At 68.5% G+C, this 55,281-nt stretch carries 51 protein-coding genes and 2 pseudogenes (1 of these 53 only partly in view); 23 read left to right on the top strand and 30 right to left on the bottom strand.

What is annotated here, in order from left to right:
- Positions 1–1,432, top strand: partial view of an ABC transporter substrate-binding protein gene (locus ACVBD7_RS22760; protein ID WP_458097809.1) — the 3' portion only. It extends 143 nt beyond the left edge of the window; 1,432 of the gene's 1,575 nt are visible here — the last part of the coding sequence; its start codon lies off the left edge, out of view; its stop codon occupies positions 1,430–1,432.
- Positions 1,433–1,531: 99 nt separating this feature from the next.
- Positions 1,532–1,837: a hypothetical protein gene (locus ACVBD7_RS22755; protein ID WP_458097808.1), complete on the top strand. Its 306-nt coding sequence runs from the start codon at positions 1,532–1,534 to the stop codon at positions 1,835–1,837.
- Between the two features lie 248 nt (positions 1,838–2,085).
- Here the strand turns inward: ACVBD7_RS22755 and ACVBD7_RS22750 are convergent, their stop codons facing one another.
- Together ACVBD7_RS22750 and ACVBD7_RS22745 are read right to left on the bottom strand one after the other, a co-directional pair.
- Positions 2,086–2,886, bottom strand: a complete 801-nt coding sequence (locus ACVBD7_RS22750) for an SDR family NAD(P)-dependent oxidoreductase (RefSeq protein WP_458097807.1) — start codon at positions 2,884–2,886, stop codon at positions 2,086–2,088.
- A gap of 183 nt (positions 2,887–3,069) precedes the next feature.
- Entirely contained in the window at positions 3,070–3,468 is a 399-nt protein-coding gene (locus tag ACVBD7_RS22745; RefSeq protein ID WP_458097806.1) for a hypothetical protein, read from the bottom strand.
- 41 nt (positions 3,469–3,509) lie between these two features.
- Between ACVBD7_RS22745 and ACVBD7_RS22740 the strand changes: the two are divergent.
- Positions 3,510–4,145: pseudogene (locus tag ACVBD7_RS22740) on the top strand (Bug family tripartite tricarboxylate transporter substrate binding protein); the annotation flags it as partial.
- Between the two features lie 228 nt (positions 4,146–4,373).
- Here the strand turns inward: ACVBD7_RS22740 and ACVBD7_RS22735 are convergent.
- Positions 4,374–4,850 (bottom strand): VOC family protein, encoded by a 477-nt coding sequence (locus ACVBD7_RS22735; protein WP_458097805.1) that lies wholly within the window; start codon positions 4,848–4,850, stop codon positions 4,374–4,376.
- A 189-nt stretch (positions 4,851–5,039) separates the two neighbouring features.
- Here ACVBD7_RS22735 and ACVBD7_RS22730 point away from each other — a divergent pair, with 189 nt between their 5' ends.
- A complete protein-coding gene (locus tag ACVBD7_RS22730; protein WP_458097804.1) occupies positions 5,040–6,023 on the top strand; it encodes a Bug family tripartite tricarboxylate transporter substrate binding protein in 984 nt (327 codons plus the stop codon).
- 14 nt (positions 6,024–6,037) lie between these two features.
- A complete protein-coding gene (locus ACVBD7_RS22725; protein ID WP_458097803.1) occupies positions 6,038–6,190 on the top strand; it encodes a hypothetical protein in 153 nt (50 codons plus the stop codon).
- A gap of 90 nt (positions 6,191–6,280) precedes the next feature.
- On the opposite strand, the gene ACVBD7_RS22720 is transcribed toward ACVBD7_RS22725, so the two are convergent.
- The 3 genes from ACVBD7_RS22720 to ACVBD7_RS22710 form a co-directional block, all read right to left on the bottom strand.
- Positions 6,281–6,802, bottom strand: coding sequence for a hypothetical protein (locus tag ACVBD7_RS22720; RefSeq protein ID WP_458097802.1), 522 nt, complete (start codon positions 6,800–6,802; stop codon positions 6,281–6,283).
- A 32-nt stretch (positions 6,803–6,834) separates the two neighbouring features.
- Positions 6,835–7,521 carry a hypothetical protein gene (locus ACVBD7_RS22715; protein WP_458097801.1) on the bottom strand — a complete coding sequence of 229 codons (687 nt, stop codon included), beginning with the start codon at positions 7,519–7,521 and terminating at the stop codon, positions 6,835–6,837.
- 244 nt (positions 7,522–7,765) lie between these two features.
- Positions 7,766–8,152 (bottom strand): hypothetical protein, encoded by a 387-nt coding sequence (locus ACVBD7_RS22710; protein WP_458097800.1) that lies wholly within the window; start codon positions 8,150–8,152, stop codon positions 7,766–7,768.
- A gap of 318 nt (positions 8,153–8,470) precedes the next feature.
- Here ACVBD7_RS22710 and ACVBD7_RS22705 point away from each other — a divergent pair, with 318 nt between their 5' ends.
- The gene (locus tag ACVBD7_RS22705) at positions 8,471–9,994 is read left to right on the top strand and encodes an ABC transporter substrate-binding protein (protein WP_458097799.1); all 1,524 of its coding nucleotides are present in this window, start codon (positions 8,471–8,473) and stop codon (positions 9,992–9,994) included.
- Here the strand turns inward: ACVBD7_RS22705 and ACVBD7_RS22700 are convergent.
- Positions 9,981–11,021: a DmpA family aminopeptidase gene (locus tag ACVBD7_RS22700; RefSeq protein ID WP_458097798.1), complete on the bottom strand. Its 1,041-nt coding sequence runs from the start codon at positions 11,019–11,021 to the stop codon at positions 9,981–9,983. The two genes, ACVBD7_RS22705 and ACVBD7_RS22700, sit on opposite strands and share 14 nt — an antisense overlap.
- A 266-nt stretch (positions 11,022–11,287) precedes the next feature.
- Here ACVBD7_RS22700 and ACVBD7_RS22695 point away from each other — a divergent pair, with 266 nt between their 5' ends.
- Entirely contained in the window at positions 11,288–12,109 is an 822-nt protein-coding gene (locus ACVBD7_RS22695) for a hypothetical protein (protein WP_458097797.1), read from the top strand.
- 241 nt (positions 12,110–12,350) lie between these two features.
- On the opposite strand, the gene ACVBD7_RS22690 is transcribed toward ACVBD7_RS22695, so the two are convergent.
- Positions 12,351–13,124: an IclR family transcriptional regulator gene (locus ACVBD7_RS22690; RefSeq protein WP_458097796.1), complete on the bottom strand. Its 774-nt coding sequence runs from the start codon at positions 13,122–13,124 to the stop codon at positions 12,351–12,353.
- Positions 13,125–13,333: 209 nt separating this feature from the next.
- On the opposite strand from ACVBD7_RS22690, the gene ACVBD7_RS22685 reads away from it, so the two are divergent.
- From ACVBD7_RS22685 to ACVBD7_RS22670, 4 genes are all read left to right on the top strand, one after another.
- On the top strand, positions 13,334–15,046 hold the full coding sequence (locus ACVBD7_RS22685; RefSeq protein WP_458098353.1) for a thiamine pyrophosphate-binding protein: 1,713 nt from the start codon (positions 13,334–13,336) through the stop codon (positions 15,044–15,046).
- Positions 15,047–15,081: 35 nt separating this feature from the next.
- Positions 15,082–16,068 (top strand): Bug family tripartite tricarboxylate transporter substrate binding protein, encoded by a 987-nt coding sequence (locus ACVBD7_RS22680; protein ID WP_458097795.1) that lies wholly within the window; start codon positions 15,082–15,084, stop codon positions 16,066–16,068.
- 380 nt (positions 16,069–16,448) lie between these two features.
- Positions 16,449–16,688, top strand: coding sequence for a type II toxin-antitoxin system Phd/YefM family antitoxin (locus tag ACVBD7_RS22675; RefSeq protein ID WP_458098352.1), 240 nt, complete (start codon positions 16,449–16,451; stop codon positions 16,686–16,688).
- 3 nt (positions 16,689–16,691) lie between these two features.
- A complete protein-coding gene (locus ACVBD7_RS22670; RefSeq protein WP_458098351.1) occupies positions 16,692–17,138 on the top strand; it encodes a PIN domain-containing protein in 447 nt (148 codons plus the stop codon).
- A gap of 238 nt (positions 17,139–17,376) precedes the next feature.
- Here the strand turns inward: ACVBD7_RS22670 and ACVBD7_RS22665 are convergent, their stop codons facing one another.
- Positions 17,377–17,769 (bottom strand): winged helix-turn-helix transcriptional regulator, encoded by a 393-nt coding sequence (locus tag ACVBD7_RS22665; protein WP_458097794.1) that lies wholly within the window; start codon positions 17,767–17,769, stop codon positions 17,377–17,379.
- 83 nt (positions 17,770–17,852) lie between these two features.
- Here ACVBD7_RS22665 and ACVBD7_RS22660 point away from each other — a divergent pair, with 83 nt between their 5' ends.
- Complete coding sequence (locus ACVBD7_RS22660) at positions 17,853–18,584, top strand: SDR family NAD(P)-dependent oxidoreductase (RefSeq protein ID WP_458097793.1); 732 nt, start codon at positions 17,853–17,855, stop codon at positions 18,582–18,584.
- A gap of 324 nt (positions 18,585–18,908) precedes the next feature.
- Here the strand turns inward: ACVBD7_RS22660 and ACVBD7_RS22655 are convergent, their stop codons facing one another.
- On the bottom strand, positions 18,909–19,778 hold the full coding sequence (locus ACVBD7_RS22655) for a sugar phosphate isomerase/epimerase family protein (RefSeq protein ID WP_458097792.1): 870 nt from the start codon (positions 19,776–19,778) through the stop codon (positions 18,909–18,911).
- Entirely contained in the window at positions 19,778–20,581 is an 804-nt protein-coding gene (locus tag ACVBD7_RS22650) for an IclR family transcriptional regulator (protein WP_458097791.1), read from the bottom strand. Before ACVBD7_RS22650 ends, ACVBD7_RS22655 begins: the two co-directional genes overlap by 1 nt.
- Before the next feature lie 138 nt (positions 20,582–20,719).
- Between ACVBD7_RS22650 and ACVBD7_RS22645 the strand changes: the two genes are divergently transcribed.
- Both ACVBD7_RS22645 and ACVBD7_RS22640 read left to right on the top strand, forming a co-directional pair.
- Positions 20,720–21,709 carry a Bug family tripartite tricarboxylate transporter substrate binding protein gene (locus ACVBD7_RS22645; protein WP_458097790.1) on the top strand — a complete coding sequence of 330 codons (990 nt, stop codon included), beginning with the start codon at positions 20,720–20,722 and terminating at the stop codon, positions 21,707–21,709.
- Positions 21,710–21,774: 65 nt separating this feature from the next.
- Positions 21,775–23,475 (top strand): FAD-dependent oxidoreductase, encoded by a 1,701-nt coding sequence (locus tag ACVBD7_RS22640; RefSeq protein ID WP_458097789.1) that lies wholly within the window; start codon positions 21,775–21,777, stop codon positions 23,473–23,475.
- Between the two features lie 71 nt (positions 23,476–23,546).
- On the opposite strand, the gene ACVBD7_RS22635 is transcribed toward ACVBD7_RS22640, so the two are convergent.
- The 4 genes from ACVBD7_RS22635 to ACVBD7_RS22620 all read right to left on the bottom strand — a co-directional run bounded on the left by ACVBD7_RS22635 (position 23,547) and on the right by ACVBD7_RS22620 (position 28,620).
- Positions 23,547–24,473: a dihydrodipicolinate synthase family protein gene (locus tag ACVBD7_RS22635; protein WP_458097788.1), complete on the bottom strand. Its 927-nt coding sequence runs from the start codon at positions 24,471–24,473 to the stop codon at positions 23,547–23,549.
- Between the two features lie 16 nt (positions 24,474–24,489).
- Positions 24,490–26,241 (bottom strand): IlvD/Edd family dehydratase, encoded by a 1,752-nt coding sequence (locus ACVBD7_RS22630; protein ID WP_458097787.1) that lies wholly within the window; start codon positions 26,239–26,241, stop codon positions 24,490–24,492.
- 219 nt (positions 26,242–26,460) lie between these two features.
- Positions 26,461–27,519, bottom strand: a complete 1,059-nt coding sequence (locus tag ACVBD7_RS22625; RefSeq protein WP_458097786.1) for an aldose epimerase family protein — start codon at positions 27,517–27,519, stop codon at positions 26,461–26,463.
- Positions 27,520–27,693: 174 nt separating this feature from the next.
- On the bottom strand, positions 27,694–28,620 hold the full coding sequence (locus tag ACVBD7_RS22620) for a Gfo/Idh/MocA family protein (RefSeq protein ID WP_458097785.1): 927 nt from the start codon (positions 28,618–28,620) through the stop codon (positions 27,694–27,696).
- 334 nt (positions 28,621–28,954) lie between these two features.
- Between ACVBD7_RS22620 and ACVBD7_RS22615 the strand changes: the two genes are divergently transcribed.
- Positions 28,955–29,353 (top strand): LysR substrate-binding domain-containing protein, encoded by a 399-nt coding sequence (locus tag ACVBD7_RS22615; RefSeq protein ID WP_458098350.1) that lies wholly within the window; start codon positions 28,955–28,957, stop codon positions 29,351–29,353.
- A gap of 130 nt (positions 29,354–29,483) precedes the next feature.
- Here the strand turns inward: ACVBD7_RS22615 and ACVBD7_RS22610 are convergent, their stop codons facing one another.
- The 8 genes from ACVBD7_RS22610 to ACVBD7_RS22575 all read right to left on the bottom strand — a co-directional run bounded on the left by ACVBD7_RS22610 (position 29,484) and on the right by ACVBD7_RS22575 (position 38,504).
- Positions 29,484–30,461, bottom strand: coding sequence for a Bug family tripartite tricarboxylate transporter substrate binding protein (locus tag ACVBD7_RS22610; protein WP_458097784.1), 978 nt, complete (start codon positions 30,459–30,461; stop codon positions 29,484–29,486).
- A 64-nt stretch (positions 30,462–30,525) separates the two neighbouring features.
- Entirely contained in the window at positions 30,526–31,305 is a 780-nt protein-coding gene (locus tag ACVBD7_RS22605) for an SDR family NAD(P)-dependent oxidoreductase (RefSeq protein ID WP_458097783.1), read from the bottom strand.
- Positions 31,302–32,162 (bottom strand): alpha/beta fold hydrolase, encoded by an 861-nt coding sequence (locus ACVBD7_RS22600; protein WP_458097782.1) that lies wholly within the window; start codon positions 32,160–32,162, stop codon positions 31,302–31,304. The genes ACVBD7_RS22605 and ACVBD7_RS22600 overlap by 4 nt, the downstream gene beginning before the upstream one ends.
- Positions 32,159–32,536 (bottom strand): hypothetical protein, encoded by a 378-nt coding sequence (locus ACVBD7_RS22595; RefSeq protein ID WP_458097781.1) that lies wholly within the window; start codon positions 32,534–32,536, stop codon positions 32,159–32,161. The genes ACVBD7_RS22600 and ACVBD7_RS22595 overlap by 4 nt, the downstream gene beginning before the upstream one ends.
- Positions 32,533–33,768 (bottom strand): ABC transporter substrate-binding protein, encoded by a 1,236-nt coding sequence (locus tag ACVBD7_RS22590; RefSeq protein WP_458097780.1) that lies wholly within the window; start codon positions 33,766–33,768, stop codon positions 32,533–32,535. Before ACVBD7_RS22590 ends, ACVBD7_RS22595 begins: the two co-directional genes overlap by 4 nt.
- A 32-nt stretch (positions 33,769–33,800) precedes the next feature.
- Complete coding sequence (locus tag ACVBD7_RS22585) at positions 33,801–35,249, bottom strand: NAD-dependent succinate-semialdehyde dehydrogenase (RefSeq protein WP_458097779.1); 1,449 nt, start codon at positions 35,247–35,249, stop codon at positions 33,801–33,803.
- Positions 35,246–37,318: an acetate--CoA ligase family protein gene (locus ACVBD7_RS22580; protein ID WP_458097778.1), complete on the bottom strand. Its 2,073-nt coding sequence runs from the start codon at positions 37,316–37,318 to the stop codon at positions 35,246–35,248. The genes ACVBD7_RS22585 and ACVBD7_RS22580 overlap by 4 nt, the downstream gene beginning before the upstream one ends.
- A 4-nt stretch (positions 37,319–37,322) precedes the next feature.
- Positions 37,323–38,504 carry an acyl-CoA dehydrogenase family protein gene (locus ACVBD7_RS22575; protein ID WP_458097777.1) on the bottom strand — a complete coding sequence of 394 codons (1,182 nt, stop codon included), beginning with the start codon at positions 38,502–38,504 and terminating at the stop codon, positions 37,323–37,325.
- A gap of 143 nt (positions 38,505–38,647) precedes the next feature.
- Between ACVBD7_RS22575 and ACVBD7_RS22570 the strand changes: the two genes are divergently transcribed.
- From ACVBD7_RS22570 to ACVBD7_RS22555, 4 genes are all read left to right on the top strand, one after another.
- The gene (locus ACVBD7_RS22570; protein ID WP_458097776.1) at positions 38,648–39,553 is read left to right on the top strand and encodes a LysR substrate-binding domain-containing protein; all 906 of its coding nucleotides are present in this window, start codon (positions 38,648–38,650) and stop codon (positions 39,551–39,553) included.
- 417 nt (positions 39,554–39,970) lie between these two features.
- Positions 39,971–40,717 (top strand): class I SAM-dependent methyltransferase, encoded by a 747-nt coding sequence (locus ACVBD7_RS22565; protein ID WP_458097775.1) that lies wholly within the window; start codon positions 39,971–39,973, stop codon positions 40,715–40,717.
- The gene (locus ACVBD7_RS22560; protein ID WP_458098349.1) at positions 40,675–41,451 is read left to right on the top strand and encodes a DUF7168 domain-containing protein; all 777 of its coding nucleotides are present in this window, start codon (positions 40,675–40,677) and stop codon (positions 41,449–41,451) included. Before ACVBD7_RS22565 ends, ACVBD7_RS22560 begins: the two co-directional genes overlap by 43 nt.
- Complete coding sequence (locus tag ACVBD7_RS22555; RefSeq protein WP_458097774.1) at positions 41,448–41,900, top strand: hypothetical protein; 453 nt, start codon at positions 41,448–41,450, stop codon at positions 41,898–41,900. Before ACVBD7_RS22560 ends, ACVBD7_RS22555 begins: the two co-directional genes overlap by 4 nt.
- Before the next feature lie 80 nt (positions 41,901–41,980).
- Here the strand turns inward: ACVBD7_RS22555 and ACVBD7_RS22550 are convergent, their stop codons facing one another.
- From ACVBD7_RS22550 to ACVBD7_RS22540, 3 genes are all read right to left on the bottom strand, one after another.
- A complete protein-coding gene (locus tag ACVBD7_RS22550) occupies positions 41,981–42,982 on the bottom strand; it encodes a Bug family tripartite tricarboxylate transporter substrate binding protein (protein WP_458097773.1) in 1,002 nt (333 codons plus the stop codon).
- A gap of 125 nt (positions 42,983–43,107) precedes the next feature.
- A complete protein-coding gene (locus ACVBD7_RS22545) occupies positions 43,108–45,333 on the bottom strand; it encodes a molybdopterin cofactor-binding domain-containing protein (RefSeq protein WP_458097772.1) in 2,226 nt (741 codons plus the stop codon).
- 12 nt (positions 45,334–45,345) lie between these two features.
- Complete coding sequence (locus tag ACVBD7_RS22540; RefSeq protein WP_458097771.1) at positions 45,346–45,816, bottom strand: (2Fe-2S)-binding protein; 471 nt, start codon at positions 45,814–45,816, stop codon at positions 45,346–45,348.
- Between the two features lie 290 nt (positions 45,817–46,106).
- Here ACVBD7_RS22540 and ACVBD7_RS22535 point away from each other — a divergent pair, with 290 nt between their 5' ends.
- A complete protein-coding gene (locus ACVBD7_RS22535; RefSeq protein ID WP_458097770.1) occupies positions 46,107–46,412 on the top strand; it encodes a hypothetical protein in 306 nt (101 codons plus the stop codon).
- Positions 46,413–46,592: 180 nt separating this feature from the next.
- Here ACVBD7_RS22535 and ACVBD7_RS22530 read toward each other — a convergent pair whose 3' ends face one another.
- Positions 46,593–48,509: a DEAD/DEAH box helicase gene (locus ACVBD7_RS22530; protein WP_458097769.1), complete on the bottom strand. Its 1,917-nt coding sequence runs from the start codon at positions 48,507–48,509 to the stop codon at positions 46,593–46,595.
- Between the two features lie 1,031 nt (positions 48,510–49,540).
- Here ACVBD7_RS22530 and ACVBD7_RS22525 point away from each other — a divergent pair.
- The 3 genes and pseudogenes from ACVBD7_RS22525 to ACVBD7_RS22515 form a co-directional block, all read left to right on the top strand.
- Positions 49,541–50,599, top strand: a complete 1,059-nt coding sequence (locus ACVBD7_RS22525) for an alanine racemase (protein WP_458097768.1) — start codon at positions 49,541–49,543, stop codon at positions 50,597–50,599.
- Entirely contained in the window at positions 50,596–51,072 is a 477-nt protein-coding gene (locus ACVBD7_RS22520) for a RidA family protein (protein WP_458097767.1), read from the top strand. Before ACVBD7_RS22525 ends, ACVBD7_RS22520 begins: the two co-directional genes overlap by 4 nt.
- 325 nt (positions 51,073–51,397) lie before the next feature.
- Positions 51,398–51,592: pseudogene (locus tag ACVBD7_RS22515) on the top strand (OmpA family protein); the annotation flags it as partial.
- 274 nt (positions 51,593–51,866) lie between these two features.
- Here the strand turns inward: ACVBD7_RS22515 and ACVBD7_RS22510 are convergent.
- The 3 genes from ACVBD7_RS22510 to ACVBD7_RS22500 all read right to left on the bottom strand — a co-directional run.
- Entirely contained in the window at positions 51,867–53,276 is a 1,410-nt protein-coding gene (locus tag ACVBD7_RS22510; RefSeq protein ID WP_458097766.1) for a hypothetical protein, read from the bottom strand.
- Positions 53,277–53,452: 176 nt separating this feature from the next.
- Positions 53,453–53,608, bottom strand: coding sequence for a hypothetical protein (locus ACVBD7_RS22505; RefSeq protein WP_458097765.1), 156 nt, complete (start codon positions 53,606–53,608; stop codon positions 53,453–53,455).
- Positions 53,544–55,281, bottom strand: a 1,738-nt coding sequence (locus ACVBD7_RS22500; RefSeq protein ID WP_458097764.1) for an amino acid ABC transporter ATP-binding/permease protein, incomplete at its 5' end; no start/stop codon positions are given. The genes ACVBD7_RS22500 and ACVBD7_RS22505, both read right to left, overlap by 65 nt.

The following is a 55,281-nucleotide window of genomic DNA, read 5'->3' as shown; positions in this document are numbered from 1 at the left end:
GATCACGCGCGACCACGGCTACATGGTCTACGACACCCTCTACGGCCAGGGCGCGGATCTCACTCCGAAGCCGCAGATGGCGGAAGGCCACGTCTGGGAAGCAGAACATCGCGGCATCACCATCTCCTTACGCGAGGGGCTGCGCTTTCATGACGGCGAGCCGGTACTGGCGCGGGACTGCCTCGCCTCCCTCCAGCGTTGGGCGCGACGCGACAGCTTCGGCCAGTTCGTCGCGGCCGCCCTCGACGAGGCCACAGCCCCGGACGACCGCCGTCTCGTGCTGCGCTTCAACCGACCCTTTCCTTTCTTCCTCGACAGCATCGCCAAGACCGCGCCGATGTTCGTCATGCCCGAGCGCCTCGCCCGGACCGACGCTTTCACGCAACTGACCGAGGTGGTGGGCAGCGGCCCCTTCCGCTTCCAGCGCAGCGAATGGGTTCCCGGAGACCGGGTGGTGTATGAGCGCCACGCTGCCTACCAGCCAAGGCAGGAGCCGGCGGACATGCTGGCCGGGGGCAAGGCTGCGAATTTCGACCGGGTTGAGTGGCGGATCATCCCCGATGCTGCCACGGCGGCGGCGGCGCTTCAGTCGGGGGAGGTAGATTGGTGGGAGGCGCCCAGCTTCGATCTCCTGCCACTCCTCGGTCGCAACCGTGCGCTGCGCGTCGAGCAGGTCGAGCGGTTCGGCTCCGTTTCCAACCTGCGCGTGAACCACCTTGTCCCACCCTTCAACAACCCGGCCTTCCGGCGCGCCATCTGGCTCGCCCTTCCCCAGGCCGATATCATGACCGCCGTGGCAGGCGCGGATCCGGCGCGCTGGACCGCGCCGGTCGGCTTCTTTACCCCGGGTTCGCCGCTGGCGAGCGATGCAGGCATGGACGTGCTGCGCGGGCCCCGCGACATCGATGCCGCGAGGCGGGCCATCGCGGCCTCCGGATATCGCGGGGAGCGGCTGACGTTCCTCCACGCAGCGGACGTCGGCACGGTGGACGCGATGAGCCACGTCCTGGCCGACATGTTCCGGCGTTTGGGTGTCAACCTCGACCACGTCGTGACGGACTGGGGCAGCGTGGTGCAGCGGCGCGCGCGGAAGGAGGCACCGGAGCAGGGAGGCTGGAGCGCCTTCTGCACCAACGCCACGGGAGCCGACGGGCTGGCACCGCCGACTCACTCCCTCCTGCGGAGCAACGGGGCGGCGGCCTGGTTCGGCTGGCCCGACATCCCGGCGATCGAGGGCGGAATCCAGAAGTGGTTTGGGGCCGGATCGCCCGCCGAGGCCGGGGCGGTGGGGCGTGAAATCCAGGCGGCTGCCTTCCACGAGGTGCCGCACTACCCCCTGGGCCAGTTCCGTCAGCCCTACGCTTTTCGGCGGGAGATGACGGGCATGGTGCCCGCACCAGTTCCGGTCCAGTGGAACGTCCGGCGGACGTGACGATCCATCGTCGGCCCCTATGCCTAGAAGGGCGTGCCCCGACCTGGGCGTCACAAGCGGCGTGACGGCGGGGCGGGAGCCAGCAATTCGAAGCTAGCCGTGTTGCATAATATGCATTATGTAAAAAATAATGGCCAGAGGATTATTTTAATTGATAAATTTGAGCGCGCGTCATCAGCTAGCCGGCGAAGCAGTCAGCAGTTGCTTCTTTCTAACAGCGCTGCAGCGTTCCGGAATCCGATGATCTCCGACGTCCACCTGACGCGTGAACTCGCCGGGCGAACCAAAAATCTGCGCAAGCGTGCCGACAGCGTTGGATCCATCGAGGCGGCGGATAGGCAGACCGGTCGACAGGCCATGGCGGATCAACTGCACGGTTGCAGCCGACGTTTGTTCGAAGCCTGATGACCAGAGGCGGCGCGGCCTCTTACTCGATGCACCGCTGTGATCCTGTCCGCATTGTCAGACCTTCAATCAGGTATCCACGGGAACACGAAACCGTCGTGTTCTCCTTCACGTCCAGTCGGCGCTGCTGCGCAAATCCGGCTATGGATGCTGCGATTGCCCGTGCCGTTACCGGACTTCGGACGCATCCAAAACCTGGCCTGGATAGCAAAGGCCAGATTGACGGTCTGCCCGGAAATCGTTGTCCGTCAGTAGTTGATGGCGCCGCGCACGCCTCCGCCCACGTCAATCGCAACGCCATTCACCGTTACGGACATGGGAGATGCCAGGAAGGCGATGACCTGGGCCACCTCCTCCGCAGTGGGCAGGCGGCCCATCAACACGTTCCCCGCCATGGCGATCTCCACTTCGCCCACGGTGCGGCCCTCGGCCCTGGCACGGGCCTCGATCATGGCGTCCACCTTCTCCGTGCGGGTCATGCCGGGGTGGACGGTGGTCACCGCGATGCCGGTGCCCGCCAGCTCATCCGCCAGGTTCTTCGAGAGGGCAACCACGGCAACGTTGCGGATGGTACCCACCACGTCCCCGGTCCGCCGCGCGCCCAGCCCGCTGACATTGACGATGCGGCCCCAGCCGCCCCGGCGCATCGACGGCAGGAATGCGCGGGCGCATCGCAGATAGCCCATAACCTTGGTGTCCATGTGGGACGCCAGCGACTCCCACTCCGCCTGGGACGGCGCAGGCACGGCTTTCTGTCCGGCGGGCTCAGCCGCGCAGTTCACCAGGATCTGAGCACCACCCATCTCGCGTTCCACGACGGCAGCCATCTCGGCCACCGCGGCATCATCCGTGGTGTTCGCGGCCACACCCAGGATGCGTCGACCAGTGGCCTTGGCGAGATCCGCAGCTACGCGGGCGGCATCCTCCGCATTGCGCGAAACCAGGACCAGGTCGGCCCCCTCAGCCGCGAGCAGTCGCGCGGTCGCCAGCCCGATGCCGCGTGTCCCACCGGTGATTACCGCCACCTTGCCCGCAATTCCCAAATCCATGGGCTGCACCCCCTGTTTCAACTGGGAAGTTTAACACCATCGACCGGGAAACCCTGGGGAGAAAGTTCGGTGGTGTGATCATGATCCCATTCGGCGGTCCGACGAACCAGGGACGAGGGCGCAGGTTCCGGTAGTGTCGTCCACGGGCGATCAGCAAGCAGCGCAAGATCTCCGCGTCGGCCATCAAGGACGGCCGGATTCATTCCCCCTCTTGGGACGGTAGCCGAGCGCTGCGGAGGCGCTCTCGCCTTCGGCGCGAAGAGCCCTGGCCGTGGCACCGTCCCGCGTCGAGTCGAGGTGCCCGGCGGCGCCCAGAGTGATAATAGCGCCCGCAAGGTCGCCCAGGTGGTCGAAGACAGGAACGGAGATGGCCGCGAAGCCGGCGTTGAGGAGGCCGTCCGTGAACGCCATTCGGTCGGGCCTCACCTCCTGCACCGTTACTCGGAGCCGCTGCCGAACCGTCTCGTCGGCCTCGTCAAGGAACGCCAGGAAAATGCGACCGGAGGCGGAGCGCTCCAGCGGCAGCATGGTGCCGAGCCGGATGGAAAGGGAGCCCCCTCGCCGGCCGTCCAGGCGAGACACGATAACGGGCGCCTGTCCCGCCCACGGGCTATGACCCCGTCGCTTCCTTCGCGCCGGTCGCCGTGGCGTCCGAGGGGCCGATGGTGCTCACCACCCATGCCCGCAGCGGCTACGGCTCCGTCGCCGAGGTGATCGCGGCGGCGAAACGCTCGCCCGGACGCGTCACCTACGCCTCCGCCGGCAGCGGCAGCCTGCCGCACCTGCTGGGCGAATCTTTCGCCCGCGTGACGGGCACGGAGCTGACCCATGTTCCCTGCCGCGGCGGTGCGCCGGCGATGAACGACCTGATCGGTGGCCAGGTGGACCTTTTCTTCGGGGCGGTGGCGAATGTAGTGCCGCATGTGGAGGGCGGACGGGCCGTGGCGCTGATGAGCACCGGCCTGGCCCGTTCCCCGCTCCTGCCCGCCGTGCCGACCGCGACGGAACTGGGCCACCGTGACCTCACCTTGACCTCCTGGACGGGCTTCGCCGCCCCCGCCGGAACCCCGGCGTCGGTGATCGAAAGCCTGAACCAGGGCGTCAACGAGGCGCTGCGGACGCCAGAGGTGACGGCGCTGATGCAGCGGATCGGGATCAGCGGCATCGGCGGCAGCCCCGCCGACATGGCGGCGCGGATCGCGCAGGAGTCCGCGACCTACAGGGGCATCATCACGGCTGCGAAGATCTCGGCGGAGTAGCGTTCAGCCCTTGGGGATGGGCCCCCAGGTACCCCGCAGCTAGGTGGGCTGCGGGCGAGAAGAGTGTCGAGGCCAGGGGGGCATTGGCGATGCTGCCCGAACCGATGGATAGAGGGCCTCATCGCGTCGCCGTGGTCGCGAACTTGCCGCGCCTGGTGCGGGGCGCATGGGCAGCCCACACCGCGTGGGCTTCCACGAGGTCAGGCGTGGGCTGCAGCCGGCCAATCTTCATCCGCGCCGGGCGGCCTCGATCGCCGCGACGTCGATCTTCCGCATGGTCATCATCGCCGTGAAGGCGCGTTGCGCCTCTTCTCCGCCGGCCGCGATCGCAGCGGTGAGCACGCGCGGCGTGATCTGCCACGAAATGCCCCAGCGATCCTTGCACCACCCGCAGGCGCTTTCCTGTCCACCGTTGCCGACGATCGCGTCCCACAGACGGTCGGTCTCCGCTTGGTCGTCCGTGGCGACTTGGAACGAGAAGGCTTCGTTGTGTCGGAAGGCTGGTCCACCGTTCAGCCCGATGCACGGGATGCCGGCCACCGTGAACGCGACCGTGAGCACGTCTCCGGCCTTTCCCGACGGGTAGTCGGCCGGCGCCCGGTGGACGGCCCCCATCGAGCTCTCCGGGAACGTCTCGGCATAGAAGCTGGCAGCGGCCTCCGCGTCCCTGTCGTACCAGAGACAGACCGTGTTCTTGGCGGGCATCAAAGCTCCTCCCTAGCGCCGCTGGTGACCGCGCATCCTCTGCGATCCGCATGGGTGCTGCAGCATGGCTTTCACCCGATCATCCGTTCCGATCGTCCCGGCTGACAAGATCCTGCTCCGGAGGCGACTGGACACAGATCGGCCAACGGGCAGAGCATGCCAGAAACTTTGACGGGAGGATGACGTCACATGTGCATCGGCGGGTTTTCGCGACGCGCCCTGATTGGCTCCCTGCCCGCGTCCTTCGTGGTGCCCGGCGCGTCTCGGGCGCAGGCGTCCTATCCCAGCCGACCTGTCAGAGTGGTGCTCGGTTTCGCCGCGGGTGGGGGCGCGGACGCTGTCGCGCGCCTGCTCTGCGCCGCCCTCTCGGACGAGTTGCGGCAGCCCTTCGTCGTCGACAACCGACCGGGTGCGAATGCCAATATCGCGACAGACTCTGTCGCCAAGGCGCCGGGTGATGGCCACACGCTGCTCTACAACACCTCGTCGCTCGTCATCAGCCCGCACCTTTACGCCAGCCTTCCCTACGACCTGCGGCGCGACCTAGTTCCTGTGGCGCAGGTGGCTGCCATCCCGCTCGTGCTGGTCGCCTCCCCACGCCTGCCCGTGCGCCGTATGGAGGAACTCGTCGCCCTCCTGCGCGCCCGGTCCGGCGAGCTGAACTATGCCTCCTCCAGCATCGGCAACATCACTCATCTTGCGATGGCCGAGATACTCCGGCTCACGGGAACGACGGCTAACCACGTCCCGTACCGGAGCGAGGCGCCGGCCATCAACGACCTCCTGGCCGGCCAGGTGGACCTCTACGCCGGCAACGCCAATGCCCTGATTCCGCAGGTCGCCGATGGCCGGTTGACGGCACTGGCCGTGACCGGCCTGCGGCGCCTGCCGCAACTGCCCGAGGTGCCGACGCTCGACGAGACCTTCTCCAAGGGACTGGAGATGGTGGCTTGGTCCGGCCTCATGGCACCCCGTGGCACGCCCGCCGACGTGGTGGACGCCCTTACCGGAACCGTGGAGAAGGTGCTCGCAGGCTCCGCGCTGCGAACTCGGATCGAGGAGGCGGGGGCAGAGGTTCGGTGGTCCGGCCCGGCGGCGTACAGCCAGCTGATCGAGGCCGAGCTGGATCGTTGGGGCAAGGCCGTGCGGACCGCGAACGTGCGGCTTGAATGAAAGGCGCGGGACCGATGACGTACCCGCCCACCGCCACCGCCACCTGCTGCCTCAGCGGAGCCTCGGACGGGATCGAAGACAGGACCACATCCCAGGCGGACAATGCCATGCTCATCCTCACAGGCTCCCAGGACGAGCACCGGGCGAATGTCGGCGAGCGCCCCTAGTGTCTCGAGGGCGACAGGCTCGTGCAGCTGGGAGACGTGCCCTTCCCCCCGCGACGATGATGCGGGACCAGTGAGGCGCAGAGTACCGCCTCAGCGGTTCGGCAGGCCGTTGGAGGACCGATCGCGGCGAATCTCTGCGGCGCGGCGGGCGACGTCATCGCGCATGCTGCTCAATCCGGCGCGGATGTCGCGGGTCGGGCCGGGAAAGGTGGTGGGCGGCGTAAACTGGTCAGGCGTGCGCGCATCGTAGGCGAGGACCGCGTCTATGGTGCGGAGCAGCGTAGGAATGTCACCGAAGGCCCACTCGTTCATCGGGCGACCGAAGCTCTCGTTGAGCGAGGAGAAGAGGGCGCGATCGCCATCAACCAGGTTATTCGGACGGGCGGCGAGATGGACGCGGTAGCGAAGCTGTCCGAGGTAGAAGAAGAAGGTGGCATCGTCCCGTTTGCCGGCGCGGAAGAGTTCGGCGGCGGCCTCGTAGTAGGCAGCGGGATGCTGCCCGTTGAGAGCCGTGGCTCGCTCCGCGACATCCTGGGCCCAGGACGGCAGTGGAAACGCGGAGAACGCTGCGAAAGCCGTGAGAGCGAGGGCGCGGCGTTGCGTGGTGGGCATGGGAGGGGAGTTTGCCGGGGCTCGCACCGCGGTCAAGGCATTCGGTTGGTCCGCATCCGGTCCAGCAACGCCGTCACCTCATGGCGTATCGCAGCCCAGTCAGAGAGGAAGCGCTCCGTGAAGGTCACCTCTACCGCCGCCTCGCCCTCCATCCACCACAGCTGGCAGGACAGGCCGGTCCAGCACGCCATGACCTCGGAAAGGCGCGCGGGTAACTCGTCCGCGAAGAGCCGCAGCTCCCGCGTGGGGTCGACGGCGGCAAACGGTCCGAGCGCGCGCAGGCCGAGCCGGGATGCTTCCTCCGTGTCGCCGAGGGACAGGGCAGAGAGGTCGAAGTCTGGGGCGAGGCCGAGTTGGTCCACGGTACTGTCCCGCCAGAGGGCAAGGAACCGCGCCCGTTGCCCCGAAATCCGCGAGAGCTGCTCGACCCGCGTCGTGGGCGAGATGTCCTGCACGGTGACGGCAATCAGGCCGCTCTCGTAGGCGGCGTCGTGCCCGGGGGGCAGCGCCACGGCACCAGGCCACAGGAGCTGCATCTGGAGGACGTCGGTTATCGCCGCTCCCGGTGCGACCGAGGCGTTCACCAGTGCCCGGGGCACGGCATAGCGGCGCCCCGCGACGGCGGCCTGTGCCGTATCGGCAGCCGTCGCCGCAGCTGGAATGCACAGGGCCAGCAGCAACAAGCCGGTTCGCCACGTCGCCATCAGGTTCACCTCCATCACGGGTCATCCTCCAAGTGCAGCGTCCCTGCCGTGCCTGCAACGACCATCCAGTGATGAAACACTGGGGCTGCAGGTCACTCCGCGCTTAGTGCCGCATCTGGCGCTGCGGTCCGGGGTGGACGACGCCAAGGCGCCCGGCTGCTCGAACAGCACCAGCACGGCGCGCCGTAGCGGCGGGAAACCTCGCCTCCGCTTTGCAATCCATAGTCTCATCTGCGGCGACAGGTGACCCGCGCCGCGCCTATGGCCCTTCTCCGACGGGCGCGCGGTCCAGGGTACATGTCTCATTCCCGCAGGCCAGCCGCAGGCGATAGGTCGGCTCCCCGCCCTGCGTCGGGAACTCCAGCTCGGCCGCGCGCGATCCGTGCCACTTGAGGAAGCGCAGCGGCGTGTCACCGACGGAGCGGAAGATCCGGCGAGCTCGCCCCGTATTCGGGTCGGCGAAGACGGTGAGGGTCTCGATCTGACCAAGCGCCTGGTCACGCTCCACCGTGACCATCAAGCGCCCATCCGGGGAGAGGTGGGCAACGGGTGGCGCGCGAACCAATAGCCAGGACGGCGCGGGCGGATCGGACAGCCCCGGCGCGAGCGCGGCGAGGAGGGTAAGGGCAGTGAAGCCGGCGGGCATCTGGGCGTCTCCGTCGGACGTAGAGGATGCAGGTCCCTACTCCCTCCAGGGATGCTCCCGCCACAGCCCCCTGCAGTCACACGCGGCACGCCGCAGCGAAGGTCAGGTGCCGCCCCTCCCCGCCCCAGTAAGGGCAACGGCAGCGCCGAGCGCGATACGCTCCCAAAGCTCTTGCTGGCCAGCTGGGGCTGGCTCACTTGCGCGAGGGCAGCCTTCCTGACGATCATCCAGGGTTCTCAGGATGAGGTCTGGACGATGGTGTTGGCGCGGCGCAGCCTCTTACAGGCCCCTCTCCTCCTGAGCGGGATTCTGCCAGCGATGGCCCAGACGCCCGCGGGCGTCCTCGTCATCGCCAAGCAGATCAGCGACCTCACCAGCGTGGACCCGGCCGAAAGCTTCGAGTGGAGCGGCGCCGAGGTGTGCGGCAACATCTACCAGAAGCTCGTCACCACCCCGAACGACGATCCCGCCCAACTTACAGGCGAGCTGGCCGAGAGCTGGGACGTGTCCGACGACGGGCGGAGCTTCACCTTCCGCATGCGCCAGGGCTCCCGCTTCGCCTCCGGCAACCCCGTCACGGCAGAGGACGCGGCCTGGTCGCTCCAGCGCGCCGCCATCATGAACAAGTCGCCCGCCTTCATCATCAACCAGTTCGGCTTCACGAAGGACAACGTGGCCGAGCGCATCCGCGCCACCGATCCCCGGACCCTTGTGCTACAGTTGGATGAGCCGACCGCGCCGAGCTTCCTCCTTTTCTGCCTCTCCGCCGTGGTCGGCAGCGTGATCGAGAAAGCCGCCGCCACCGCCCAGGCGCGCGGCGATGACCTCGGCAATGCTTGGCTGAAGGGCAACACCGCCGGCTCGGGTCCCTACGCGCTCCGCGGCTGGCGGGCGAACGAGAGCATCGTGCTGGAGGCCAATCCCCACGCCAGCCGCCCCCCGGCCACGCGCCGCGTCGTCACGCGCCACGTCGCCGATCCCGCCGTCCAGCTCCTCGGCCTGCAGCGAGGCGACTTCGATATCGCCCGCAATCTCCTGGCAGAGCAGATCAGCCAGATCTCGCGGGACCAGCGCTTCCGGCTCCACGCCCAACGCCGGGCCAGCGTGATGTATCTCTCGCTCAACCAGAAGCACCCGCAGCTCGCCCGGCCCGAGGTGCGGCAGGCCATCAAGATGGCCATCGACTACGAAGGCATCCAGCGCGGCGTCGTGCCCAACACCTTCGCGATCAATCAAAGCTTCCTCCCCCAGGGCTTCCCCGGCGCCCTGACCGACACGCCCTTCCGTCAGGACGTCGACGCCGCAAGGGCGCTGATGGCCCAGGCCGGCCTGGCCAACGGCTTCGATGCCAGCTTGGACTTCACGGCCGAGGCGCCCTTCATGGACATTGCCCAGGCGATCCAGGCCAACCTCGCCCGCATCGGCATCCGCCTGCGCATGAACCCCGGTGACAGCCGGCAGGTCGTCAGCCGAACCCGCGCCCGCCAGCACGACATCGCCCAGGTGCAGTGGGGCAGTGACTACTTCGACCCCAATTCGAATGCCGAGGCCTTCCTCATCAACACCGACAATACCGATGACGCCCGCAACAAGACCCTGGCCTGGCGCGCCAGCTGGCACATCCCCGAGATCAGCGCCCGCACCCTCGCCGCCCGCAAGGAAGCGGACGCGAGCACTCGCAATGCCATGTACGAGGCACTGCAGAGAGAGGGACGGGAGAGCAGCCCCTTCGTCATGCTCTTCCAGCTCATCGAGAACTCTGTCACCCGCGCCTCAGTCATGGGCCTCGACACCGGGCCGATGAGCGACCGCTACCGCTATGCCGGGATCACGAAGGCATAGCGGCCAGCACGTCCCGCAGCGCCGCCCGGTGATGCCCGCGGAAGCCCGTCATGGGCTCCGCGGCCACCATCGCGTCCATCACCGCCTCTGCCGTGCTTTCTGCCGCCGCGCGGAACAGCGCATCCATCCCGGCTTCGGCCAGGACGCGCCTCGCCAGGATTGGTTCAGGCGCCTCGTGCGGTCGCCGCTCCGCCGTCGAGAAGGCCAGCGCCAAGTCGCCGCTTCCGTGCCCCCAGAAGGACCCCGTCCAGGCAATGCCCGCCCCGGCCCGCGCGGCGACGCGCCGCAACTGCCGGTGCTCCAGCGGCACGTCCGTCGCGATCACCACGATCACCGATCCCCGCTCCGGGCTCCCCTCCCCGGCCGAAACCCGCCGTCCGTCCGGAAGCCTTAGGTCCCCTGCCCGCCCGTAGTTCGCCAGCACCAGCGCCCCGAGGTGGAAATGCCCGTCACCGATGTGCAGCCGGCGGGATGAACTGCCGATCCCACCCTTCAGGCCAAAACAACTCATCCCGGTGCCTGCACCCACGGCGCCCGAAACCATGTCCCCGCTGGCCACCCGGATTGCCGCCGCCGCGTCATCCGGCGTGATTGCCAGCGCCTGAATGTCGTTCAGGTACCCGTCGTTGCACTCCATCACCACAGGATTGACCGTCGAGGTCTCCCGCCCGATCCGCGGCTCCTCCCCGAGCGCGTGGCGGATCAGGGTTTCTGTGCAGGCAGCCACCCCGAAGGTGTTCGTGAGCAGGAGCGGCGTCTCCAACTCGCCGAGTTCCTGGACCTGCATCAGCCCCACGCTCTTGCCGAAGCCGTTCATGACCTCGACCGCCGCCGGCACCTTCTCGCGGAACAGGTTGCCCCCGTGCGGGAGGATCGCCGTCACCCCGGTCCGGATATTATCCCGCCGGCGCAGGGTAACATGGCCCACATGCACACCTGGTACGTCGGTGATGGCGTTCCGGGTTCCGGCGCGAAGGTCGCCCCAGCCAAGGCCGGCATCTCTGGCTCGCAAGTCCACCCGCTCCATCTTCTCATCTAGCAGCGGTATAGCTGATCGGCGGCGTCCAGCACTTGCTCAAGAGGCCATCCTGCGGGTCGTGAGTCGTCGTCCTCCGCTCCGCATAGTCCAGCGAGCCGGGCGTAGGGGTCTACCTGCAGGTGGCCTTTACAGAGATGACGTACCCGGCAGGACCGGCCGGGCTACCCGCACCGGTGCGCCCGAGGAGCGACACCGAGTTCCTGCGCGTGTACCAATAGCCTCGATTTTGCCGATCTTACCAGGAGGGCGAAGGCGTGAGCGCCGAGACTGAAAGCGTTCCCGTCATAGCGGCGGACACCATCACGAAGCTGCCGCCCGAGGCCGAAGGCGCGGTCGTCGTCTCCGGCTCGCACGCCGGGCGCTACCCGGGCTACCTCACCGCAAGGGCCCATGCGCGGGCGGTGATCCTGAACGATGCCGGGCTGGGCAAGAACGAGGCGGGGATCGGCTCCCTGCCCTACCTTGAGGTGCTGGGCATCGCTGCCGCCACCGTGTCGCACCTCTCCTGCCGGATTGGCGACACGGCCGACATGCGCGCGCGCGGCGTCATCAGCCACGCGAACGCGCCCGCCCGCGCGGTGGGAGTCGCCCCGGGGCTAGGTTGCGCCGAGGCGGCGGCGCTGCTGCGTAAGGCGTGGCACGCGCGCGTCGTGGCTCCCGCCCTCGGTGAGGCGCGAGGCGAGATCCCGGTGCATGGGGGCACGCGGCGTATCCTGCTGCTGGACTCCGCAGCCCTGGTCACCCCTGAGGATTCTGGGCAGATCGTCGTGACCGGCTCACATGGCGGACTCGTGGGCGGCGCACCGTACATGGCCCTGCGGACCGAGGGTTTCGCGGGGATCTTCCACGACGCCGGCATCGGAATCGATCGGGCAGGCACTACCCGCCTGCCCGCGCTCGACAGCCGCGGCATCGCATCCTTCACCGTCTCCGCCGCCTCAGCCCGCATCGGCGATGCTGCCTCCGTCTTCCATGACGGCGTCGTCTCCGTGGTGAACGAGACGGCGCGCCGCCTCGGCGCCGCGCCGGGACTGCGCGCATCCGAGGTGCTGCTCGCTTGGGCGCGCCGGATCTAATGGGAACCCCTTGGCCGTCGCTGCACGGCGCAAGGTGAAGCTCGCTACGAACGCGAGCACCCGCCCCGTCAACCCAGCTTAATCGGCCGGCGGCCTTGCGACGTTCTGCGGCAAGCTCGGCGTGGGTGAGATGGTCCGCAGCATCGAGGAGACCACCTTCCGCATCCGCCGTGCAGGGCATTCCACGACATGGTCGTGGAGCCGCACGACATGGAGGATTGGAAGGCACCCGTGGCGGGATCTAGGGTCCGTCCAGCCGCCGCGCGATCGCCGTCGCCTCCTCATGCAGCCAAGCCACCAATTGCGCCCTTCGCTCCGGCCGCATCCGGCCCTCGATAGCCGCGATGCTCAGCGCGCCCGCCACCCGCTCTCCACTCGTGCGGATCGGTACGCCGACCGCCATCATACCCGGCAAGATCAAGCCCGGATTTGTGGCGCAGCCCTCCGCGCGCGCGCGCTTCACCAGCGCGCGCAAGCTCACGGCGGAGAAGCCGGGGAAGCCGCGCAGCCGCCCCGCATTGGCGGTGATTACGCGATCCACTTCCTCATCCGGAAGGGCGGCCAGGATTGCGAGGCTGCCAGCGCCGACACCCAGCGGGCGCCGGTCCCCTACCGAGAGCGTGAGCGTCTTGATGGGGTAGCGCCCCTCCTGGCGGGCCGTGCAGAGCGCGTCATCTCCGGAGCGGATGCTGAGATAGACCGTGTCCTCGCTGCGCTCCTCCAGCCGCACGAGGCTGGCGCGCGCCAGCTCCGGCACGCCGTGCCTTTCCGCGGCGCGGCGCCCCAGCGCGTAGATCTCGAAGCCCAGGTGATAATGGGGCGCGTCCGGGTCCTGCTCCAGTAGTCCGGCTTGGACAAGCTGCGTCAGCAGACGGTGCGCCGTGGAGCGGGAGAGTCTGGTCTGAGCCGCCACGTCGCCCAGCCGCGCGCCGCCACGCCCCTCGGCGGCGACAGCGCGCAGCAGCGCCAGGGCGCGTTCGATGCCCTGGTGACCCGTCGAACTGCTGTTGTCCATCCCTCGGAACTCCAAGCGTGGATCGGCGGCCGGCCTCGTTGACGAGCCGCTAATCCCCTCCCTATAAATCCCATCCAACAGGATTGCACGTCCCAACTAGTAGGACATCGCGGCGGATCCTCTTTGCCGCTGCAGGCGCGAAGCAATAGTCTTGAAGAACAAGGAAACGTCGCGTGCCCGACACCCTCACCGCCAACTCCGCTCTCGAGATGCAGGGCGGCGAGGCAATCGCCCGTATCATCCGCGCCTATCACGGTGGCCCGATGTTCGGCATGGGCGGCTTCCAGCTCCTGCCGCTCTACGAGGCTGTGCGGCGCTTCGACATGCCCCATCACCTGATGAACGACGAGCGATCGGCGGTCTTCCTCGCCGACGCATACGCAAAAATTTCCGGCCGCGTTGGCCTCGCTGACGCCACGCTCGGTCCGGGAGCGACCAACCTCGTGACCGGCCTGGCCGAGGCGCTGAACGCCGGCACGCCAATGGTCTGCGTCGTCGGTGACACCCATCGCGACCATGCCTGGAAGAACATGACCCAGGAGTGCCGCCAGACCGAGCTGCTGCGCCCCGTCTGCAAGGAGCTGATCCGAATCGAGGCGATCGGCCGCATCCCGGAGCTGATGCGTCGCGCCTTCATGGTCGCCACCACCGGCCGCCCCGGCCCCGTCGTCGTCGACGTGCCCGAGGACCTGATGCACGCCACCCACACCTTCCAAGCGGAGGAGTTCGAGGTGGACGCGATCCACGAGGCCGCCCCCGCCCTGCGCTGCCGGCCGGACGGGCGCGCGGTGGAGCAGGCGGCAGCGCTGTTGGCCGGCGCGCGGCGGCCCTTCATCCTGGCGGGCGGCGGCGTCCACATCTCGGGCGCGGCCGAGACGCTTACCGCCTTCGCGCAGGCCACAAACATTCCCGTCGCCCACACGCTGACGGGCAAGGGCGCCATCCCTTGCACGGATGCGCTGAGCGCCGGCCTCTTCGGCCGCTACGACCGCATCGCCAACGGGCTGATCGACGAGGCGGACGTCATCCTCGTCGTCGGCTGCAAGCTCGGCGAGATCGCGACCAAGCGCTACACCGTGCCGGGGCCGGGCAAGACGATCATCCACCTCGACATCGTGGCGGAAGAGTTCGGCCGCACCCGGCGGGCCGATGTGCTGCTCTGGGGCGATGCGAAGCTCGGCATCGAGGACCTGCAGGCGGCTCTCCTCGCCAAGGCGCCGGACACCAGGTCCCGCCTCGCCTCCTATGCCGATGAAGTGCCGGTCCGCATGGCCAAGTGGCGGGAGGAGGTGGCGCCGCGGCTGCACTCCATCGAGCGCCCGATCAATGTCGCCCGCCTGCTCACCGCCATCAACACGGTGATGCCGGAGGACGGCATCCTCGTCGCCGATGGCGGCTTCGCGGCGCATTGGGGCGGGCTGCTCTTCGACACTAAGCGGGCCGGGCGCAGCTTCGTGCCCGATCGCGGCTTCGCCTCCATCGGTTACGGCCTGCCCGGCGCCATGGGCGCGGCGCTAGCGGCACCGGGCCGCCCCGTCCTTTCCCTCACCGGCGACAGCGGCTTTTGCATGGTGCTGGGCGACCTGGAAACCGCGCGACGGCTGGAGCTCGACTTCACCGTCATCGTCGTGAACAACGCGGCCTCCGGTTACGTCAAGGCGCTGCAACATCTGGTCTACGGGGCCGGAAACTACCATTCGTCCGACCTGACTGAGGTGAACTTCGCCGAGGTAGCTAAGGCCTTCGGCGTTACCGGCATCCGTGTCGAGGATCCGGAGGGCATCGAGGACGCGTTGCGCCAGGCAATGGCGATCAAGGGCCCGGTCGTTCTGGACGTGATCGTCACGCGCGACCCGGCCAAGATGCTCCCGGGCGTGGATAACCGGGCCGCCGTCATAAAGAAGGGCGACCGCATCGCCTGACGGGTGCGGCCGAAAATGACCAGGAGGAAGCAACCATGATCGAGCGTCGTGCCCTGCTGGGCGCGGCGGGGCTCGCCGCCCTGTCCGCGCCTGCCCTCGCCCAATCCGCTCCGCCCGCAGCTGCCTGGCCGGATCGTCCGGTACGCCTCGTCGTGCCCTACGCTGCTGGCGGCCCGACCGATGCAGTGGCGCGCATCCTGGCAGACCGGATGTCGAACACCCTGCCGCAGCGCGTGGTTGTAGAGAACCGCGCGGGCGGTGGCGCGCTTCCCGGGACGGAGGCGGTAGCGCGATCCCCTCGGGACGGCGGCACCCTTCTGTTTACCACCGTCGTCCACGCCGTTCACCGCGCCCTGCACGGCCCGCGCCTAACCTTCGATCCGCAGGCGGACTTCTCGCCCGTGGCCCTGGTCGGCGTGGTGCCGCAGGTCATCATGGTGCCGCCCAACTCCCCGGTGCGGGACGTGAAGGGCCTGATAGAGGACCTGCGCACCAATCATCGGGCCTATGGCAGCAGCGGCGTCGGCGGCTCATCCCATCTCGGCATCGAGTTGCTGAAGTCCGTGGCGGGCGTGCCAGCCGACCACGTCCCCTACCGGGGCACTGCCCCCGCGGTGGCGGACCTGCTGGCCGGGCGCATCGCCGTGGTGATGGACAGCGTGGCCACCGGCGCCGCCCAGGTTCGCGCCGGTGCGCTGCGCGGCATCGCTACGACAGGCCTGCGCCGCTCCGAGGCGCTGCCCGATCTTCCCACCGTGGCCGAGAGCATTGCCGGTTTCGAGGCCACGACCTGGAACGCTGTGCTCGCCCCGGCCGGCACGCCGCCCTCCATGCTGGAGTCCATGTCGGCTTCCATCTGGAGGGCCGTTGGCGACGAGGCCACTCAGGCAAAGCTTTCCGAGCTCGGCGTCCAGGCGCCCGCCCAGGCTGACCGTAACCCGGTCGCGACGGCGCGCTTCATCGCTGCGGAAACGGCCAAGTGGGAGCGGCTGGTGAAGGAGGCCGGGATCACGGTGGAGTAGACGCCCGTCCTCTGCGGGTCAGTTTGATCGTGAAGCTTGGTGCTGCCTGAAGCGAGGAACGCAGGGCCGCTATCGCCAGCTCATCAGAGACATTGGCGCTTGTCAGCGTGGGGTGGGATGAGGAAACGAACGCAGACGTTGCTGTGCCGCTAACGCCCTTGACCGTTTCGCGCCCATCGACTTCCAAGCCTTTGGTGCGCAGGCCAGTCCCCGAATGGGAAATGCCTCGAACGGCCTCGCTGGTGAGACGCTGACCCCTGGCCAACTGCCAAACTGGGTGTTTCCTGCAAGCCCAGGCGCATGGCTCCAGATTGTCGCTTTACCTCTTGTGCCAGGGGACACCTGACCACGATATGACTACAATAGTCATGGAGGTCGATGTGCAGGAGATCCAGCTTCGCGATGCCAAGGCGACCCTGTCGGCCGTGGTCGACCAAGCCCGGGCCGGGCAGCCATCGATTATCACCCGTCACGGTCGCCCTGAGGCGGTGGTGGTGAGTTTTGAGGAGTGGCAGCGCCTCTCCCAGGTGCCCTCTTTCGGTCGCCTGCTGATGGGCGCTCCGCTGGAAGATGACGACCTACCTTCTCGGCAGGATGGTCTGCGCGATGCGGGGCTCTGAACCCTGTACCTCGTCGACACCAATGTACTCTCGGCCGGAGCGCCGACCAAGGCGGTCGCCACGCCGGCTCTCGTGACCTGGATGGACCGCAACAGCCCTGGCCTTTTTCTCTCTGTCCTCACCGTGGCCGAGGTGGAGGATGGCATCTGCAAGGCTCGCCGGCAGGGTGCCATCCGGAAAGCCGATAGGTTGTCGGAGTGGCTCGACGCGTTGCTGCATCTTTACAGCGCACGGATCATCCCCGTTGACCTGAAGGTGGCGCGGCACATGGGACGGCTCACCGACTTGGCCCGGAGCAAGGGGCATGAACCAGGTTTGGCCGACATAGCAATCGCCGCCACGGCCCTGCAGCTCGGCTACACCATTCTGACCCGCAACCTCCGGCACTTCGCGCCCCTGGAGGTTCCTGCGCTGGATCCGTTCTCGGCTCTGCCCGCCGAATGTGGCTAAGCTTCCGAGCTAACTTTCCATGGCTCTCCCCGTAAGAGCCGGTAAGTCCAACTCTTCTACTGAAGCGCACAACCAACGATCGCTTGCTCAGCCACATCCACTGGCAGGTCCTGGCCGATTACGTTCCCTCCTCTTTCAGGCGCAGTGTCCAAGCAAACGGCCCTACTTGGCAGCAAAGCTCAACGGCTTGGAAAGTCGGCCCCCACACCAGCCATTCCTGAAGAATGACTTGTGACGCCTACTCGGCCTGCCTGGCGCGATCATATGCAGTGCTGGCGTCGTTGATCGCGCCGCCATGCGCAATGGCCCAGCCGCAGAGCGCCTCAAACGGCTGACGCAGAGAATGTCCCAGCGGCGTGATGGCATATTCCACACCGATCGGCGCCGTCGGCAGCACGGTCCGCGTCACCAACCCGTTCCGCTCCAGGCGCTTCAGCGCGTCCGCGAGGGCCTTGTGGGTGATGCCGTCGAGGCGCCGCTTGATCTCGTTGAAGCGCGAGGGCTTCGGGCAGAGCACCGTGAGAATCAGGATGGTCCACTTGTCCGCGATCTTGTCGAGCACCGGTCGCACGCGGGCCATGTCGGACAGCGCGCAGGAGGAGAGTGCTTCCAGGTCGGTATAGTCGGCCATATCTAGGCTATCCGAATTGCGTTCTTGCTACCAGATACACTCTGTATATCTAGCCCGCCATCGCTGAAGAACGGGAGACGACGATGGCGCGGATGTTGAACAAGGTTGCCCTGGTGGTGGGTGGCGCGAGCGGCATTGGCCTTGCCACCGCCGAGCGACTGGCAGGTGAGGGTGCGACGGTCTTTCTCACCGGGCGCCTTGCCGCAACGGTGGAGATGGCCGCCGCCACAGTCGGCCGAGGAGCGCGCGGCCTCGTCGCGGATGCCAGCGTGGCGCAAGACGTGACGGCGGCCGTCGCCGCGGTGCGGGACACGCATGGTCGTATCGACGCGCTGGTGCTCAATGCCGGGATCTCCGAGCCGGCGCTGCTGGCCGAGGAGACGCCGGAGCACGTTGACCGCCACTTCCGGGTCAATGTGCGAGGCCCTGTTCTCGCTTTCAACGCGACGGTCGGCGCCATGGACAGGGGCGGCTCGGTCGTGCTCATCGGGTCAATCGCGGACGTGGCGGGCATCCCGCATTACGGCACTTACGCTGCCACCAAGGCGGCCCTGCGTTCCTACGCCCGCACCTGGACCGCAGAACTGGCACCGCGCGGCATCCGCGTGAACGTCGTCAGCCCTGGTCCTACCGACACGGCAATGATGGCGGCCACGACGGACGAGGTGCGCGCAGCGTTGGTTGGGCAGATCCCGCTCGGCCGCATGGCGCGCCCGGAGGAAGTTGCGGCGGCAGCGCTGTTTCTCCTGAGCGACGAGGCGAGCTTCATCGCGGGCGCTGAGCTCTGTGTCGATGGCGGGATGCGGCAGGTCTGACCCGTCAGGAGTCGCCTGAGGACACGCGCTCACCCAGCCGTCGGTCGCTTGCAGACCGGCGGCCCTTCGCCTGGCGGGACCACCCAGACGCAGAGTGGCCTGGCCGCTTCCAAGCGGCCGGTGACCCCGCGTCGCCTCGCGTCCGAGGTGCCCAGCTTTACCGGGACGAGCCTGCCGGGCGTGTGGCATCCGCGTCCAGTGAGTGGCTCCGGGCGATCGTGACCGGCCTCCCCCCGCTGCCGCATCCCCGAACGCACCCTGCCGCTGCGCCATCGCTGCCAAGAGGAGATCCGACCGCGCTGCAAACGCGTGAGCCGCTGGGGCTCAATCCGCGAGGGGGCCGCTTCCGGCCAGAGCCTCCTTGAGGGCCTGCATGCTCACCCGCAGCGCCGCCTGTTCATCCGTTCCGTGCCGGGGATGCAGGTAGTCGATCTCCACCGCCAGCAATCCCCGGTAGCCCGCCTGGTCCAGCACTCGCAGCGCGGCCGCGACGTCCACCACGCCCTGTCCCAGGGGTACGCTCGGCCAGGAAGCGAAGGCGCCCTCGGCGCCGGCCAGAGAAGCCACGTCCTTCACATGAGTGGCCCGTGCCCAGGGGGCGAGGCGCTTGACCACGGCCAGCGGGTCCTCGCCGAGGCGGACGTTGTTCGCGGTGTCCAGGCACACGCCGAGCCAGGGCGAGTTCACCCTCTCCAACAGTTCCGCTAGCTCCTCGGATAGCAGGTCGAGATGGTTCTCGATCGCCATGACCACGCCATGCTCCTCAGCCACCGGGAGCAACCCGCGCAGCATTGGCAGCAGCGCGTCGCGGTGCGAGGGCCAGTCGGCGGGCCGGGTCCGGCGCCCGCCGCAGCAGATCCGCATCACCCCCGCGCCGACACACCGGGCCGCGGCCAGGTGCCGCGCCAGATCGTTCACCGCCTCCGGCCGTGTCCCGGAGCCCAGTCCGTCGGGATGTCCCCAGGCCCAGACGCGCTCCATGCTGTCCGCGTCCAGCCTCTCGCGGAGGCGGTCCAGGAAGGGCCGATCCGCAGGCAGGTAACAGGCCTCGAGCGAAACTCCTCCAGCGCCGAGCTCCAGCGCCCGGTCGAGGAAGCCCCAAACGTCCATGCGCTCGCCGGGATCGGATTCCAGCCCCGCATAGGCATCGCCGAAGTAGCGATGAAAGCAGTAGGAATCGATGCCCGGGATCATCACGCCACCCGCCCCAGACCCGTCGCGAACAGCGGAGACGCACCGGCTGCCGCGGCCAGCTCCTCCGCCGCGCCCAGCAGGGCCCCGGCCAGCGCCTCCATTCGCGCGCCTGTCAGCCGCGCGCTGGGTCCGGCGATGCTCACCGTCCCGCAGGCCCTGCCCGATCCGGGGTGCCGGATCGCCGAAGCCATGGCGGAGGTGCCGGCCTCATAGGTGTCGTGCGCGACGGCGTAGCCTCTCTGCCGAGCATCGTGCAGGCAGCGCAGCAGCGCGGCGGCGCCCTGCGGGGCTTTGGGCCCGCTCTCGGGTGCGTAGGCGAAGCCCTGCCGGGCTACGAGTTCGAGCGCCGCGTCATTCTCCATCGTGGCGAGCCAGGCATAACCGTTCGCCGTGCAGGACAGCCGTACCTCGGCTCCCGCATCCGGGTCGGGATCGTAGCGCAGCCCGTGGCGCGCGCCCTGCGCCTTGGCCACCCAGGTCAGGCGATCCCCGTCGATCACCGCGAGGCGCACCAGCTCTTTCGCCTGCTCCGCCAACCTGTCCAGCACGGGCTGCGCGATGTCCGTGATGCCGTTCGCGGACAGATAGGCGAAGGCGAGGGAGGCGATCCGGGCGGTCAGGCGGTAGGGTCCGCCCTCCTCGTCCTGCCGGACATAGCCGCTGGCCCGCAGGTCCCCCAGAAGCCGGTGGGTGGCGCTGCGCGGAATTCCCAGACGGTCGGCCACCGCGTGCAGTGGCAGACCCGCCGCATGCGGGGCGAGGAGTTCCAGGATGGCAAGAGGCCGCTCGCGCTGGTTCGTCATTGGTCATCCCCATCCGCGTTCATCATCGCACCCGCCAAAAAGTGGATCAACGTTCCTCTTGGAATGGTGTTCCACTTGCCCTAGCGTCGGGGAAAGACGTGTTGGACCACTGGCACGCGAGGAGGAGAACGCCCGAGAATGACCGTGTCGCGTCGACCTTTCCTGGCCGCCCTCTTGAGCGCCGCGCCGCTCGCCACGCCGGCGATGGCGCAAGCCCCGGCCGCGCGGGATGATGGCTCTCGTCCCATCAGCCTCGTCGTCGCCTGGCCCCCCGGCGGGGGGACGGATTTCGTCGCCAGGCTCTTGGCCGAGCAGATGGCGCGGGAACTTGGCCAGCCGGTCGTTGTGGAGAATCGAGCGGGCGCCAGCGGCACCATCGGCCACGCCGTCGTTGCCCGCGCCCGGCCGGACGGCTCCACCATCCTGCTCGGGGTCAACTCGACCTACGCTATGGCCCGGCACCTCTTCCCCGCGCGCGGCTACGACGACGAGAGGGACTTCGCCCCAATCGGCCGCCTCGCCACCATCGCCGCCTATCTCTGCGTACATCGCGACTCCCCGATCCGCAGCGTGAGGGACCTGATCGCGGCCGCGAAGGCGTCACCGGGCGGGATGAACTACGCCTCTCCCGGCGCGGGCAGCTCGGGCCACCTCGCCCCGGAGCTCTTCTTTAAGATGGCCGGCATCCAGGTGGAGACCGTCACCTATCGCGGCGGCGCGCCGATGGTGCAGGCCATGCTCGCTAAGGAGGTGAACATGGCCTTCCTCGACGTGGTGACGGCCCTCCCCTACGTCCGCTCCGGCGAGCTGCGGGCCCTCGGCATCGGCAGCCGGAGCCGCCTGGACCTGACGCCGGACGTGCCCACCGTCGCCGAGGCCGGCGTGCCGGGCTTCGAGTGCAACAGCGACTACGCCCTGCTCGCCCCGGCGCGGACGCCGGACGCGGCCATCCGCCGGCTGCACGCCGCTGCCGTCGCCGCCCTCCGTGCCCCGTCGGTGAGGGACCGCCTCGTCGCCAACGGCTACGTCCTCGAGCCCGGCACGCCGGAGGAATGGCCGGCCTATCTCCGGGCCGAGACGAGCAAGTGGGGCGAGGTGATCCGTTCCCGCGGCATCACCCTGGAGTAAGGCGGGCCATGGGCACGCTCGGCAGGAGCGGTCCTGCCGGTAGCGCATCAGCCTCTGGGACGGGAGTGGAGGCGCAGAACCCGGCCGAGGAGGTCGACCTGCTGGTGATCGGGGCGGGGGCGGCCGGCATGACCGCAGCCCTGGTGGCCGCGCTGGAGGGTCTCCGGGTCCTACTATGCGAGAAGACCTCCATGGTGGGCGGAATTACCGCCACCTCCGCCGGCACGGTCTGGGTGCCGGGCAGCAGCCAGAGTGCCGCCGCCGGCGTGCCGGACTCAGTCGCCGAGGCCGCCCGCTACCTGGCGTCGGTCATTGGCGCCCGTGGCGGCGAGGAGCAGCGCGCCGCCTTCCTGGAGGCCGGGCCCCGTGCCCTGGACGATCTGGAGAGGCGCAGCGAGGTCCGCTTCGTGGCCGCGCAGGCCCATCCGGACTACCTCGGCAACCATCCCGGCGCCGCCTTCGGGGGCCGTGCACTCGGCCCGGAGCCTTTCGACGGCCGCCTCCTGGGCACCGAGGACTTCGAGCGGGTGCGGCCGCCGCGCCCCGAGTTCATGGTCATCGGCGGCATGATGGTGACGCGCGCGGACGTCGCTCCCCTGCTAAGGCCCTTCGCCTCCCTCGCTAACCTGGTGAAGGTCGCACGGCTGCTGGTGAGGCACGCGCAGGACAGACTGCGCCATCGCCGCGGCACGCGGCTGGTAATGGGCAACGCGCTGGTGGCGCGGCTGCTGTACAGCCTGCGCCGCCAGGGCGTGCCGATCCGCTTCGACACCGCGTTGTCGGGGCTGCTGCATGAGGGCGGGCGCGTGACGGGCGCGGTGCTGCGCGGCCCCGGTGGCGAGAGCTCGGTCCGCGCCCGGCGCGGGGTGATGCTGGCGACGGGCGGGGTGGGCTGGAACACGGCGCTGCGCGAGCGCCTCTTCCCCGAGGCGGCGCACCCGCTCTCCCTCGCGCCGGAGGGCAACACCGGGGACGGCATCCTGGCCGGGCTGAGCATCGGCGCGGACCTCGACGAGTCCGGGAGCAGCGCCGGGCTGTGGATGCCGTGCTCCGTGCTGCAGCGACCCGACGGAACACGCTCCGTCTGGCCGCACATCGTGCTCGACCGGGCCAAGCCGGGCCTGCTCGCGGTTGACGCCGGTGGCAGGCGCTTCACGAACGAGTCCGACTCCTACCACGACTTCTGCATGGGGATGCTGCGCGCCGGCGCGGGACCCGGCCGTCCGGCGCACTTGGTCTGCGACCGTACCTTCATCCGGGATTATGGCATCGGGCTGGTCCACCAGGGCACGAGGCGGCTGAAGCCCTTTCTCGATGCCGGCTACCTGATCGAAGGCGCGACCCTCGGGGAGCTGGCCGGGCGGATCGGCATCCCGCCGACGGCGCTGGAAGGAAGCGTGGCCGAGCACAACCGCTTCGCCGCGACCGGCGTGGATGAGGCGTTCGGCAAGGGGAGCACCCCGATGAACCGCTTCAACGGCGACCCGGAGAACAGACCGAACCCCTGCCTGCGGCCGATCGGGCCGGGCCCCTTCTATGCTGTGGCAGTTCATCCCGCGGACCTGGCCGGAAGCGCGGGGCTTCGTGCAGACGGGAACGGTCGCGCGCTGGACGCCGCCGGGGAACCGGTGGAAGGCCTGTATGTCGGCGGGAATGACATGGCCTCGATCTTCCGGGGGACCTATCCGGGACCGGGCACGACGATCGGTCCGGGAATGGTTCTGGCTTGGCGAACTGCGCGCCACGCCGCGGGCCTCCCGGCATAACAGCGCCGCCGCTGTCGGGAGCGACCCGCCGCTGGCCGGGTCTTGCGTGATTGTCGGTGCGGCTTACGCGATCATCGGGCCCAGTTCAGCACCATCGGATCGGTGCGGCGCGCGATCTCGATCAGGCCGGCGCGGGTGGCGGGGTGCAAGGGCGCGAGCGGGGCGCGGGGGGCGTCGCAGGTGATGATGCCGCCCTCATGCATCAGCGCCTTCGCCGCCAGCAGGCCGCATTGCCGGTTCTCGTAGTTGATCAGCGGCAGCCAGCGCTGATAAGCCGCCGCCGCTCCCTCGAGATCCCCGCCGCGGTGGGCGTCCACGATCTGGCGGATGCCGTCGGGAAAGCCGCCGCCGGTCATGGCGCCAGTTGCGCCGGCATCGAAGTCGGCCATCAGCGTGATGGCCTCCTCGCCGTCCCACGGCCCCTCGATCGCGCTGCCGCCCAGTTCGATCAGGTCGCGGATCTTGGCAGCGGCGAAGGGCACCTCGATCTTAAAGTAGGACACCTGCTCGATCTCGCGCGCCATGCGGGCGAGAAAGGGGGCGGACAGCGCGGTGCCGCTGACGGGCGCGTCCTGGATCATGATCGGGATGCCGATCGCGTCCGACACTTCGCGGAAGAAGCCCTGGATGCCGATCTCGGGCACGCGGATCGTGGCGCCGTGATAGGGCGGCATCACCATCACCATCGCGGCCCCCATCGCCTCCGCCCGGCGCGAACGCTCGGCGCAGAGGCGCGAGGAGAAATGCGTGGTGGTGACGATCACCGGCACGCGCCCCTTCACATGGCCGAGGATCGCCGTCATCAGCACCTCCCGCTCCTCGTCGGAGAGGACAAACTGCTCCGAGAAGTTGGCCAGGATGCATAGCCCGTCCGAGCCGGCATCGATCATGAAGTCGACGCAGCGCAGCTGCCCGCCCAGGTCCAGCCCACCGCGCTCATCGAAGACAGTGGGCACCACGGGAAAGACGCCGCGGTAGCGGGGAGTGGCCTGGGTCATCGGCGGGGCATCCGGCTCAGTGGTTGTCGCGCGCGACGGGCGCGCCGCTGTTTCCGACGAGGAAGTCCAGATCCACGCCCTTGTCGGCCTGCAGCACGTGCTGGACATACATGCGGGTGTAACCGCGCTCCGCGAGCGGCGTGGGAGGCGGCACCCAGGCAGCGCGGCGAGTCGCCAGCTCTGCCTCGTCCACATGCAGGTGCAGGCCGCGCCCGGGCACGTCGAGGGTGATGCTGTCGCCGTTCCGCACCAGGGCGAGGTTGCCGCCCGCCATGGCCTCCGGCGCCACGTGCAGCACCACCGTACCGTAGGCGGTGCCGGACATGCGGGCGTCCGAAATGCGGATCATGTCGCGCACGCCTTGGCGCAGCAGCTTCGGCGGCAGGGGCATGTTCCCCACCTCCGCCATGCCGGGATATCCCTTTGGGCCGCAGTACTTCAGCACCATGATGCAGGCCTCGTCGATATCGAGATCCTCGTCGTTGATACGGGCGTGCAGGTCCTCGATGCTCTCGAACACCACCGCGCGGCCGGTGTGCCGAAGCAGGTGCGGCGAGGCGGCGGAAGGCTTGATGACGGCGCCGTCGGGGCAGAGGTTGCCGCGCAGGATGGCGATGCCGGCCTGCGGCTTGAAGGGCGCGTCGTAGCTGTGGATGACGTCGCGGTCCCAGCACTGTGCGTCGGCCACGTTCTCGGCCAGGGTGCGGCCGTTGGCGGTGATGGCGTCCGCGTGAAGGAGGCCGCGCTCCACCAGGTCCCGCAGTACGACCGGCAGACCGCCGGCATAGTAGAAATCCTCCATCAGGTGCTCGCCCGACGGCTTCAGGTTCACCAGGCAATTCACCTCGCTCGCCAACCGGTCGAAGTCCTCCAGCTCCAGCGGCACGCCCAGGCGGCCGGCGATGGCCAGCAGGTGCACCACGGCATTGGTCGATCCGCCGATGGCCGCGAGTGTGCGGATGGCGTTCTCGAAGGCCTGGCGGGTGAGCAGCTTCGAGAGGCGCAGGTCCTCGCGTACCATCTCCACGATTCGGCGTCCGGCAAGCCGCGCCAGCTCGTTGCGGCGCGCATCGGGCGCGGGAATGGCGGCGTTGCCGGGCAGGCCCACGCCCAGCGCCTCCACCATCGAGGCCATGGTGGAGGCCGTGCCCATGGTCATGCAGGAGCCGGCGGAGCGCGACATCGCCCCCTCCGCCTCGTGGAACTCGCGGAGCGTGATCTCGCCGGCGCGGAGCTGTTCGCTCATGGAGATGGTGTTGGTGCCTGAACCAATCTTCTGGCCGCGATAATGACCGCTCAGCATCGGCCCGCCCGAGACGCCGATGGTCGGTAGGTCCACGCTGGCCGCGCCCATCAGCAGGGCAGGGGTGGTCTTGTCGCAGCCCATCAGCAGAACCACGCCATCCAGCGGGTTCGCGCGCAGCGCCTCCTCCACATCCATGGAGGCGAGGTTGCGGTACAGCATGGCCGTCGGCCGCATCTGCGTCTCGCCAAGGCTCAGCACCGGGAATTCCAACGGATAGCCGCTAGCTTCCAGGATGCCGTAGCGCACATGCTCGGCGATGGTGCGGAAATGCCCGTTGCAGGGCGTCAGCTCGGACCAGGTGTTGCAGATGCCGATGACGGGCCGGCCGTCGAACTGATCGTTCGGCAGGCCGCGGTTGCGGAGCCAGGAACGGTAGTAGAAGCCCATCTTATCTTGCCGCGCGAACCACGCGCGCGAGCGCAACTCGCCGGGCTTGCGGTAGTCGTTCGCGTCGTCGGTCAACCCTGGACCCTCATCAGCCTGCCTCGATCGAGACGGCCGCGGCCACCTCGCTCCGGATCGTGGAGCGCGGCCCGTGTCCATCCCGTCGCCTCCCTTCGGCCCGGGCTCTTCCGCCCGTTCTCAGCCTTGGTGTCCCATCCTCACTGCTGGCGGCGATGCGCGTCCAATGCTGTTTTCGTGAGTTTACATGCCAGAAACGGTATTTCAGTCCGCGCTAATTTAGCCCCCGATCGTGCTGAATCGGAGGATCGTCCGATGCCGGTAGGTGTCGCCCGGATCGAGCCGGACGGAGGGGTAGCCAGGATGGTTCGGCGCGTCGGGCCAGGCCTGCGGCTCCAGGCACAGCGCGTCGGACTGACGCATCGGCCGCCCACCCTTGCCTGCCAGCATGCCGTTCAGGAAATTGCCGGAGTAGAACTGCAGCCCCGGCCGGTCGGTCAGCAGCGTCATGGCGCGGCCGCTGCCCGGGTCCTCCACCCAGGCTGCCGGGCGCAGCGTGCCATCCCATCCGTCCAAGCAGAAATTGTGGTCATAGCCGCCGGCGCGCAGCAGCTGGGCGTCCGCATCCCGCAGCCGGTCGCCGATCGGATGCGGCTCGCGGAAGTCGAAGGGAGTGCCCTCGACCGCACAGGGCTCGCCCAACGGAATCAGCGTTTCGTTCACCGGCAGGTAGCGCGATGCGGCGACGCGCAGGCGGTGCCCCAGCACCACGTCTCCCCCGCCGCCGAGATTGAAGTAGCTATGGTTGGTCAGGTTCACCACCGTCGGTCGCGTGGTGCGCGCCTCGAAGCTCAACGAGAGCTCCGCAGGCTCGGTGACGGCGTAGGTGACGGTGATGTCGAGCGCCCCGGGAAAACCCTCCTCCCCGTCCGGGCTGCTGCGGCGCAGGACGAGGCGGGGATGGGGCGACGCCTTCGCCTCCGCGACCTCCCACAGGTGCCGGTCGAAGCCCTCCGGCCCGCCATGCAGGGCATGCGGGCCGTCATTGGCCGGCACGGAAAAATGCGTACCGTCCAGCGTGAAGCGGCCCTGGGCGATGCGGTTCGCGCAGCGCCCGACCGTGGCGCCGAAGAAGCTCCGCTTGGCGAGGTAGCCCTCGAGGGAGTCGTGGCCGAGCACCACATCCGCCGGCCCGTCCCGCCCCGGCACGATCAGCGCCTGCAGGACGGCGCCATAGGTCATCACCCGCGCCTCGAATCCCTCCGCGCCGCGAAGAGTGAGGAGTTCCACCGACCTGCCGTCCGGCATCAGCCCGAAGGGGCTACGTTCAAGCGTCATCGAAGCAGCGCCGGGGGGAAGTGTGGGCCGTTTCCGGGTCGCTGGACGCCATTGCGCTGCCCGCCAAGCTGCGACTGCGAGGAGTCCGGGTCATCATCCTAATTCCCCTTTGCGATTGTCCCGGCAGAGCCCGTTCCAGACCGACGCCGCCACAATCAGCCCGGCCGGCATCTCTCAGCCCTCATTGAAGGGCGCGACGACGTGCCGGCGCCCGAGCATGAAGGCATCCGCCACCTGCATCATCGGCGTGAGATCCAGGTCGGACCGTCCCTGCGCAACGAGATCGACGAAATGCGCATAGATCCCCTCGTACTCGGCATCGGGCCCCTCCATGAGAATGGTGCCGTCCCGCAATAGCCGCCGCCCGCCCTCCTCCAGCAGCAGCGTGCCGCCGGTAGTGTCCAGGTGGATGTCCCAGCTCTGCCGGCCGGTCTGGCGCCAGTCGAACTCTGCCTCCACCGGCGTGCCGGCGAGATCCGCGAAGGACAGGCGGGCTGCGATGGGGGCTTCCCGGTTTGCCGGATAGGACAGCTCTGCCGCCCGCAGCGAGATGGGCGCGGGCAAGATGCGGGTGAGGATTGAGAGCGCGTTGATTCCCGGATCGAACACGCCCATCCCGCCCGGCTCCCAGATCCAGGCCTGGCCGGGGTGCCAGTGGCGCACATCCTCCTTCCACTCCACCCTTACTGCCCTTGGCGGCGTATCCCGGAGAGCGGCGCGGGTCGCCTCAACAGCCGGGGCGAAGCGCGAGTGCCAGGTGCCAAAGAGGCTCAACCCCTTGTCCCGGGCCAGGTCGGCCAGGGGGGGCCATTCGGAAAGGGTGGCACCGGGCGGCTTTTCCAACAGGACATGCTTTCCTGCGGCCAGGGCCTCCGCGGCCAGTGCGGCGCGGCCTTGCGGCGGGGTGCACAGCGCCACCGCGTCCACCGCAAGGCCCGAGGCCAGGAGCTGCCGCAGCGAAGGGAAGCCCGGAACGCCGGCCGGGGTCTCGCCATGACTCGCGACGCCCACGAGTTCGACCCCCGGCGTGGCGGTAATGGCGGGAAGGTGCCGGTTTCTAGCGATGGCCCCGAAACCAACCACGGCAAGGCGAAACACCATCACGCCTCTCCTGCCCGCTCAGGTCCGGCGCGAAGAGTCGGTGGGAAAACGACGTGACCGGAGTGGTCGGGTGAACCCACAGTATCGCTCCTTCCTGGCAGTGGCCGCACCGCTTCCAACATCCAAGCATCTATACGGACGGTCAGAACGTCCAACGCCGTCTTGCTCTGCCGGTATGTCGGAAAAAGTCTGAAGACCTGCTAACCTGACGAGATTCCGGTATGATGTGGTGGTGAGCGTTCCTCCACACGATCGGGCCTTCCGGCCCCGCCTTGTACCGGACCTGGACCCCTCTCTCGTCGAGTATGTGCCGGTGGACCGGTAGAAACTTGCCCTGCTGGTCCGGGCAGGGCACCCGCTCAGATCGAGCCGGCGGGTGACGATGGAGGAAATCACCGCCGATCCCTGGGTGCTGCAGCCATCAGGCATGCTGCTGCGGCATCAGGTCGTTCTACTGTTCAACGGCTTGTCCCAGTCGTCGCTGCGGCCGGTCTTGAACACCTCCACTGTGCTGCTGACGCTCGCCTACCTTCTTCGGGGGGATCCGATCGGGGTCATCAGCGCTCCGGTAGGCTCGATCCTGGCGCGGCAGGGCCAGTTCGCACGCCTCACCCTGCCGGCCGAGGCGGTGAACCTCGCCGTTGAATCCTATGGAATGGTCCGCCTTCTTGACCGCCCCCTCTCCGCGCAGGCGCTACGGATGCTGGAGATCGTGCGCTCGCTCACGGGCTGATGCAGAAGCCGACATGGTACTGCAGCACCGGAACCGGTGCGCGCGCTGGGTGGTGCACGCGGCTGCGGCGCGGGACATGGAAGCGCTCAAAACATGCCGCTCGGCGGTCGTCGTGCCGCCAACCCGATGCTTACTCGGGCTTGACGCCGGTGGCGGCGACCACGGCCCGCCATTTCGTAAGCTCGCCCGCCACGTAGCGACCGAAGGCCTCAGGCGTCTCCTGCCCCGGCGTCGCTCCCAGCTCACGGTATCGCCGGGCCACCGCCTCGGATCTTAGCGCAGCGTTCAGAACACTGTTCAGGTCAGCGACCAACTCCGGCGGTAGCTGCTTGGGGGCAAAAATGCCAAACCAGGCTGTCGCCTCGTAGCCCCTCACCGTCTCGCCGACAGCTGGCACCTCCGGCAGGCTCTCGTCCCGCCCCGGCGTGGTGACCGCAAGCGCCTTGATACGTCCGGCCTTGACGTGAGGGACGGAGGTGGTGGTGGCGTCCACCATCAGCGGGATGTGGCCAGCCAGTAGATCGTTCATCGCGGGCCCACCGCCGCGATAGGGGATGTGCACGAGGTTGGCGCCCGTCATCATCTTGAGTAGTTCGGCGCTCATATGCGTGGTGGTGCCGATGCCAGCCGTACCGTAGTTCACTGCGCCGGACTTCGCCTGCCGCAGCAGGCCGGCGATGTCGTCGGCCGGTAAGCTGGGATGGGCGACGAAGATGTTCGCGGTGGTGCACGCGAGCGCGAGCGGCGCAAAGTCGTTGGCCGGGTCGTAGCCGAGGTTGGGGTATAGCGCTTGATGGATGCCGTTGGTGCCACCGGAGCCAAAGAACCAGGTGTAGCCGTCCGGTGCCGCCCGGGTCGCGGTGGACGTCCCCACCGTGCCACCACCGCTCGAGATGTTCTCGACGATGATGGACCAACCCCTCGCCGCCTGGATCTCGGCCGCGAGGATGCGGGCCAGCACGTCGGTCGGCCCGCCTGCAGAGAAGGGGATAATCAGGCGGATCGGGCGTGACGGATAGCCGCTCTGCGCTCCTCCCGCTCCGGGGCGGAGCAGCAGAGGCACGGCGAGACCTGCGCCCAGCAAGGTGCGGCGCGGCGAGGCGGTCATGATGTATTCCTTCCTCCGGGCCTCTCTCGGGGCGCGCCGGCCTGGCCCTGGCCGGCGCACATCGTCAGGCCGTCGTGCCACCATCCACGGGCAGGGCGGCACCGGTGATGAAGGAGGCCTCGTCCGAGAGGAGGAACAGCGCCGCGTTAGCGATCTCTTCCGGCCGCGCCGGGCGGCCGAGCGGGTTCACGGCGCCGCGCTTTTTCACCAGCGCCTCCACGTCCGCGCCGGCCGTCGCCGCCTGATCCGGACGGGCGACGAAGGTGCGGAGCATCGGCGTGTCCACGCTGCCCGGGCAGACCGCGTTGCAGCGGATCCCCTCTGGCGCCAAGCGCTTCGCGAGCGCCCGCATGAAGCCAACTACCCCGAACTTCATCGCGGAGTAGACCGGGCTGAACACCGATCCCTGCAGGCCGGAGGTGGAGGCGGTATAGAGCAGGGCCGCGCCGTTCCGCCCGCGAAGGTGCGGGATGGCAGCGTCCGTGGTCGCCATGATCGTGCGGAGGTTGAGGTCGATCGCGATCTCCAGGTCGTCCCGCGGCAAGCCCTCCACCATAGAAGGGCCGGGATGGCCGACATGGTTCCACACGAAATCCACCCCGCCGAAAGCGGCCACCGTGTCCTCGACAATGCGCCGGGAGAATGTGTCGTCGCGCAGGTCGCCGGGAAGGCCGATGGCGCGCCCGCCCGCAGCCTCGATCTCCGCCACGGCGGAGGCCACGCCCGCAGCGTCGCGGTCCACCACAGCCACCGTCGCGCCTTCCCGCGCGAAGCGCAGCACACCCGCGCGCCCCATGCCGGAGGCGGCGGCGGTGACGAGCCCGATCTTGCCCTGCAGCCTCATGGTGCAGTCCTCTCCGCCGCCGCGGCGCGGACCCGGTCCAGCACCGGCCGTAGGAAATCCGCGAAGTGCGCGTAGTTCTCGCTCATCGGGAAATGGCCGAGGCGGCTCATGATCGTCACCTCGCTGCCGGGAATGAGACGCGCCGTCTCCCGCGTCGCCTCGGGCGAGCAGGAGTAGTCGTACTCGCCCGTCAGCAGCCAGACCGGGCACTGCGACGTGTCGATCATCGCCAGCCGGTCACGCAGGTCGCCCTCGGCCTTGTAGAAGTGCAGGTCGCCGCGGAACACGCCGGGGCCCCCCTGCATGTAGTGCCACAGCGTCTCCCATCGCTCACCCTCCGGTGATTGCGGCGCCATGAGGCCGGAGACGATGCCGGCGCAGACCTCGCCACCGTGCACGTCGGGCCGATGGGTCCATTCCGTGTCGTAGTAAGGATCGACATGGGAGGAGGATTGCAGGCCGATCACGCCGCCCAGGCGCGCGCCGTGCGCCGCCGCGAGCTCCAGCACCACACGTCCACCAATGGAGCAGCCCATCACCACGGGACGGCGCAGACCCAGCGCATCGGACACCCCGAGGATTGCCTCGACATAGGAGGCGGTGGTGAGCTTGTACTCATCCGTCCACCAGCCATCCGGCGGAGAGGACTTGCCGTGCCAGGGCAGATCGAAGGTGATGCAGCGGAAATGCCGCGTCACCGCCGCGTCGTTCAGCAGGCCGCGCCACTGCCGCGTGTCGGAGCCGGCCGTGTGGAGCAGCAGCAGCGGGATGCCCTCCCCCGCCTCCTCGACATAGATGCGGTGCGACTTTCCCCCGAGGGAGATGGTGGCATAGCCGCCGCGGATCGGTTCCATCATGCCGCACTCTCCGGATGTGCGCCGCGCAGACTGGCGAGCGCGGCCTTGAACCACAGCAGGTGGCTCATGAAGGGATGGAGGTTGCCCTCCAGTCGCAACTCCCTCCCGCGCACCAGCGCCATGAGATCGTGCCGGCCGGGCGGCGGCTCCGGCGAGAGGAAGTCGCGCCACGCCGCCGGCTCGACCCGGATCGCAAGAGTCCAGGAGGGCATGACGAAGGGTCCGCGGCGAACAGATTCCACGGCGCCGCCGCGCAGACGCAGCAGCCACTCCTCGGCCCCGACCGCCAGCAATAGTTCGGCATCCAGGAAGCGGCCCCAGCGGCGCAGCATCGGGTTGCTGTTCACGAGCCCGGGCAGGTCCTCCGGGGTCATGCCGGCACCATCGCGCAGCCCGCGCCCCGCATGGGCCGGAAGGCTTGGTCGCCGAGGATGGTGCGGGTGGTCGCGTAGTAGTCCCAGGGGGCCTTGCTCTCCTCCGGCCTCTTGACGCGGAAGAGGTACATGTCGTGCACCTTGCGGCCATCGGCGCGCACGGTTCCCCGCCCGAAGAGAGGGTCCTCCGTGCCGTTCGCCTTCATCCAACCGACGGCCGCGCGGCCGCTGGCGTTGTCGCCAAGCGCCTCGCGGGCCTTGAGGAAGTGCATCACGGCGGAATAGCCGCCTGCGTGGATCATCCCCGGCTTCTGTCCGCCCATCTGCGGCGCGAAGCGAGAGGAGAAAGCGCGCGTGTCATCGTTCATGTCCCAGTAGAAGGCCTCCGTCAGTGCCAGCCCCTGCGCCGCCTCCAGCCCCAGGGAATGCACGTCGGCGATCTGGAACAGCAGCCCCGCGAGTCGCGTGCCGCGCCGGGCGACACCGAACTCGGCAGCTTGCTTCACGCAGTTCACCGTGTCGATGCCGGCATTTGCCAGGCCGATCACCTTTGCCCGGCTCGCCTGCGCCTGCACGAGGAAGGAGGAGAAGTCCGTCGTGCCCGGAAAGGGGGTGCGTGCGGTACCGAGGACACGGCCGCCCGCCTCCTTCACGAAGCCCGCCGTGTCAGCCTCCAGCGCGTGGCCGAAGGCGTAGTCGGCGGTGATAAAATACCAGGTGTCCGCACCATCAGCGACCAGGGCACGTCCCGTGCCGGCCGCCAGGGACCAGGTGTCATAGGTCCAGTGCACGTGGTTCGGGCCGCAGTTCGCGGCCGTCAGCGCCGCGGTGGCGGGGCCGGTGAAGAGCGCGACCTTGTCCTTCTCGGCTACCAGCCCGGCTACGGCGAGCGCCACCGAGGAAACGGGCACGTCGAGGATGGCGTCCACGCCCTGCCGGTCCAGCCAGTCCCGCGCCATGGAGAGGCCGACATCGGGCTTGTTCTGGAAGTCGGCCTGGATGATCTCGACCCGCAGGCCCGGGCGGGCGCGCATGAAGTCCTCGGCCGCGAGCTTCGCGCCGACGACCGAGCCCTGGCCGGTGTTGGCGGAGTAGGGGCCGCCCATGTCGCTGAGCACCCCGATCCGCACGTTGCGCGTCGGCTGTGCCCGCAGGGCCGGCGCGGCGAGCGCCGAGGCCGCTGTGGCACCGCCGCCGATCAGCAGGGAGCGCCTGCCGGTCCAGATCGTCATCGTTCTTTCTCCTCCCGTTTCGCTGCGGCCTTTCAGGCCTGCAGCACGCACTTCACTGATTGAAAGGCGTCGAGACCTTCGATGCCGCCTTCCTGGCCAAGGCCGCTCTCCTTCCAGCCGCCAAAGGGCGACTCAGGGAGGGAGGCGCGCCACGAGTTCACCGCCACGTTCCCGGCCTCGATGCCGTCCGCGAGGCGGTTCGCCACCGCTCCGTCCCGTGCCATGACGTAGCTGGCCAGCCCGAGCGGCAGGCGATTGGCGAGGGCCAGCGCTTCCTCGACCGAGCCGATGGGGCGGAGCAGGGCAAGCGGTCCGAAGGGTTCGACATTGGCGGCAAGGCAGTCCTCGCGCGCGTCGTCCAGCACGGTGGGGTTCCAGAAGAAGCCCGGCAACTGCGGTGCTGTACCGCCTGCCGCGACGGTCACACCGCGCGAGCGGGCTTCCTCGGTCAGCTCCATCATCGCGTCGACTCGCCGCGCATTCGCCAGCGGTCCCATCTGCGCTGCGTCGTCGAAACCGCCGCCGACACGGATCGACTTGGCTGCAGCGACGAAACCATCGCGGAAGCGGTCATAGACTCGTTCGTGCACGTAGAAGCGGGTCGGCGAGGTGCAGACCTGGCCCCCGTTGCGGAACTTGGCCGCGCTGGACGCCCTCACTACCGCGTCCACGTCCACGTCGTCCCACACGATCGCGGGCGCATGCCCTCCCAACTCCAGAGTCGAACGTTTCATCCCGGACAGCGCGAGGGCGGCGATCTTCTTGCCGACGCCGACAGAGCCGGTGAAGGTGACGCCGCGGATGACGGGATCCTCGATCAGGCGCTGCGAGATCCAGGCGGGGTCGCCGAAGACGACGCTGACCAGCCCCGGAGGAAGACCGGCATCCAAGAGGCACTGCGCGATGGCGAGCGCCGTGGCCGGGCTCTCCTCCGAGGCCTTGAGGATCACAGGGCATCCCGCCGCGAGCGCCCCCGACAGTTTCCGGACAGGTGTGATCGCCGGCGCGTTCCAGGACGCAAAGGCGGCAATCGGCCCCAGGGGCGAGCGCAGGACGAGGCGACGCTCGCCCGCCGCGCCGCCGGGGAGCACCCGGCCATAGGCGCGCTCGCCCTCACTCGCATTCCACTCGAAGATGGCGGCGGCTGTCTCGACCTCACCGAGAGCCTCACCGTAGGGCTTGCCCATCTCCAACGTGATGAGAGTGGCGATGGCCGTGCGCCGCTCGCGCAGCAGGGTGGCCGCGGCGCGGATGGTGCGGCCGCGGGCTGCGGGTGCGGTGTCACGCCATGCGGGAAAGGCCCTTGCCGCGGTGTCGAGCGCCTCGGCCAAGTCGGACTCCGTCGCGTGCGGGACCTCGCCAAGGACCTCGCCGGTCGCAGGATTGAGAATGGGCTCGGCGTTCCGCGCCCCCTCCACGCTGCGGCCGGCAATGATCAGGCGCGGGCGGGGATAGGCGAGGTCGAGGTGACGCGCATTCACGGGCTTCTTCCCTCCAGGCGGATCACAGCGTCCACGGCGAGGACCCCGTGCCCTTCCTCCAGCACCATCAGCGGGTTGATCTCGCACTCCGCGACGTCTCCACGCTCCGCGAGACGCGACAGGGTGACGATGACGGAGGCCAGCGCCTCCGTGTCGCCGCGCGGCTTGCCGCGGTAACCCTCCAGCGCGCGGAGTGCACGAACCTCGGCGATCATCTCCCGCGCCCCATCGTGGTCCACGGGCGCCAGCCGAACGCTCCGGTCTCGGTAGATCTCCGTCATGATCCCGCCCGCGGCGAGCAGGATGACCGGCCCCACCTGCGGGTCGCGGCGATAGCCCACCAGTACCTCGCCCAGGGGCTTCGTCATGGCCTGCACCAGCACTCGGTCCACGCCGAGAGCGGGGCGGTGGGCCGTAACGTTCTCCACGATGCGGTTGGCCGCCTCCGCCAGCGCGGCGTCGGCTGCCACGCCGAGCACGACGCCGCCCAGGTCTGTCTTGTGGAGGATGTCGGCGTGCAGAACCTTCACGACCACAGGATAGGGAAATGGCAGCGGTTCCCGGCCCGCTTCGGCCGCCAGCAGCGCAACACAGGGTGCGTGCGGCACGCCGAGATCGGCGAGGAGTTTGTAAGCCTCGGCCTCGTCCAGCATCCGCGCCTCCCCGACGGCAGGGGCGGGAAGAGTGGCAGCGGGCCGGGGCTCGCGGCGGGCAAAGGCGGCGGCGATGGCGTCAGCGCAGGCCTCCGGGGTGCGGAAGGCGGGCACGCCGGCCTCGGCCAGCATGGCGAGAGCCTGTGGCGCCTCCGGCACGCAGAATGAGGCGAGATGGGCCCCGCCCTTCGCCGCCTCGGATACCGGCTGGACGACCAGCTCCGGCTGGAAGCGGGATGAGGAACCGGCGACCGCGACCACAAGGTCGTATTCCGGGGCGGCGAGCAGCGCGCCAAGGGCAGCGCCCATCACCTCCGGCTTCACGCCGGCAAGGGTCAGGTCGAGGATGCGGCCGTGGCCGGGGTCGATCCCGGCAACCAGCAGCCTTGCCCGTGTGGCCTCAGCCGGGCCTTCCACGGAGACCCCGCGAATGCCCAGCCCATCCACCACCATGGCCGCGCCACCGCCGGTTGTGGTCACCACGCCCACCACGGGCTTGCGCGCGCCCGTTTTGCGGATCGGCACGCGACGCATCAGGGCCGGCGCCTCCAACAGGCCTTCCAGGGTATCGACGCGCGCGATACCGCAGTCCCGCAAAAAGGCGTCCGCTACGTCGTCCTCTCCGGCCAGGGCGCCGGTGTGGGAGACGGCGAGCTCGGCGGCCTCCGGGCTACGGCCGAGCTTGTACGCAACGACCGGCTTGCCGCGCTCGGCGGCACCGCGGGCGAACTCGCGCAATGCGCTGGCGCCTCGCAGTGTCTCAAGGAAGAGGAGGTAGGATGTGATGCTCGGGTCGTCGAGAGTCGCGGCGCAGATGGAGCCGAGATCGAGATCCACCTCCGCCCCAACCGAGACGAGCCCCGCGAAGCCTAGACCCCTCCCCCGCCCGCGCGAGAGGATGGCGCCGATCATACTGCCGCTCTGGGAGGCAACGAAGGCCCCGCCCACTGGAAGGTCGGGCTCGGCGAAGGCGGCGTTGGCCGTCAGCACCATGCGGTGGTGCAGGTTAACGAGGCCGATGCTGTTGGGACCCAGCAGGCGCGTTTTCGTCTCGCGCAGGCTCGCGCGCAGCGCGTCCTCACGCGCCGCGCCCGCAGCGCCCGCCTCCGAGAAGCCTCCCGCAAGCACGGTCACCGCCGGGATGTCCAGGCGGGCGCACTCGGCCACTGCCTCCATGGCGCCCTCGGTGGGCAACAGGATGAAGGCGTGGTCGGGGCGCTGTGGCAGGGCGGAGAGGGTGGGGAAGGCTCGCTCGCCCATCACCGTCTCGCGGCGAGCAATCGGGTAGACGGTGCCCCCGTATCCGCCACCACGAAGGAAGCGCAGCGGACGTGAGGCAGTCTTGGTGACGTCGTCGGAGGCACCGACGATGGCGATGCTGCGCGGGGAGAGCAGGGCGACGGGCGCGGCGCGCATGGCCTTATTCCGCCGCCCTGTCCATGGTCGGCGAGGGCTTCGGTGGACGCTGGGAGAAGCGGCGGCCGAACACCTCTTCGGCCAGGCGGTTCTTCATCATCTCGATGGAGCCGCCCGCGATCATCCAGCCGCGGCAGCGGCGCATGCAATACTCCACCAGCGACTCCTCGGAGAAGCCGGTACCTCCCATGATCTGCATCGCCTCGTTGGCCGCGTCGAACCCGGCCTGGTTGCAGGCGAGCTTTGCAAGCGTGGTCTCATAAGGTGAGGGAAGGCCGCGATCGGCGTTGACCGCGGCGCGGTAGAGCAGGAGCTGTGCGCCCTCCAGCTTCAGCGCCATCTCCGCGAACTTCCACTGGATGCCCTGGAACTCGGACAGGGTGCGGCCGAACTGGCGGCGCGTCTCCGCGTGCTCCTTCGCGCGCTCGAAGGCAAAGCGACCTACCGCCAGGGAGCGCGCGGTATTGCCGATCCGCTCGGCGTTGAAGGCAGAGATCTGCTTCTTGAAGCCCCCGGGGCCGAGGAGGAGGTTCTCCGCCGGGACGCGGCAATCCTCGAAGTAGAGGGTGCTCCACTCCTCGCCGTTCAGGAAGCGCGAGGGCTGGCCCACGGTGAAGCCCGGCGTGCCGCGCTCGATCAGGACGGAGCCGATCCCTTCGAGCCCGGGACCGAAACGGAGATAGATGAGATAGAGCGAGGCCTCGGCGCTGTGCGTGCCGAAGACCTTGGACCCGTTGACGACGTAGTGGTCGCCGTCCAGCCGAGCCGTCGTCCGAAGCTCCGTCGCGGCCGATCCCGCCTCCGGCTCGCTCATCCCGAGCGAGATGGCATTCCTGCCCGTCAGAAGGTCCGGCAGCCACTTCGCTTTCTGCTCTGGCGTGGCGTACTCGGCGAAGGTGCGGATAGGGCCGAAATTGCCGGCCTGCACCACATCCGCGCTGCGCGGGCAGACAGAGGCCACCGCCTCGATCGCAAGCACCGCGTCCATCAGCGTGCCGCCCTGCCCGCCATCCTTCTCCGGGATGGTGATGCCCAGAAGACCCTGGCCAGCCATCAGCTGCGCCACGTCATAGGGGAAGCCAGGCGTGTGCGCGCGCTGCAGCGCGCCGGCAGCAAGATGCTCCTCGGCAAACCGGCGCACACTGTCGGCAAAGATGCGCTGGTCCTCAGTCAGGTTGAAATCCATGCGCACCGTCTCCCGCCCAAAATCTTTTCCGTGTGGGCCGGGATGCTGCGGCAGGTCAGTAGGATCCGGTAGCCACTGCTCTTTATGCCAACATGAGATTTTGTTATGTCTGAAGGATGCTTCAATGGAATCAGAGGGGTTCGATGACCGCGCCAGTGCCCCCGTTCAACCCACTGCATGTCTTCACCGTGGCCGCTCGCCTCGGCAGCTTCACGCAGGCGGCGGATCTGCTCGGTGTCTCCCAGGCGGCTGTCAGTCGCCAGATCGCGGTGCTGGAAGGATATCTCGGCACACAGCTCTTTCAGCGCCAGCGGCGCGGCGCCGCGCTGACTCCGGAAGGTCAGATGCTGTATGGGGAGCTGGGGCCGGCATTCGAGCGGATAGCAGTGGCGACGGAGCGGGTCCGGCGGGAGGCACGGGCGGCGCCGCTGCGATTACGGGTCTACAACACCTTCGCCGCCAAGTGGCTCCTGCCCCGTCTTCACCGCTTCGAGGCCGCGCATCCCGGCATTGCGGTAAGGCTAAGCCACGTCGTCGCACCCGTGAACTTCCGGCGCGACCCAGTAGACCTCGCCATCCAGCTCGGTGATGGCCACTGGTCTGGACTGGAAGCGCGCCTGCTGCTGCCCGACATCCTTCAGCCCGTGTGCAGCCCCCGTCTCCTCGAAGCCGGGCCGCCGCTGTGCGGGCCCGACGACCTGGCGGGACGCCGCATGCTTGTCTCCCGCTACCGCCGCGACGACTGGCGCGATTGGCTCGCTGGGATCGGGCGCCTGGACCTTCTGCAGGAGGGAATGGAGTTCACCAGTTCTGTGCTGACCTACCAGGCGGCGATGGAAGGGTTAGGCGTGGCGATAGGGCAGATGCCATTGCTGGGTCAGGATATCCGGGCTGGGCTGCTCGTGCCGCTCTTCGACCTGCCGGTAAGGCGTGTCCTGGCCTATCACGCCGTCTGGCCCGCCGAGCGCCCGCCCGACCGCAAGGCGCAGGCCTTCCTCGATTGGCTTTCCATGGAGGTCGAGGCAGGAGAAGCGGGCGGGATGGCCTGACCCGATCTTCCCGCTTCGGGCCGCCACGCGCACCGGCAGCCTCGCTGTGCCTCACGATGTTCGTCGAGAGATCTAGATCACAGGGGAGGTTGGGGAGCCCCTGCCTTCCCCGCCAGGGGGCGTCTGCTTGGCTTGGTCGGACGCTGGTGATCAGGCGCTTCCTCCACCGCCGGAACTCCTCTGCGTTGGACGTACCGGCTTTCCACCAACCCGCGCGTCCCGCCGCCGATAACGCTCCCTCCCAGCGCGGCCGTCAGCAGCTTCGCGTCGACAGCCACCGGCAGTCCCGCCTCCACCCGAATGGCGCGGCGCGCATCGATGGTGAGGGAGGTGGCATCGGGTGGCCACAACGCCCCGTGCTCACACGGCCCGGGGAGTGCCCTTGCGACGGTATGTCGAGGGGCCACCTAGCCGGGTATGCCTCACGTTCTGACGACGCGCCTTGCTCTCGGTCTGGTTCTGCTCTCGGCTATTCCTGGCTGCGGGAGCCAAGCGGCGGAGGTTGGCCCGCTGGGTCCGCCCGGGGTAGCGGCCGGTCGCTTCGCCAGCCCGGTTCGGCCGGTTGCGCCGGTGGTCTCAGACCGTTGGCGAGCGGAAGACGAACGGGAGCGCGTCGGAGAGGCGGCGCGGGTGATCGCGTGGCTGGGGATCCGCCCCGGCATGACTGTGGCCGACCTGGGAGCGGGGTCGGGCTATTACACGACGCGTCTGTCGGCGCAGGTGGGGCCGGAAGGACGAGTGCTCGCGCAAGACGTTGTGCCCAGCTACCTCGCCCGCCTCCGCGATCGTGTGGTGCGGGCCGGTCTGATCAATGTGTCGGTGGGGCTGGGCGAGGCGGGCGATCCGCGATTGCCCCCGCGGTCCATGGACGTGGCGTTGCTGATTCACATGTATCACGAGATCGAGCAACCCTTTGCACTGCTCGCCAACCTCGTCCCGGCGCTCCGCCCTGGGGGACGGGTCGGCATTCTGGACGTGGATGACGCGACGGAGCGGCACGGGACGCCGCGGGCGCTGCTGGCCTGCGAGTTGAGCGCCGCTGGATACCGGCAGGTGGCCTTCCACTGGTTGCTGGAGCAGCCACCGCGCTCCGAGTACTTGGCAGTTTTCGAACCGCCAGTATCGGCACCGTCGCCGGAGACCATTCGCCCCTGCCAGCCATAGCCGATGTTCTGAGCCAAAGCCATGAACGCGAGCGGGTCAAGGCACGCATCCGGGCACTCGCCGCGCGCACGACCTCCAACGGCTGCACCGAAGCCGAGGCGCTAGCGGCGGCGGAGATGGTCGGCCGCCTGCTCGAACGTTTCGCACTCACCATGGCGGAGGTGGACCTTCGGGCCGAGCCCTGCGTCGAGTGTGAGGTCCCCCTTCCCGGCCGCCGGCGCCGCCCGATTGACGGTTGCGTGCCCGCAATCGCGCGCTTCTGCGACTGCCGGGTGTGGCTCTCCGCCGACGAGGGAAAGCCGCGATACGTCTTCTTCGGCTTCGAGCCGGACGTGGTGCTCGCCACCTACCTGTACGCCGTTATCGAGCGCGCCATGGCCCAGGAGGTCGGCGCCTTCCGCGCCCGCTCGCCGCAGCTCCGCGGACCGGACCTGCGTGCCGCCTGCACGAGCTTCGGGCGCGGCATGGCAGGACGCCTAGATGAGCGGCTCGGGGCCATGCATCAGGCCCGGAATGAGGCAGTGTCTGCGCAGCAGCCGACGGGGACCGCCCTCATGGTCGTCAAGGCCAGCGTGGTGGAGGAAGCCTTCCGGACGGCCAAGATCAGGCTCGTCAGAGCCAGGGGGGCCGCCTTTCACGAGGACGGCGCTTACCGCCAGGGTTACGCCGCCGGAGATGGTGTCCCCCTCGACCGGCCCCTTACCGGCGCAAGAAGCGGCCTGCTCGATCCGTGAAGCCACGCGATGCCCAGCGCGCCCGCGTCTATGCGTGGGAGGAGGAGGCCGTCGTGCCGCACGGCCAAGCCCCGATACCGTTTACGGCGGTTCAGGGCATGGTCGATGCCATATGGGTGGAAATTGGCCTGCGCTGGCCGCCCAAGGTCGAGCCACTACCGCCCCAGGCCCGGCGTCTCCAGGGCACCGGGTCGAGGCTTGTCTTGCGGCTGCCGGATCCCGTCCCCGCCTTCCTGCTTTTTCACGAGCTCGCGCACGCGCTGAGCAGCAGCGCCGACGGCAAAACCGATGGCCACGGTCCGCGCTTCGTCGGCCTCTACCTACAACTCCTCACCCGCTACCTCCGCCTCCCGGAGAATGAGTTGCTGCGGGCGCTTGAGGAGCAACGTGTTGTGGTTGATCGCGCGGCCGTACCAGCCTTTCTGGCCGACGCTCGCCCAAGCAGCTGACGAATGTACACGGCCGGTCATCACGGCTCTGTCCTGAAGGCGGAGCCACCAAGCTGCACGAAAAGGCCGGACGCTCCGTGTTACTCCGCCCGTATGTTGGCGGACCGGATGATCGGAATCCATCGCTCCGCCTCGGCACGCACGAACTCCGAGAAGGCGTCCGGCGTTCCGCCCACGAACTCCGCACCCTGCGTTCGAACGAGCGTATCCCGGACATCCGGCCTCGCCAGGATCGCGTTGAACACCGCGTTGACCCGCGCGGTCAGCTCGGGCGGCATGCCGGCCGGGCCGGTGATGCCGTGCCAAGTGGTTGCCTGAAAGTCGGGGATGGTCGCCGCGATCGGTGGCACGCCCGGTAGGGCAGCGATGGGGGTGAGGTTGGCGACCGCGAGTGCCTTCACCTTCCCCTCCTGGATGAACGGCATCGCCGACGAGACGGAGATGACGGCCCAGTCCGTCTCGCCCTGGACGAGGGAGCGCATCACCTCGGAGCCGCTACGGTACTGCACCGGCTCCGACCTAAACCCAGCACGGGACAGGAAGAGTTCGTCGGCAAGGTGGGTCGGATGCCCGACGGAGGGTGCAGAGTAGGTCAGCGGTCGCGACCGCGACTTCCCTAGGGTTACGAGCCCAGCCGTGTCGGCCACCCCAAGATCCTGACGCGTGACGAGGACGAGAGGCAGATTTACGAGGTGGATGATGGGTGTGAAGGCGCGCGCCGGGTCGTAGGAGAGGGCGGGGATCAACTCCTTCCCAACGGCGTTCGGCCCCATGTCGGCCACCATCAGCGTGTAGCCGTCCGGCCGCGCGCTCACGACAACGCCACCGCCAATTGTCCCGCCGCCGCCGGAGCGGTTTTCGACGACCATCGAGCCGCCGCCCGCAGTCTCCGCGAAGGGCTGGGCGATCACCCGCGCCAGCGTATCGGCCGCACCGCCGGGACCGAAAGGCACCACCAGCCGAACCGGCCGGCTCGGCCATGCGCCCTGCGCCCCCGCCGGGCTGGCAGCGATCAACCCTGCCGCTCCGAGGCCGAGCAGCCCGCCCAGGCTGCGCCGCGTGGTCATCCTGGTCACATTCATGTCCTTCTCGAAATCCTTTCAAGCCGCCGCCCGCCCGGACGGCGGGCATCCACGTCGCGCTGGTGTGCAAGGCACACCTCGCGCCCGGTCTCGCCGAGGGTGGCGAGGCCGGCGCGGGGCCGCTCTCAGGGGAGCGGCATACGTGCAGCACCGCTCAGCGCCGCCTTCACCCGCTCCGGCGTGAAGGGCGCGCGCCGTAACCGCGCCCCGGTCGCGTCGAAAATCGCGTTCCCGAACGCCGGCGCGACCACGGCGGCGGCCGGCTCCCCCGCCCCCCACATCGGCTGGTCCGGCCGGTCGAGGATCTCCACCGTGATCCGTGGGACCTCGGGGAAGGTGATCAGCGGGTAGGTGGCCCAGTCCAGGGTCGTGATGCGGTTCCCCTCCCAAGCAATCTCCTCGCGCAGGCAGCGAGAGAGTGTCTGCACCACGCAGCCCTCGGCCTGTTGCCGGACGCCGTCGGGGTTGATCACCTGCCCGCAATCCTGGGCGATCCAGGCGTCCGTCGCCCGAGCCTCGCCCGTATCTGTATTCACCTCCGCCGCGATGACGCAGGCGACGTAGGTGCGCGCGTTGTCGTAGCGGATGTAGGCGATCCCGCGCCCTCGCCGGATCGGCCCCTGCCCGTCTCCGCCCCTCGGCGATGGCCGTTCCTCCCAGCCGGAGACGCGCGCGGCCGCCTCGATCACCGCCCGTCCGCGAGGATCGGAGAGGTGTTCGAGCCGGAATCGCACGGGGTCCTTGCCCGCCGCGGCCGCGAGCTCGTCTGTGAAGCCCTCCACCGAGAAGCAGTTCTGGACCCGTCCCGGCGTGCGGATCCAGGAGGGTCGGAACGGCGTTTCGGCGATGCGATGGGCCACGGTCCGCGCGGCCGGTATGCCGTCGTAGGGTGGATTGGAGTTCGCGTGCCAGTTTCCCGCGCCTGGTGCGCCGCCATCCTCGCGGTCGAGCGCCACGGAAGCCGTGGTGCGAAGGAGGGTGACCGTGGAGTGCGGCACCCAGCTCTCCGAGTCCCAAGCCGAGATGCGCCCCTCCGCGTCGAGGCCTCCCTTGAGGTCGATCACGACGGGCGGTGCCTTCGGCTCGGAACCGTGCTCGTCGTGGCGCATCCACTGCAGGCGGACCGCGCGCGGCGCCAGTTCCATGGCGAGCACCGCGCATTCCGCGGCAGCGTCCTCCAGCCCGTTCCGGCCGAAGCAGCCGGAGGAGTGCCGGTAAACAACCCGCACGGCCTCGTCCGCGAGGCCGACCAGGCGCGCGATCTGGGCGCGCAGGTCGAAGGGCGCCTGGCTGCCCGAATGCACGGTCAATCGCCCGCCCTCGTACTGGGCCACGGCGCAGGAGGGGCCGATCGTGCCGTGGGTCTGGACGGCGAAGGCATAGGTCGCCTCCAGCTTCGTGGCGGCCTGCGTCAGCGCCGTCTCCGGGTTGCCGCGGTTCACCGTGGTATCGGCTCGGACGATCGGCGTCCTTCGCGCGACGTCGTACACCTCTTCCATGGACGGGATCGCCTTGCCCTCGCTCCAGCCCACCTTCAGGTCGCGCGCCGCGCGCACGGCGTCCCACTCGCGGTCCGCCACAACCGCGAGCACGCCGCCGCGCCGGACGATGCGGGCGGGGATGCCGGCGATAGAGGCCTCGTCGACCTCCAGCGGCGTCGCGCCGACACCGGGCGCGTGGACCACGCGCGCGTGAAGCATGCCGGGCAGGCGGAGGTTGTGGATGTAGTCGCCGCCGCCGGTGAGCTTGCCCAGCAGGTCCGGGCGCGGCAGCGGGCGCCCGGCAACGTTCCAGGCGGCACGGTCCTTCACACGCGCTTTCGGGTCGATGACGAGGTCGAGGCGGCGCCCGCCGAGGAGCTCGGCATAGGTGACCCGGCGATCCGGCGCCGCGGCGACGCGGACCGCGCCTTCCGCGGTCTCGACAAGGTCCGGAGCGACGCCAAGCAGCTCCGCCCCCATGCGGGCGAGTGCTGCACGGGCGGTTGCGGCAGCCAGGCGCAGGCGCGGCCCCACCACCTGGAGCGTGACGGAGCCGGCCGTCACTCCGTGGTCGGCCGAGCGGTCCGTATCCGCCAGCGGGATGTCCACCAACTCGAAGGGATGGTCGAGCTCCTCAGCCACGATCTGGGCGAGGGAGGTGCGGATGCCCTGGCCGAACTCCGTCTTGCTCGTCAGCACCGTGCAGCGGCCGTCCGCGCCGATGGAGAGCAGCCCGCCGACATCGGTCGCCGGAGGATCGGCGAGGTTGGTGGGCGCGGTTGCGGCTCCGGCCTTTCGGCCCAGCCTGAGCGCGACGAAGAGGCCGCAGGCGGCGGCGAGAAGGGTGCGGCGGGGGAGGATCGCGTTCATGGCCTGCTCCCCTCACCCGGCCATTGCGGCGGCTGCACGCTGTACCGCGGCGATCATGCGGTTGTGGCCGCCGCAGCGGCAGAGATTCTGCGCCAGCGCCTGGCGGATGTCCTCCTCGCTAGGCCGGCGGTTCTGCGCCAGCAGGTCGGCGGACTGCATGATCATGCCGTTGGTGCAGTACCCGCACTGGCCCGCCCCCTCCGCAAGGAAGGCGGCCTGGATCGGGTGCGGGGCCTGAGGCGTGCCGAGCCCTTCGAGTGTGACCACGCTCTGCCCCTCCGCACTCGCAGCGGGATAGGAGCAGGACCTGACTGCCTGGCCGTCGATCAGTACCGTGCAGGCCCCGCACTGGGCGAGGCCGCAGCCGAAGCGAGGCCCGTTGAGCAGGAAGGGCTCCTCGCGCAGGAGATAGAGCAAAGGCATGTCATCGGAAGCCGGCTCGGCCTTCACGGACTTGCCGTTGAGGGTAAAGCGGATGCTCATCCCGGACGCTCCCATGAGCCCCTTTTGGCGGGGTCTCTGTTGATTATCGAACGAGCATAGCGACACCGTCCAGAACCGCACGTTTTAATCCTGGCGGACGCGGTCGTGCTCTGCCCGCTTGGCTAGACCGCCTGCACGCTCGCCGCGGGTTCCGACACCGTCCTCCCGCGCTGAGACTTCGAGGGCGCAACCGATTTCAGCAGGAGAGCCTGATCCGCACGGTGCGACACGGCCCGGAGCAGTCTACCCTGGTCTAGCCACCTGCGGTTCGCCAACCTACCTGCTGGAGCATGTCCCGCTCCCCTTCGGCCGACCTGGCCCCCCTCATCAAGCTCCTGCAGGCCGGCGTCCCGCCTGTCCGCGCTGCAACCGAACTCGATCGTGTGCTGGCGATCTGGAAGGCCGAACTGAAGGACGACGACGAGCAACTGCAGGAACGGCTTTCGGGCTTGGCGGAGCAGATGACGACGGGGATCGAGGAGATGCACGAAGGCATTGCCGAGGCGAGCGACAAAGGAAAGCCCACCCTGCGACGAATACTGGCGACCCATGAAGCGGTCCTGGACGGAGTGCGGAAGGCTCAGGGGGGAGCCTAGAAGGATCCCGGTCCTGCCGCGCGTCACGTGGTGCAACCATCCGGTCTGTCAGCGCCCCTAAAGGCAGCCTGGCGAAAGGCGCGGCCCTCCGCCCAGGCAAGCACCGCCTGACGTCGCACGCCTGGCATGAGGCCGGGGCACGACGGCAGCGACCGGAAGCGGAGTCTCGGTCAGGCGGGATCACCGCTCCATCGGCGTCTGACGGTCGGTTCGGGCGACGCGCCTCCCCACCGGAGGCCGCCATTCCTGGCGCTTCCTGACCGACCACGCGTATCGTGGATCGTCATCGAGGAGTTGAAGGTGCTCCGAGAGGCGGTTGCGCTCCATCCAGCCGATCGCGGCCTGCAGCTCCGCCAAGCTCATCTGTGCGCGACTCTTGTTACCGGTGACGCGCTTCAGGCAGGCGTTGTAGCGGTGGTAGAGGCCCGGCCCGGCCACACCGGCCCGGGGGCCAGTACGGCCCGCCTCGTCCTCGACGGCCTGGACGGCCACCATCTCTCCCAGGCGCGCTCGGAGCCGTCTCTCGACGGCCGACGGCGTCTCCATCATGTCCCCCTGCGCCTCCTCCTGTTCCGGGCGGCGCATCGCGAGCTCCGGGCCTGGGCGAAGGGTGTGGAAGCGCATGCCGAGCGCGTTCGACACCAGCGGTACGATGCCCTCCTTGGGCGGTGGCAGCTGGTCGAGCAGCCAGCCCGGCAACCTCGCAGGGCGGCCCGTCGGCTTCGGCCTCCGCGCCAACGTGCCCTGCTCCATCTCCATCCTTCGACGGAACTGACCAAAGAGCGGGTCGTCGGGATGGAAGACGAGCGCGCGCTGGGTCTCGTAGGGACCGGCGTTCGGGTCCACGCGGGTCGCCCGCGCGACCATCTGCTCGAGCCAGGGCCTGGACCGGATGTGCGTCAGTGCTGCCACAACGGCCACCTCGGGCGCATCGAGCCCCTCGTAGGCCATCGCCACCGTCACGAGGATCGACGGTTCGGCCCGTAGCCGGAAAGCCGCCAGCACCTCGTGGGCGCGTGGCGTGTCTGACGTTGCGAGCTGGGCCACCTCCTGCGCCTGGCTGGCCGGGATCCACCGGCGAACGATCTCGAGGTACTGCTTGGCCGTCGACTGGTCCGGCGCCACCACCAGCATCTTACCAAGGCCCCGCGCGGCAACGCCGGCCGGCAGACCCCGTGCGAGCCGACGCTTGGCCCGGAGATCGCGCACTGCGACGAACGCCTCCCTGAGCAGCGCCTCCGCGAAGCCGGTCCTCAGCGCGGTGAAGAGGGCGGGGCGCGTCGTCTCTGTCGGATGGAGTGCGGCCAGCCGGTGCGGACCGCTCTCCACGTCCTCCTCGCGCCAACTGGCTTCGCCATCGAGGGCGCCGAAGACGACTGGGATCACGGCCTTCTCCGCCAGGGCTTGGGCGCGAGAGTAGCCGACCACCGCCCAGCCCTCCGCATCCAGCTCGACCTCGCGCGTGCGGACCCTCGGGCCTCTCCGATAGGGAAGCCACAGGATGCCGCGCCCGTCCGCGCGCTCCAGCGTACCGGAGAGCAGCAGCCGCACGGACGATGTCTCCAGGAGGGGAAGAATAGCCCGGGACCATGCGCTGGCCTGATCCTCCCCGCCCTCAGCAACCTGGGCGGCCGCCTCCGGGTCAGTTTCTGCCAGCGCCGGCAGGTGGTGCATCTCGTCAATAACCAGAAGGGTGCGACGGCGGCTGAACTCGGCCAAGTGGAGGTCCGGGGCCGCCGCGACCGCCTGGTAGGTCGTCACGTAGCCCGCCAGCCCCCGGCTGGGATCGGGAGTGTTGTCCGCCGCGCGGACCGAGAGGTTGTGGCCCAGTTCCGCCCGCCAGGCGGGGTCCGCGAAGGCCTCCTCCGCCTGCAGGCGCAGGCTGTCCCGGGGCACGATCCAGCAAATGCGCTCGACGATACCAGCAGCGATCAGCGACGTCGCCGCGAGCACAGGAAGCAGCGACTTGCCACCGCCGGGCGTGACGGCAGCGAGGATGTCGCGCGCCTCGACTTCGCCAGCCGCGATTGCCCGAACGACGCCAACCAGTTGCGCTTGGTGGGAGCGGAGGATGCGGTGCGACAGCGGCTTACCCATTGACAAGGAGCAGGAGGAACACCTTGATTCTCTTGGATTCTGATGTCCACCCCTGCAAGTAAAAGAAAGTATCGCAATAAACCGCAGATAGCATTTACCCAGAGCAGCGCCCCTAGGTCCGGCACTCACCAGTTAGGCGATGGCAAGACAGATAGGAGGCGGCTGGACACCGCCAGCGCAGACTGGCCGCAGAAGCTCACCGCCTCGTTCGAGGTACACTTTCATCTAGACTGGCTGAATCTCGTGCTCGGCAGTTTCGTCCCGCAGCAAAGAAGGACCGTTCTCGAAGGTGTTTCTCCCTCGTCACATTGCAGGTGCCTTAAGTAGCCAGCACGGTCCGGGTGAGGATGTCATCGCGGATCGCACAGGCGACTACGGTCGCGGTCGGCAACCCCGTCCGGGTCTCAGTTATGTCGAAAAGGACTCGTCGAGCGAGAGCGGCTCAACCGGCTAAGTGTACTCGTAAAATGCATCCTGGAACTGGGCCGATATCCGCCGGCAGCAATCAAAGAGCATCTATCTAGGCACGATGAGCGGGCTTGTTTTTAAGGCTGTCTGGGGAGACGTCACGACCGCAAGTCGATTAATCAAGGTGTTGAAGCGGTCGATACCCGTCGGTTCACCACGTCCCACCTGCCCGGCTCGTACAGCGCAGCATACAAGTTCATGCTGCTTGCAATCGACGAGCTCGAGAAAGCTCATACGCGCGGTTTGATGGTCCCTCATACGACCGGCGCGGCCGTTCTTGCCTTCTGACGTGAGCGATTGCACGCGCGCTCTGCTCGAGCCGACATGCGAGCCTTAATAGCGGAGCAACGACGCCTCGGAGAGCAGCACCGTGAGATGCTTCGAAAGCTCGTCGCAATGAGGTAGCGAACACGCGAGCGCGCTCGGCTAAGCGGGAATGATCTGACCGAAGCTGGCGGTATGTCCCCGTCTACATGTATCGTGACAGTCACTGGGTTGTGGTAGCACAATCCATCTGCTCAGCAGCAAGTGCAACTATTCGCATGATAAAGGTGACCAGAGCTTTGGACATTGCTTCCCTGGACACTCCAGTGCCCGTGGTGGACCTCGGAATTGCCGAGCGCAACATGGCGCGCATGCAGGCTTATGCGGACGCGCACGGCTTGGCTCTGTGGCCCCATATCAAAACACACAAGTTGCCGGCGCTGGCGCGGCGGCAGGTGGAGTTGGGCGCGCGGGGCATCACCTGCCAGAAGCTTGGCGAGGCCGAGGTGATGGCCGATGGCGGGCTGGAAGACATCTTTATCAGTTACCCGTTAATCGGGTCGTCGAAAGCGGAGCGGCTGGCCGCTCTTGCCGCACGAGTGCGGATGCGCGTGGCCGTAGACAGCGAGCAGGCCCTCGCCACGGCAGCGCGGGCCGCGCGACACGGCCACAGCATCGGCGTGGTGGTAGAATTCGACAGCGGCGCCCGGCGGACCGGCGTCACGAGCGTGGAGGCGGCGGTGGCACTGGCCCGTGCCGTCGTGGCGGAGCCCGGGCTGCGCTTCGACGGGCTGATGACGTATCCCACCACCCCCGCGACAGCGGCCTTCCTGGCGGAGGCCTTACCGCAACTACGGGCGGAGGGAATTGAGGCGCCCGTACTGTCCGGCGGCGGGACGCCCCAGGCTATGAGTACGCACAGCACCGCTCCCGTGAACGAGCTGCGCGTCGGCACTTATATCTACAATGACCGCATGATGGTTGCGGCCGGTGCGGCGACGTTGGAGGATTGCGCGCTGACGCTGCACGTCACGGTCATCAGCCGGCCGGAGCCGAACCGCGCCATCATCGACGCCGGCACGAAGAGCTTCGCCGCCGACATCATGCCCGCGGGGGTGCAGCTGGGTTATGGTCACATCTTGGAATATGCTGAAGCCCTCATCGATCGGCTGAGCGAGGAGCACGGCATGGTAGACCTTTCGGCTTGCGGCGGCCGGCGGCCGGAGGTGGGGGAAAGGCTGCGCGTGGTGCCCAACCATGTTTGCCCAGTCTCCAACCTGCATGACCGTGTCGCCCTGGTTCGCGATGGCGCCTTCCAGGGCTTCGCGGACGTCGCTGCGCGGGGGCGCACGCTATGACGGGGGGACCTGGTGTCACTGCCGAGGACCGTCTCGCCGCGCTGGGCCACGCGCTCCCCGTTCTTGGTAAGCCGCTGTTCGCCTATGTGCCGTTCAAACGGTTGGGCGACATTGCTTACATCTCCGGACAAGTTCCGCGCCACCCTGACGGTTCCCTGACCACGGGGAAAGTGGGGCACGCGCTGGACCTTCAAGAGGCCCGGAAGGCTGCCGAATTGTGCGCCTTGCACATCCTTTCAGTGGCTCAGGCAGCGGCCGGCAGCTTGGAACGGGTGGAAGTCCTGAAGATCTTTGGCATGGTGAACGCCGTGCCTGACTTCGAGCAGCACCCGCAGGTGATTGACGCCTGCTCCGAGCTGCTATTTTCCGCGCTGGGCGATAACGGGCGCCACGCTCGTTCGGCCATCGGTGTAGGCTCTCTGCCCTCCAACGTACCGGTTGAGATCGAAGCGGTCGTGCGCATCCTCGTCTAGTCGTATGACTGCATCAACAAAAGACGCAGTAAAGTTCATGCCTGCTTGGGCCTATGTACCATGCATGAAGAGCAGCGTTCCGATGAGCCCACTCAAGCTCTGACTGCATTAGCGTCTTCGCGAAATCATCGGCCGTGATTTGCAAGGTGGTTTCCACGCGCTGCAGCGGCCCACGCTGGAACAAGGCTCGGAAGACTACAGCGCTGTTGGAAGGAGCGCTCGTTTTGCCGTGTCGTGATCTGGGATGTGAGCCTGCGTCAGGACCGGCGTCAATCAAGCCCGCTGATGCTGGCCGTGGCACCAGCCTTGCGCTGCCCACGCCCACCGCTCGGGCACGCCTCAGTACAACCATCGCCTGTCGCAGTGCCGCGCCGAGGCGGTTGCCGCCGAGCTCGCCCGCCGCGGCATCGGCCGTGGCCAGATGTCGGTCCAGACGTTCGGGCAGAGCCGCTCGCTGGTCCCGACCGCCGATGGCATGCGCGAGCCGCAGAACCGCCGCGTCGGGATCGTCCTGCGTTAGAAGGATACCCCTGCAGTGGAGGCCCGTGCGCCGGCGCCGCAGGGGTACAAGAGCCAGCCTGCGGCCCCGGTGACCTTGCCTTAAGCGTTGCGAACGAGGAGCAGCGCCGCTTCAGGTCTCTCAGCCGGCGGAGCGGCTGCAGCGGCAGGCAGAGCCAGCAGCGCCGCAAGGAGGAGCTGTCGCATCATGGCGGATGCACGTGACATTGGCGCATCTGACCAGGAGCGAATCTCCCAAACCCGAAGCAGTGACGCCGCGATCTCCAAACTTATGATTAGAACAGGTCACCGAAGCCAGAGCGGGCCTCCGCGGCCCCGAACTGCAAGAAGTGCTGCAGCGGATTGATCCCTGCCGCCTCTACATCTGCATAGGCGGCGAGGTAGGCGCTTGTGTTGAAGTGGCTCGACGGGTCGCGTCCCTCCCGCCAGCCGAACGCATTGAAATGAGCCAGAGGATCGACCCCAGCTGCTACGACATCGAGGTTGTGGCCGCGGTAGAAGTTCGTGTCGAAGAAGGCGTTTGGATTGCGCCCCTCGTCCGATCCGAAGGTCTCAAAATGCGCACGGGCATCCAGGCCGGACGCGGTCACATCCGGGTTGGCCAGCTTGTAGTACAACGGATCGAAGCCATTCTGGACCGTTCCGCTACCAATCGCGGGGAAAGCTCGCCGGCCCTCGGCGTCACCGTTCATCAGGTAATGGCGCAGCGGGTCGATGCCGGCCGCTACAACGTCGGGGTTGAAGCGTGCGTAAAGCGCCGTGTCGAAGGCCGCAGACGGATTGCGCCCCTCACGCCAGCCGTTGATAGCATAATGGTCGAGTGGGTTCGCCTCCGCGTCCCGCACATCCCCATAGGCGTTCAGGTAACCACGCGTGGAGAATAAGGCGTTCGGGTCACGTCCTTCTCGCCAGCCATGTGCGTCGTAATGGGCCCGCACATCTGCATCGGCCAGCGCTACGTCCCGGTAGGTTCCGTCATAAAAGAGGAAGTCGACCAGCGGGTCCGACTGCACGGTGAGTGTCAAATCGGCAAAGCCGATCCGCTCCACCTGCAGCAATGTCACGATCGCCTCTGCAGTCTGCAGTACCAGGCTCGGCGAGCCGTTCGTGCTGCCCTGCCAATGATGTGCCTCCAGCCCGTCCAGCGGTATCGGCATGAGCACCGTGTCCAGCCCACCTCCGATCCGCTCGCGCCCGCCATCCACGATGACGACGCCTCGTTGAGGCTGTGCGCCTTCTGGCAGGACGGAGTAGGCGGTGATGACGTCATTTCCCGGACCACTGAACACATAGCCGGCGCCGGTGACTTCCGCGGTCCCCAGCAGCGGTCCTGACAGGCTGTCTGCGGCATCCGTCCCTACGTTCACGCTGACGGCATCGGACGCGGGCCCTGGCACTCCTGACCGTCCAGAGGGATAGGAGGTCACCACCAAGTCATGCCACCCCGGGTCTAGCGGCACCGCCGAGAAGAAAGCCACATCCAGGAACCAGGTCCCGTCCCCTCGGCTCATATTGGAGGAGAGGGCAGCACCGCCTTGCAATTGGTCGCTCAGTACGACCGTGACGTCGGGATCCGCGGTCCCGGTGAGCGCGAGGCTTCCGGCGGGGGTTGGCGTCCCACCAGGGAGATGCCCGAAATAGGGTGTTACCTGAACGATGCTATTGATCCGAGGCTTGATGCCCATGATCCCCTCCCTGGGGCGCCAGCCTTCTGGCTGGTCATTCCTCACGCAGAGATCCTAGCATGCGAAGAAGCGGGCAGCCGATCGTTTTGCTGTGGCCTCCTCTTTCCTCTTGGCCCCTTCCTGCGACAGAGCGAAGCACAGCAGCGCGGAGGCGATTTCCTCCTCCGCCACCCTGGTCAGGCCGAACTTGCGAGCCAAGACTTGAGCCCGCCAAAGCAGGCGGTCTCGTAGTGCTCGATCGCGTGGGCACAGCTCATGAGAACACCGTCAGCCGCTTCCATGCCGCAGAAGTTCCACAGAAACTCCTGTCTCTCCGCGGTCAGGCCTTCCATGGCTACGCGAGTTCTTCGCCGCCGTCGAACACCGTCGAGCTCCCGGGATGCCTGCACTAGCCATCCGCACGATCGAACCCGACAGGGCTATCGGGCCGGGGCGATGAGTCACGATCAACGCCCCCTGCCCCGTCCTGACCAGGCGGTCCCGCAATCGATTCAGGACTCTATGCTCGGTCGGAAGATCTAGACCTTCCGTCGGCTCGTCCAGCAAGAGCCAAGGTGCGGCGCGAAGATAGGCACGCGCCAACACCAGCCGCCTGCGCTCACCGCCGGAAAGCCGCGCGCCATCCTCACCGATCCAGGCATCCAGCCCACCAGGCAGGTCCGCAACTCGCTCCGCCAATGCCGCATCGCACAGTGCCTCCCATAGCGCCGCCTCCGTCGCCTCCGGCCAAGCGAGCAGCAGGTTGTCACGCACCGTACCTGCAAGCAGGGCCGCGTCCTGCGGTGCATGGGCGAAACATCGGCGCACCCTCTCCGGCGGCAAGGCGGCGAGGTCCACGCCGTCTATACTGATCCGCCCGGGCACCGCGGACCGGAGGGCGAGCAGCGTCTCGATCAGCGTAGTCTTGCCACATCCCGAAGGACCAGTGAGCGCCACTACCGAACCAGGCTGCAGCAAGGCGGCAGGGCAAGCCAGACGGATGACCGGCGGACCCGCAACGGGCGTTCGGGCTGCGATCGGCGGTCTAACAATCTCCAGCACCGCATCCAGCCGCGCCTCGGCCCCCCGCGATGCGCCACGCTGCGCCATCCCGCGCGCGAAGGAAGCCGTGCCATCCAACGTCATCGCTGCGCCCAGCGCTGCCAGGGCGGCCATGGGCAGGGTCTGGTCCGTGGAGACCGCCAGCGCGCCGATGGCCGCCAACCCGGTCGCGACCGCCTGGGCCAAGTCGAACCAGCCCGCGCCCGCAGTCACCGCGGCCTGCGCCGCAAGAAGATCGCCGCTTCGCGCATCGATCCGCTCGGCCGCCCAGCCCTCCGGCCCATAGGCCCGCAGCTCCGGCGCGGCGGAGGCGAGCGTGGCATACGTCTCCTTCAGCCGGCCGGCCGCGCGCAGTGCCTCCCGGCCGGGCGCCTGGAGCCGAGTGGCCAGCCGGTTCGCCACCAGCAGGTATGCGACAACAACCACGCCGGTCCCCAGGGCCGGTGCGGGCCCTGCGAGAAGCAGCAGCGCCACGCCGCTCACGACGGAGGCCACCATGGACCAGCGCGCGGAGAGGCTGACGAAGCGCACTTCCACTGCATTCACGTCCCCAACCAGCCGCGCAGACGCCTCGCCGGTGGAAAGGCCGAGCGCCACGGCGGGCGGTGCGGCCGCCAGGGCGGCGAATAGGGCGGGACGTATCCGGGCCAGGGCACGCAACGCGGCATCATGCCCCACCAAGCGCTCCCCATAGCGGCTGCCCGTGCGCAGGATGGCCAGCAGCCGGATCCCGGCGCTCGGCAGCATGTAGTTGAAGGCGTGGGCCGAGGCCGCCCCGGCAGCGCCCGCCAGGGCGGAAGCCGTGATGAACCAGCCGGAGAGGCCGAGCAGCAGCACGGAAGAGGCGGAGACCGCGGCGGCCGCGATCCCGGCGGCAATGAGCCGGGAGCGCTGGTTCCGGCGCTCGGCCGCGATGAGATGGTGCAGGTGCCCAGTGCGAGAGGACATGGTCAGCCAAGCCTCA

This window comes from Roseomonas sp. WA12 (assembly GCF_054165765.1).
The sequence above is the reverse complement of the archived record's forward strand: the minus strand, read 5'-3'. Positions and strand labels throughout refer to the sequence as shown.

Excerpts from the sequence above, each read along its gene's own strand:
- ACVBD7_RS22705 (WP_458097799.1), top strand. The coding sequence starts at position 8,471 with ATGGCCCAGACGCCCGCGGGCGTCCTCGTCATCGCCAAGCAGATCAGC.
- ACVBD7_RS22625 (WP_458097786.1), bottom strand. The coding sequence starts at position 27,519 with ATGACGCTTGAACGTAGCCCCTTCGGGCTGATGCCGGACGGCAGGTCG.
- ACVBD7_RS22650 (WP_458097791.1), bottom strand. The coding sequence starts at position 20,581 with ATGACGAACCAGCGCGAGCGGCCTCTTGCCATCCTGGAACTCCTCGCC.
- ACVBD7_RS22575 (WP_458097777.1), bottom strand. The coding sequence starts at position 38,504 with ATGGATTTCAACCTGACTGAGGACCAGCGCATCTTTGCCGACAGTGTG.
- ACVBD7_RS22735 (WP_458097805.1), bottom strand. The coding sequence starts at position 4,850 with ATGCCCGCCAAGAACACGGTCTGTCTCTGGTACGACAGGGACGCGGAG.
- ACVBD7_RS22680 (WP_458097795.1), top strand. The coding sequence starts at position 15,082 with ATGATCGAGCGTCGTGCCCTGCTGGGCGCGGCGGGGCTCGCCGCCCTG.
- ACVBD7_RS22750 (WP_458097807.1), bottom strand. The coding sequence starts at position 2,886 with ATGGATTTGGGAATTGCGGGCAAGGTGGCGGTAATCACCGGTGGGACA.
- ACVBD7_RS22565 (WP_458097775.1), top strand. The coding sequence starts at position 39,971 with ATGCCTCACGTTCTGACGACGCGCCTTGCTCTCGGTCTGGTTCTGCTC.
- ACVBD7_RS22600 (WP_458097782.1), bottom strand. The coding sequence starts at position 32,162 with ATGATGGAACCGATCCGCGGCGGCTATGCCACCATCTCCCTCGGGGGA.
- ACVBD7_RS22645 (WP_458097790.1), top strand. The coding sequence starts at position 20,720 with ATGACCGTGTCGCGTCGACCTTTCCTGGCCGCCCTCTTGAGCGCCGCG.
- ACVBD7_RS22665 (WP_458097794.1), bottom strand. The coding sequence starts at position 17,769 with ATGGCCGACTATACCGACCTGGAAGCACTCTCCTCCTGCGCGCTGTCC.
- ACVBD7_RS22505 (WP_458097765.1), bottom strand. The coding sequence starts at position 53,608 with ATGGAAGGCCTGACCGCGGAGAGACAGGAGTTTCTGTGGAACTTCTGC.
- ACVBD7_RS22635 (WP_458097788.1), bottom strand. The coding sequence starts at position 24,473 with ATGACCCAGGCCACTCCCCGCTACCGCGGCGTCTTTCCCGTGGTGCCC.
- ACVBD7_RS22620 (WP_458097785.1), bottom strand. The coding sequence starts at position 28,620 with ATGGTGTTTCGCCTTGCCGTGGTTGGTTTCGGGGCCATCGCTAGAAAC.
- ACVBD7_RS22590 (WP_458097780.1), bottom strand. The coding sequence starts at position 33,768 with ATGACGATCTGGACCGGCAGGCGCTCCCTGCTGATCGGCGGCGGTGCC.
- ACVBD7_RS22690 (WP_458097796.1), bottom strand. The coding sequence starts at position 13,124 with ATGGACAACAGCAGTTCGACGGGTCACCAGGGCATCGAACGCGCCCTG.
- ACVBD7_RS22725 (WP_458097803.1), top strand. The coding sequence starts at position 6,038 with ATGACGTACCCGCCCACCGCCACCGCCACCTGCTGCCTCAGCGGAGCC.
- ACVBD7_RS22510 (WP_458097766.1), bottom strand. The coding sequence starts at position 53,276 with ATGGGCATCAAGCCTCGGATCAATAGCATCGTTCAGGTAACACCCTAT.
- ACVBD7_RS22535 (WP_458097770.1), top strand. The coding sequence starts at position 46,107 with ATGTCCCGCTCCCCTTCGGCCGACCTGGCCCCCCTCATCAAGCTCCTG.
- ACVBD7_RS22550 (WP_458097773.1), bottom strand. The coding sequence starts at position 42,982 with ATGAATGTGACCAGGATGACCACGCGGCGCAGCCTGGGCGGGCTGCTC.
- ACVBD7_RS22715 (WP_458097801.1), bottom strand. The coding sequence starts at position 7,521 with ATGGAGGTGAACCTGATGGCGACGTGGCGAACCGGCTTGTTGCTGCTG.
- ACVBD7_RS22685 (WP_458098353.1), top strand. The coding sequence starts at position 13,334 with ATGCAGGGCGGCGAGGCAATCGCCCGTATCATCCGCGCCTATCACGGT.
- ACVBD7_RS22710 (WP_458097800.1), bottom strand. The coding sequence starts at position 8,152 with ATGCCCGCCGGCTTCACTGCCCTTACCCTCCTCGCCGCGCTCGCGCCG.
- ACVBD7_RS22580 (WP_458097778.1), bottom strand. The coding sequence starts at position 37,318 with ATGCGCGCCGCGCCCGTCGCCCTGCTCTCCCCGCGCAGCATCGCCATC.
- ACVBD7_RS22570 (WP_458097776.1), top strand. The coding sequence starts at position 38,648 with ATGACCGCGCCAGTGCCCCCGTTCAACCCACTGCATGTCTTCACCGTG.
- ACVBD7_RS22610 (WP_458097784.1), bottom strand. The coding sequence starts at position 30,461 with ATGACCGCCTCGCCGCGCCGCACCTTGCTGGGCGCAGGTCTCGCCGTG.
- ACVBD7_RS22660 (WP_458097793.1), top strand. The coding sequence starts at position 17,853 with ATGGCGCGGATGTTGAACAAGGTTGCCCTGGTGGTGGGTGGCGCGAGC.
- ACVBD7_RS22700 (WP_458097798.1), bottom strand. The coding sequence starts at position 11,021 with ATGGAGCGGGTGGACTTGCGAGCCAGAGATGCCGGCCTTGGCTGGGGC.
- ACVBD7_RS22595 (WP_458097781.1), bottom strand. The coding sequence starts at position 32,536 with ATGACCCCGGAGGACCTGCCCGGGCTCGTGAACAGCAACCCGATGCTG.
- ACVBD7_RS22520 (WP_458097767.1), top strand. The coding sequence starts at position 50,596 with ATGACGGGGGGACCTGGTGTCACTGCCGAGGACCGTCTCGCCGCGCTG.
- ACVBD7_RS22605 (WP_458097783.1), bottom strand. The coding sequence starts at position 31,305 with ATGAGGCTGCAGGGCAAGATCGGGCTCGTCACCGCCGCCGCCTCCGGC.
- ACVBD7_RS22655 (WP_458097792.1), bottom strand. The coding sequence starts at position 19,778 with ATGATCCCGGGCATCGATTCCTACTGCTTTCATCGCTACTTCGGCGAT.
- ACVBD7_RS22720 (WP_458097802.1), bottom strand. The coding sequence starts at position 6,802 with ATGCCCACCACGCAACGCCGCGCCCTCGCTCTCACGGCTTTCGCAGCG.
- ACVBD7_RS22540 (WP_458097771.1), bottom strand. The coding sequence starts at position 45,816 with ATGAGCATCCGCTTTACCCTCAACGGCAAGTCCGTGAAGGCCGAGCCG.
- ACVBD7_RS22730 (WP_458097804.1), top strand. The coding sequence starts at position 5,040 with ATGTGCATCGGCGGGTTTTCGCGACGCGCCCTGATTGGCTCCCTGCCC.
- ACVBD7_RS22530 (WP_458097769.1), bottom strand. The coding sequence starts at position 48,509 with ATGGGTAAGCCGCTGTCGCACCGCATCCTCCGCTCCCACCAAGCGCAA.
- ACVBD7_RS22545 (WP_458097772.1), bottom strand. The coding sequence starts at position 45,333 with ATGAACGCGATCCTCCCCCGCCGCACCCTTCTCGCCGCCGCCTGCGGC.